General features: G+C 60.1%; 51 protein-coding genes, 1 other RNA gene, 1 pseudogene and 1 riboswitch (2 of these 54 cut by a window edge). Of the genes and pseudogenes, 37 read left to right on the top strand and 16 right to left on the bottom strand.

Translation table 11 applies throughout. The features are described from left to right. Both CD175_RS32125 and CD175_RS32120 read right to left on the bottom strand, forming a co-directional pair. A protein-coding gene (locus CD175_RS32125; RefSeq protein WP_371317821.1) for a methyl-accepting chemotaxis protein crosses the window boundary here: on the bottom strand, positions 1-535 show its 5' portion. 209 nt of this gene lie to the left of the window's left edge; the window shows 535 of its 744 coding nt (coding positions 1-535); it begins with the start codon at positions 533-535; its stop codon lies beyond the left edge, outside the window. Between the two features lie 111 nt (positions 536-646). Further along, a pseudogene (locus CD175_RS32120) lies at positions 647-844 on the bottom strand (HAMP domain-containing protein); the annotation flags it as partial. A 1,361-nt stretch (positions 845-2,205) separates the two neighbouring features. On the opposite strand from CD175_RS32120, the gene CD175_RS14355 reads away from it, so the two are divergent. Then, entirely contained in the window at positions 2,206-3,024 is an 819-nt protein-coding gene (locus tag CD175_RS14355) for a M48 family metallopeptidase (RefSeq protein WP_104449383.1), read from the top strand. Between the two features lie 123 nt (positions 3,025-3,147). On the opposite strand, the gene CD175_RS14350 is transcribed toward CD175_RS14355, so the two are convergent. The 3 genes from CD175_RS14350 to CD175_RS14340 form a co-directional block, all read right to left on the bottom strand. After that, a complete protein-coding gene (locus CD175_RS14350) occupies positions 3,148-3,732 on the bottom strand; it encodes a TMEM165/GDT1 family protein (RefSeq protein WP_007972537.1) in 585 nt (194 codons plus the stop codon). Positions 3,733-3,821: 89 nt separating this feature from the next. Beyond that, positions 3,822-3,946, bottom strand: a riboswitch (yybP-ykoY riboswitch). Between the two features lie 51 nt (positions 3,947-3,997). Beyond that, a complete protein-coding gene (locus CD175_RS14345; protein ID WP_104449382.1) occupies positions 3,998-4,996 on the bottom strand; it encodes a methyltransferase in 999 nt (332 codons plus the stop codon). A 32-nt stretch (positions 4,997-5,028) separates the two neighbouring features. After that, a complete protein-coding gene (locus CD175_RS14340; protein WP_104449381.1) occupies positions 5,029-5,994 on the bottom strand; it encodes a 2-hydroxyacid dehydrogenase in 966 nt (321 codons plus the stop codon). A gap of 92 nt (positions 5,995-6,086) precedes the next feature. On the opposite strand from CD175_RS14340, the gene CD175_RS14335 reads away from it, so the two are divergent. From CD175_RS14335 to CD175_RS14305, 7 genes are all read left to right on the top strand, one after another. Next, entirely contained in the window at positions 6,087-6,716 is a 630-nt protein-coding gene (locus CD175_RS14335) for a LysE family translocator (RefSeq protein WP_104449380.1), read from the top strand. Between the two features lie 188 nt (positions 6,717-6,904). Beyond that, complete coding sequence (locus CD175_RS14330) at positions 6,905-8,587, top strand: fatty acid--CoA ligase (RefSeq protein WP_104449379.1); 1,683 nt, start codon at positions 6,905-6,907, stop codon at positions 8,585-8,587. Between the two features lie 339 nt (positions 8,588-8,926). Next, positions 8,927-10,828, top strand: a complete 1,902-nt coding sequence (locus tag CD175_RS14325) for a DUF1302 domain-containing protein (protein WP_104449378.1) — start codon at positions 8,927-8,929, stop codon at positions 10,826-10,828. A gap of 28 nt (positions 10,829-10,856) precedes the next feature. After that, positions 10,857-12,221: a DUF1329 domain-containing protein gene (locus CD175_RS14320; protein ID WP_104449377.1), complete on the top strand. Its 1,365-nt coding sequence runs from the start codon at positions 10,857-10,859 to the stop codon at positions 12,219-12,221. Positions 12,222-12,396: 175 nt separating this feature from the next. After that, on the top strand, positions 12,397-15,135 hold the full coding sequence (locus tag CD175_RS14315; RefSeq protein ID WP_104449376.1) for a winged helix-turn-helix domain-containing protein: 2,739 nt from the start codon (positions 12,397-12,399) through the stop codon (positions 15,133-15,135). Between the two features lie 87 nt (positions 15,136-15,222). Next, positions 15,223-15,864 (top strand): MBL fold metallo-hydrolase, encoded by a 642-nt coding sequence (locus tag CD175_RS14310; protein ID WP_104449375.1) that lies wholly within the window; start codon positions 15,223-15,225, stop codon positions 15,862-15,864. Positions 15,865-15,966: 102 nt separating this feature from the next. After that, positions 15,967-16,707 (top strand): YiaD family glycine zipper/OmpA-like lipoprotein, encoded by a 741-nt coding sequence (locus CD175_RS14305; RefSeq protein ID WP_104449374.1) that lies wholly within the window; start codon positions 15,967-15,969, stop codon positions 16,705-16,707. Positions 16,708-16,978: 271 nt separating this feature from the next. Here CD175_RS14305 and CD175_RS14300 read toward each other — a convergent pair whose 3' ends face one another. Next, positions 16,979-17,413 carry a Z-ring associated ZapG family protein gene (locus CD175_RS14300; protein WP_102701919.1) on the bottom strand — a complete coding sequence of 145 codons (435 nt, stop codon included), beginning with the start codon at positions 17,411-17,413 and terminating at the stop codon, positions 16,979-16,981. 144 nt (positions 17,414-17,557) lie between these two features. Here CD175_RS14300 and CD175_RS14295 point away from each other — a divergent pair, with 144 nt between their 5' ends. From CD175_RS14295 to zapE, 3 genes are all read left to right on the top strand, one after another. Then, positions 17,558-18,187, top strand: coding sequence for an alpha/beta hydrolase (locus tag CD175_RS14295; RefSeq protein WP_104449373.1), 630 nt, complete (start codon positions 17,558-17,560; stop codon positions 18,185-18,187). Between the two features lie 24 nt (positions 18,188-18,211). Further along, a complete protein-coding gene (locus tag CD175_RS14290; RefSeq protein WP_104449372.1) occupies positions 18,212-19,567 on the top strand; it encodes a tryptophan--tRNA ligase in 1,356 nt (451 codons plus the stop codon). A gap of 90 nt (positions 19,568-19,657) precedes the next feature. Then, positions 19,658-20,752, top strand: coding sequence for a cell division protein ZapE (gene zapE / locus CD175_RS14285; RefSeq protein WP_033047639.1), 1,095 nt, complete (start codon positions 19,658-19,660; stop codon positions 20,750-20,752). A 105-nt stretch (positions 20,753-20,857) separates the two neighbouring features. On the opposite strand, the gene CD175_RS14280 is transcribed toward zapE, so the two are convergent. From CD175_RS14280 to CD175_RS14260, 5 genes are all read right to left on the bottom strand, one after another. Continuing rightward, positions 20,858-21,841: an asparaginase gene (locus tag CD175_RS14280; RefSeq protein WP_104449371.1), complete on the bottom strand. Its 984-nt coding sequence runs from the start codon at positions 21,839-21,841 to the stop codon at positions 20,858-20,860. Between the two features lie 77 nt (positions 21,842-21,918). After that, positions 21,919-23,112: a hypothetical protein gene (locus CD175_RS14275; protein ID WP_104449370.1), complete on the bottom strand. Its 1,194-nt coding sequence runs from the start codon at positions 23,110-23,112 to the stop codon at positions 21,919-21,921. Between the two features lie 16 nt (positions 23,113-23,128). Further along, complete coding sequence (locus CD175_RS14270; protein ID WP_104449369.1) at positions 23,129-24,016, bottom strand: nitrilase family protein; 888 nt, start codon at positions 24,014-24,016, stop codon at positions 23,129-23,131. A gap of 207 nt (positions 24,017-24,223) precedes the next feature. Then, positions 24,224-26,170, bottom strand: coding sequence for a flavin monoamine oxidase family protein (locus CD175_RS14265; protein ID WP_104449368.1), 1,947 nt, complete (start codon positions 26,168-26,170; stop codon positions 24,224-24,226). 267 nt (positions 26,171-26,437) lie between these two features. Further along, positions 26,438-27,358, bottom strand: a complete 921-nt coding sequence (locus CD175_RS14260; protein WP_178082425.1) for a GlxA family transcriptional regulator — start codon at positions 27,356-27,358, stop codon at positions 26,438-26,440. A 221-nt stretch (positions 27,359-27,579) separates the two neighbouring features. Here CD175_RS14260 and CD175_RS14255 point away from each other — a divergent pair, with 221 nt between their 5' ends. Beyond that, positions 27,580-28,716 carry an acyl-CoA dehydrogenase family protein gene (locus tag CD175_RS14255; protein ID WP_095965544.1) on the top strand — a complete coding sequence of 379 codons (1,137 nt, stop codon included), beginning with the start codon at positions 27,580-27,582 and terminating at the stop codon, positions 28,714-28,716. Between the two features lie 103 nt (positions 28,717-28,819). Here CD175_RS14255 and CD175_RS14250 read toward each other — a convergent pair whose 3' ends face one another. Beyond that, positions 28,820-29,860 (bottom strand): NADP(H)-dependent aldo-keto reductase, encoded by a 1,041-nt coding sequence (locus CD175_RS14250; RefSeq protein WP_104449366.1) that lies wholly within the window; start codon positions 29,858-29,860, stop codon positions 28,820-28,822. A gap of 246 nt (positions 29,861-30,106) precedes the next feature. Here CD175_RS14250 and rplM point away from each other — a divergent pair, with 246 nt between their 5' ends. The 7 genes from rplM (at position 30,107) to CD175_RS14215 (ending at position 34,994) form a co-directional block, all read left to right on the top strand. Further along, on the top strand, positions 30,107-30,535 hold the full coding sequence (gene rplM / locus CD175_RS14245; protein WP_003228062.1) for a 50S ribosomal protein L13: 429 nt from the start codon (positions 30,107-30,109) through the stop codon (positions 30,533-30,535). Between the two features lie 14 nt (positions 30,536-30,549). Continuing rightward, positions 30,550-30,942, top strand: coding sequence for a 30S ribosomal protein S9 (rpsI, locus tag CD175_RS14240; protein ID WP_003228056.1), 393 nt, complete (start codon positions 30,550-30,552; stop codon positions 30,940-30,942). A 268-nt stretch (positions 30,943-31,210) separates the two neighbouring features. Continuing rightward, the gene (gene petA / locus CD175_RS14235) at positions 31,211-31,804 is read left to right on the top strand and encodes a ubiquinol-cytochrome c reductase iron-sulfur subunit (RefSeq protein ID WP_104449365.1); all 594 of its coding nucleotides are present in this window, start codon (positions 31,211-31,213) and stop codon (positions 31,802-31,804) included. Further along, positions 31,804-33,015, top strand: a complete 1,212-nt coding sequence (locus CD175_RS14230; protein ID WP_007972577.1) for a cytochrome b — start codon at positions 31,804-31,806, stop codon at positions 33,013-33,015. Before petA ends, CD175_RS14230 begins: the two co-directional genes overlap by 1 nt. After that, positions 33,015-33,797 carry a cytochrome c1 gene (locus CD175_RS14225; RefSeq protein ID WP_104449364.1) on the top strand — a complete coding sequence of 261 codons (783 nt, stop codon included), beginning with the start codon at positions 33,015-33,017 and terminating at the stop codon, positions 33,795-33,797. The genes CD175_RS14230 and CD175_RS14225 overlap by 1 nt, the downstream gene beginning before the upstream one ends. A 149-nt stretch (positions 33,798-33,946) precedes the next feature. After that, a complete protein-coding gene (locus CD175_RS14220) occupies positions 33,947-34,564 on the top strand; it encodes a glutathione S-transferase N-terminal domain-containing protein (RefSeq protein ID WP_007972581.1) in 618 nt (205 codons plus the stop codon). A gap of 16 nt (positions 34,565-34,580) precedes the next feature. Then, positions 34,581-34,994: a ClpXP protease specificity-enhancing factor gene (locus CD175_RS14215; RefSeq protein ID WP_007972582.1), complete on the top strand. Its 414-nt coding sequence runs from the start codon at positions 34,581-34,583 to the stop codon at positions 34,992-34,994. A gap of 164 nt (positions 34,995-35,158) precedes the next feature. Here the strand turns inward: CD175_RS14215 and CD175_RS14210 are convergent, their stop codons facing one another. The 4 genes from CD175_RS14210 to CD175_RS14195 all read right to left on the bottom strand — a co-directional run bounded on the left by CD175_RS14210 (position 35,159) and on the right by CD175_RS14195 (position 38,605). Next, positions 35,159-35,737, bottom strand: coding sequence for a BON domain-containing protein (locus CD175_RS14210; protein ID WP_102698528.1), 579 nt, complete (start codon positions 35,735-35,737; stop codon positions 35,159-35,161). Continuing rightward, a complete protein-coding gene (locus tag CD175_RS14205; RefSeq protein ID WP_007972584.1) occupies positions 35,734-36,327 on the bottom strand; it encodes a phosphoheptose isomerase in 594 nt (197 codons plus the stop codon). The genes CD175_RS14210 and CD175_RS14205 overlap by 4 nt, the downstream gene beginning before the upstream one ends. A gap of 104 nt (positions 36,328-36,431) precedes the next feature. Continuing rightward, a complete protein-coding gene (locus tag CD175_RS14200; RefSeq protein ID WP_095965538.1) occupies positions 36,432-36,794 on the bottom strand; it encodes a YraN family protein in 363 nt (120 codons plus the stop codon). Beyond that, the gene (locus CD175_RS14195; protein WP_104449363.1) at positions 36,794-38,605 is read right to left on the bottom strand and encodes a penicillin-binding protein activator; all 1,812 of its coding nucleotides are present in this window, start codon (positions 38,603-38,605) and stop codon (positions 36,794-36,796) included. Before CD175_RS14195 ends, CD175_RS14200 begins: the two co-directional genes overlap by 1 nt. A gap of 177 nt (positions 38,606-38,782) precedes the next feature. On the opposite strand from CD175_RS14195, the gene rsmI reads away from it, so the two are divergent. The 18 genes from rsmI to lpxC all read left to right on the top strand — a co-directional run. Next, positions 38,783-39,688 carry a 16S rRNA (cytidine(1402)-2'-O)-methyltransferase gene (gene rsmI, locus CD175_RS14190; RefSeq protein ID WP_167399524.1) on the top strand — a complete coding sequence of 302 codons (906 nt, stop codon included), beginning with the start codon at positions 38,783-38,785 and terminating at the stop codon, positions 39,686-39,688. Between the two features lie 75 nt (positions 39,689-39,763). Further along, positions 39,764-40,117, top strand: an RNA gene (rnpB, locus tag CD175_RS14185) — RNase P RNA component class A. Positions 40,118-40,473: 356 nt separating this feature from the next. Beyond that, entirely contained in the window at positions 40,474-40,929 is a 456-nt protein-coding gene (gene mraZ / locus CD175_RS14180; protein ID WP_007917012.1) for a division/cell wall cluster transcriptional repressor MraZ, read from the top strand. Beyond that, complete coding sequence (gene rsmH, locus CD175_RS14175; RefSeq protein ID WP_167399523.1) at positions 40,926-41,873, top strand: 16S rRNA (cytosine(1402)-N(4))-methyltransferase RsmH; 948 nt, start codon at positions 40,926-40,928, stop codon at positions 41,871-41,873. Before mraZ ends, rsmH begins: the two co-directional genes overlap by 4 nt. Further along, entirely contained in the window at positions 41,870-42,163 is a 294-nt protein-coding gene (gene ftsL, locus CD175_RS14170) for a cell division protein FtsL (protein ID WP_007998257.1), read from the top strand. Before rsmH ends, ftsL begins: the two co-directional genes overlap by 4 nt. Beyond that, positions 42,163-43,902 (top strand): peptidoglycan D,D-transpeptidase FtsI family protein, encoded by a 1,740-nt coding sequence (locus tag CD175_RS14165; protein ID WP_177323526.1) that lies wholly within the window; start codon positions 42,163-42,165, stop codon positions 43,900-43,902. The genes ftsL and CD175_RS14165 overlap by 1 nt, the downstream gene beginning before the upstream one ends. Beyond that, the gene (locus CD175_RS14160; RefSeq protein ID WP_104449361.1) at positions 43,902-45,365 is read left to right on the top strand and encodes a UDP-N-acetylmuramoyl-L-alanyl-D-glutamate--2,6-diaminopimelate ligase; all 1,464 of its coding nucleotides are present in this window, start codon (positions 43,902-43,904) and stop codon (positions 45,363-45,365) included. The genes CD175_RS14165 and CD175_RS14160 overlap by 1 nt, the downstream gene beginning before the upstream one ends. After that, the gene (locus tag CD175_RS14155; protein WP_104449360.1) at positions 45,358-46,725 is read left to right on the top strand and encodes a UDP-N-acetylmuramoyl-tripeptide--D-alanyl-D-alanine ligase; all 1,368 of its coding nucleotides are present in this window, start codon (positions 45,358-45,360) and stop codon (positions 46,723-46,725) included. Before CD175_RS14160 ends, CD175_RS14155 begins: the two co-directional genes overlap by 8 nt. Further along, on the top strand, positions 46,725-47,807 hold the full coding sequence (gene mraY, locus CD175_RS14150; RefSeq protein WP_008016698.1) for a phospho-N-acetylmuramoyl-pentapeptide-transferase: 1,083 nt from the start codon (positions 46,725-46,727) through the stop codon (positions 47,805-47,807). Before CD175_RS14155 ends, mraY begins: the two co-directional genes overlap by 1 nt. Positions 47,808-47,813: 6 nt before the next feature. After that, on the top strand, positions 47,814-49,160 hold the full coding sequence (gene murD, locus CD175_RS14145) for a UDP-N-acetylmuramoyl-L-alanine--D-glutamate ligase (protein ID WP_104449359.1): 1,347 nt from the start codon (positions 47,814-47,816) through the stop codon (positions 49,158-49,160). After that, positions 49,157-50,374 (top strand): putative lipid II flippase FtsW, encoded by a 1,218-nt coding sequence (ftsW, locus tag CD175_RS14140; protein ID WP_007972603.1) that lies wholly within the window; start codon positions 49,157-49,159, stop codon positions 50,372-50,374. Before murD ends, ftsW begins: the two co-directional genes overlap by 4 nt. Continuing rightward, entirely contained in the window at positions 50,364-51,434 is a 1,071-nt protein-coding gene (gene murG / locus CD175_RS14135; protein WP_104449358.1) for an undecaprenyldiphospho-muramoylpentapeptide beta-N-acetylglucosaminyltransferase, read from the top strand. The genes ftsW and murG overlap by 11 nt, the downstream gene beginning before the upstream one ends. After that, entirely contained in the window at positions 51,427-52,887 is a 1,461-nt protein-coding gene (murC, locus tag CD175_RS14130; protein WP_057713364.1) for a UDP-N-acetylmuramate--L-alanine ligase, read from the top strand. Before murG ends, murC begins: the two co-directional genes overlap by 8 nt. Then, entirely contained in the window at positions 52,884-53,867 is a 984-nt protein-coding gene (locus tag CD175_RS14125) for a D-alanine--D-alanine ligase (RefSeq protein WP_104449357.1), read from the top strand. Before murC ends, CD175_RS14125 begins: the two co-directional genes overlap by 4 nt. Before the next feature lie 4 nt (positions 53,868-53,871). Further along, a complete protein-coding gene (locus CD175_RS14120; protein ID WP_104449356.1) occupies positions 53,872-54,738 on the top strand; it encodes a cell division protein FtsQ/DivIB in 867 nt (288 codons plus the stop codon). Between the two features lie 15 nt (positions 54,739-54,753). After that, entirely contained in the window at positions 54,754-56,013 is a 1,260-nt protein-coding gene (ftsA, locus tag CD175_RS14115) for a cell division protein FtsA (RefSeq protein WP_007972611.1), read from the top strand. Positions 56,014-56,086: 73 nt separating this feature from the next. Next, complete coding sequence (gene ftsZ / locus CD175_RS14110) at positions 56,087-57,280, top strand: cell division protein FtsZ (RefSeq protein WP_007972612.1); 1,194 nt, start codon at positions 56,087-56,089, stop codon at positions 57,278-57,280. A 112-nt stretch (positions 57,281-57,392) separates the two neighbouring features. Further along, positions 57,393-57,671 carry the 5' portion of a UDP-3-O-acyl-N-acetylglucosamine deacetylase gene (lpxC, locus tag CD175_RS14105; RefSeq protein ID WP_007939852.1) on the top strand. The gene runs 633 nt beyond the window's last position, so 279 of the gene's 912 nt are visible here — the first part of the coding sequence; the start codon lies at positions 57,393-57,395; its stop codon lies beyond the right edge, outside the window.

Here is a 57,671-nt window from a genome sequence, read left to right as displayed (position 1 = left end):
CTGCCTGAGTAATGGTCTCCAGTGCTTCGGCGGCCTTCGATGCGTGCAGTACGCTTTCGTCCGTGCGGTTCTGGCTGTCCTCCATGACTCGCACCACATCCCGCGTACCTTGCTGCAGTTGCTGGATCATGGCCTGGATTTCTTCGGTGGCCTTTTGCGTCTTCTGCGCCAGGTTGCGCACCTCGTCGGCCACCACGGCAAAACCCCGGCCCTGTTCACCGGCGCGGGCCGCTTCGATGGCTGCGTTCAGGGCCAGCAGGTTGGTCTGCTCGGCGATGCCACGAATGGCGGTGAGGATGGCGTTGATGTTTTCGCTGTCCTTGGCCAGGGTCTGCACCACGCCTACGGCCCGGCCGATCTCTACGGCGAGGGCGCCAATCGAGTTCGAGGTGTCGCGCACGATCTGCATGCCCTGGCTGGCGGCTTGATCGGCATGGCTGGCGGCCTGTGCGGCCTGGGTCGCGTTGCGTGCCACGTCCTGGGCGGTGGCGGTCATTTCCTGCACCGCGGTAGCGACCTGGTCGATCTCGGCCATTTGCTTGTGTACGCCGGTGTTGGTGCGGATGGCAATGTCGGCGGTGTGTTCCGACGAATCGCTGACGCTCTGCACTGACGTCACCACCTGGGTGATCATCGCCTGCAACTTGGCCAGGAACGTGTTGAAGCCTTTGGCGATCGAACCCAGTTCATCGGCGCGGTCGCTGGTCAGGCGCCGGGTCAGGTCGCCTTCGCCCTGGGCGATATCGTCGAGCATTGCCACCATCTGCTTGAGCGGACGGGCGATGCCGTGGCCCACCAGCCAGATCACCAGCAAACCGATACCGGCAATCACCAGGCCGACCATCGCCATGCCGAAGGTGTCGGATTTACGCTGCGCATCCAGGTCGGCCTGGAGTTTTTGCAGGTCGGCCATGACTGCATTCAGCGGCAATTGCAGCATCAGGGTCCAGCGCGCATCGGTCTGGCCGATGCCGAACGGCAGGTACAACTCGATCCGGCCCTGGGCCTTGTCGACGGTGTAGGTGACTTCGCCGCGCTTGAGATTGGCCATGTTGGCAATCTGCTTGCTGTCGAGGATATCGCTGACTTTTTCGCCGAATTTGCTCGGATCCTTGGTGTAGGCAACGATGCGGCCATTGCCGCCGATCAGGGCCATTTCCCCGGCGCCGCTGTAGAGTTTCTGGTTGGCGCCCAGGAGCATTTCCTGAATGAAATTCACCGACAGGTCGGCGCCGACGATGCCTTGAAAGGCACCGTTGAGCATGATCGGTTCAATAAAGGAGGCGAGCATGACGATTTTGTCGCCTACCTTGTAAGGCGCCGGATCGATCACGCAGGATTTTCCGGTTTCTTTCGAGCACAGGTAATACTCGCTGGCGCGCACGCCGGTGGACAGGGTTTTCTGGTCATCAACGTCCACCAGTTTGTCCAGGCCCAGGGTGCCGTCGTCGTTGCGGAACCACCAGGGCAGGAAGCGCCCGTTGCTGGCGTCGATGCCGACCACCTGGGTGCCGACGTAGGCCGCATCGTTGTGGTCCAGCGCGTCTTTTTCCCAGCCGATGTAGGTGCCGAGGATCTTCGGGTTCTTGACCACGTTTTCCTTGATCAGGCCGATCAGTTGCTCGCGGCTCAGGCTCAGGGCGGGCTTGCCATCGGCACCCGGCGTGCCGATCAGGGCGTTGACCCGCACCAGTCCGCCGGCTATCAGCAGCGGTGCTTCGAGTTCACGCTGGATCTGGCTGACCTGGGTCTGCGCCAGGGACGTCAGGCGTTGTTCGATGACTTGCTCGAACTGGGCCTGGGTCCGCTCCTGGACCATGTCCTGCGTCCGGGCACCGGAAAACAGCGCGTACACCACCAGCGCTGCCACGACACTAAGGACAATGGCGCCGGCAAGGGCCGCCACGGAAAACTGGATCGACTTGAATTTCATGGAGGCTCCGCACGCGAAAGGACGTCTGCCCAGGTGTATCGGCAGGGTGTCGGGCGGGCATGAGCGCGAGCCATGGAAATGGCTGTTTTTGCGTGGCGGATGTCGCAAATGAATCAATGCGCGGCGTGACGGGCCGCGGCTCGCCCCGGAATGTGAATTTTTTTCTGCATTGATGAGAGCTTTGGCTGAATTGCGCGTCTTATGTCTATTGTATCTGGCGTCGATACCATTCCACGCCTAGGATACCCGGCATGTTTTCAGGGAGTTTTTCGATGAACAAGACATTGGCTCTATGTGCGCTGAGCGCAGGCCTGCTGCTCGCTGGCTGCCAGTCGGTCAATACCACCAGTGGTGGTGCTGTGGGCGTTGAGCGCAAGCAGTACATGTTCAGCATGTTGTCCTCGCAAGAGGTCGACCAGATGTACGCCCAGTCCTATACAAAGACTGTGAGTGAGGCGAGCAGCAAAGGCGTGCTGGACAAGACCAGCAGCGATGCCAAGCGTGTTCGGGCGATTGCCGACCGGCTGATTGCCCAGGCGCCGAACTTTCGTCCGGATGCGGCCCAGTGGAAATGGGAAGTGAACCTGATCAAGAGCGACGAGCTCAATGCCAACTGTGGACCTGGCGGCAAGATCTTTGTCTACACCGGGCTGATCGACAGTCTTCAACTCACTGACGATGAACTCGCCGCAGTTATGGGCCATGAAATCGCCCACGCCCTGCGCGAGCACGGCCGTGAGGCGATGTCCAAGGCATACGGTATCGAAATGGCCAAGCAGGGCGCCGGTGCGTTGCTCGGGTTGGGCCAGGACAGCCTGGCCCTGGCGGACGCTGTAGCCAACTACGGCATGACCTTGCCCAACAGCCGTGCCAATGAAAACGAGGCGGACCTGATCGGCCTGGAGTTGGCCGCCCGCGCCGGGTACAACCCGAACGCCGCGATCACCCTGTGGAACAAGATGAGCAAAGCCAGCGAAGGTGCTCCGCCGGAGTTCCTCAGCACGCACCCGTCTTCGAGCAGCCGGACTGCGGCATTGCAGGCGGCGATTCCCAAGGTTATGCCGTTGTATGAGCAGGCCAAGAAGTCTTGATGTTGATTCTTCGTCGATAAGGCCCTCATCGCGAGCAGGCTTGCTCCCACAGGGGAATGCATCCCAAATGTGGGAGCGGGCTTGCTCGCGAAGAACGATAACGCGGTCTGACGACCTATCGGGTCAAACCCACCCGCTGCTCTGCATCGCCTTGTACACCGCGACAATCGCCAGGATGAAGAACGCCGACGCCGCCAGTCGACGAATCAGGGTCAATGGCAGCTTGTCTGCGGCAAAGTTACCCGCCAGAACCACCGGTACGTTGGCAATCAGCATGCCGGCGGTGGTGCCGATGATCACCAGCCACAACTCCGGATATTGCGCAGCCAGCATCACGGTCGCGATCTGGGTCTTGTCGCCGATTTCCGCCAGGAAGAACGCGATCAGCGTGGTCAGGAACGGCCCGAACTTGCGGGCGGTGCTGGCTTCGTCGTCATCCATCTTGTCCGGCACCAGGGTCCACAGGGCGGTCGCGGCGAAGCTTGCGGCGAGGATCCAGTGCAGCATCGTATCCGAGAAGAAACTGCCGACCCAGGCACCGACTGCACCGGCGGCCGCGTGGTTGGCCAGGGTCGCGGCAACGATACCGGCGATGATCGGCCAGGGCTTGCGGAAGCGGGCGGCAAGAATGAGTGCGAGCAGTTGCGTCTTGTCGCCGATTTCGGCCAAGGCAACGATTGCGGTGGGTACGAGTAGTGAATCCAGCATCAGGGGTTTTCCTAAGGGGCGGGTCGACACGGCTATGACACGTACAGCCTTCCCGCCCCGGGTAAGGTGTTCGTGTCATAGGTCTTGTCAAACCCTGCGATCCATCTGATGTGGATGCTTGGGTCGCATGCGCCATGGTCTGAGGACCAAGTATGTTGACGCATGCCGGACGAGCGTGGCGCTCGTGGGAGACTACTCCCCTAGGACGGAGCGGATTCTGCCTTTGCAAAACCCATTCGGCAAGCCTTCTTTTTCAAAAAAAGTTTCAGCCGCGCTTTGCCCGGTAGATTCTGAAACCCTGTCCTTCGGCTTTGATCGCACACACGCCAAGGTGCTCTTCGATCAATGGTTGATACTTCAGGAAACTGTTCGCTACGAGGCGGAGTTCGCCGCCGTTTTTCAGATGTTTTGCTGCTTTTCGCAGCAAATTCTCCGTTGCGAAATAGTCGGTGTGCACGCCGACATGGAACGGCGGATTGCTCAAAATCGCACTCAAACCCATCGGCGCGGCATCGATTCCGTCACCGGTAATCACCTCGGCTTCCAGACCATTGGCAGCCAGGGTCAGGCGACTGCTGGCAGCGGCAAAAGCATCCACATCCAGCATCGTGACCAGGTTGTGCGGGTAACGACGTTTCACTGCCGCGCCCAGGACTCCTGCGCCGCAACCGAAATCGAGCAGGTGACCGCTGGGCAGTTTGTCCAGGTGTTCCAACAGCAGCGCACTGCCGCGATCAAGGCGACCATGACTGAATACCCCCGGCAGGCTGATGACCTTCAACGGGCCTTCGGCCAGTGGCAGTTCGTAGGTCTGCGCCAGGCTTTCCAGTGGCTTGGCCTCAGGCGCGTTGGCCACGGTGACCTGCCAGAGCTGGCAGTGGCGCGCGCTGTCGAGTTTGCGTGGCTTGCCGAACGGGTTGAGTTGTTTGGCGGCACCTTCGATGCCGCTTTTTTTCTCGCCGACCAAGTACAACTCGCGGCCGGCCAGCCGCGAGGCGAGGGCGTTGAGAATGTAGTCGGTCAGGTCCTTGGCCTTGGGCAGAAAGACCACGGCGCTATCGAACCCACGATCCGGCGCGTTCACGCCAAAGTGGCTGCGCCCATCGAAGCGGGCGTCCAGCGCGGCCTGATCGCCGGCGTGCCAGCACCAGCCATGGGCATCGGGCAGGCGGCCCAGCAGGTCGTCGGCGGGCAAACCGGCCAACAACACCGAACCCTGGAATAACTCGGCCTGGCGAAGCAGTACTTCACTGCGCGGATCCATAACTGCTCCCGTAAAAAAAGTGCCGCAGTTTATCAACTGACGACCCGCAGCGCCTTACCGCTGAAGTATCCCAGTGCGTTTTCGGTCACTTGGCCAACGATTCGCTGGCGCGCTTCACGGCTGCCCCAGGCGTTGTGCGGGGTGACGATCAGGCGCGGGATGTCGTGGGCCAGCAGTGGATTGCCGTTGACGGGAGGCTCAACGCTCAGCACGTCAGTGGCGGCGCCGCCCAGATGACCATTGCGCAGGGCGTCGGCCAGCGCCTGTTCGTCGATCAGGCCGCCGCGGGCGGTGTTGACCAGGAACGCTTCGGGTTTCATCGAGGCCAGTTCGCGGGCGCCGATGAAGTGACGGGTGTGTTCGTTGAGCGGGCAGTGCAGGGTCAGGGCATCGACTTGCGGCAGCAGTTCATCCAGTGGCAGGCGGTCCGGGCGGGCAGGGCGTCCGGGAATCTGCCCCAGCAGCACGCGCATGCCGAAGGCCTCAGCCAGCCGTGCGACCGCGCTGCCCAATTCGCCGTGACCCAGCAGGCCAAGGGTTTTGCCTTCGAGTTCGACAATCGGGTAGTCCAGCAAGCAGAACTGTTTGGCCTGTTGCCAGCGGCCTGCGCCGACGGCCTTCTGATAATCGGCCAGGCGCGTGGCCAGGTTGAGCAGCAGCATGATCGTGTGCTGCGCCACCGACGGCGTGCCATAGCCCTGGCAGTTACACACGGTTATTCCGTGGGCGCGGGCGGCAGCGAGATCGACGTTGTTGGTGCCGGTGGCGGTGATCAGGATCAGCTTGAGGTCAGGGCTGGCGGCCATGGCGGCGGCGTCGATCAGGATCTTGTTGCTGATGGCGACGGTGGCGCCCTTGAGGTGTTCGATGACTTGATCGGGCAAGGTCTGGGCGAACAGCTGCAATTCGCTGAAACAACTGCGCAGGGGGTTGAGGTCAAGGTCGCCGAGGTCCAGGGACGGGTGGTCGAGGAAAACGGCGCGGCGAGTATTCGTCATCAACTGTACCTTTTGTGCATTGAACTGAAGGCGTAATCTGCCGAGCCTACCAGATGAAATAACTAGTTACGCTTGGCCTGAAGGAGCCCCACATGTACTGGACAGAGTTCTTGACCGTTGCCCTGATTCACTTGCTGGCCGTGGCCAGCCCCGGCCCGGACTTTGCCGTGGTGGTACGTGAAAGTGTTACCCACGGTCGCCGCGCGGGCACCTGGACCGCGCTGGGTGTGGGGACGGCGATTTTCCTGCATGTGGGTTATTCATTGTTGGGTATCGGCCTGATCGTGTCCCAGTCGATCGTGCTGTTCAATGCCTTGAAATGGGCCGCCGCCGCTTACCTGCTGTACATCGGTTACAAGGCGCTGCGCGCGCAACCGGCCAAGCCTGTGGCGGACGATCTGCACAAGGAAGCGGGGGAGCGCACGGCCCGTGGCGCCTTCACCTCGGGTTTCGTCACCAACGGTCTCAACCCGAAAGCCACACTGTTCTTCCTCTCGTTGTTCACCGTGGTAATCAATCCGCACACCCCACTGGCCGTGCAGGCCGGTTACGGGGTTTACCTGGCCGGCGCAACGGCCGCCTGGTTCTGCCTGGTGGCGATGTTGTTCAGCCAGCAGCGCGTACGCGCCGGTTTCGCGCGCATGGGGCACTGGTTCGACCGGACCATGGGCGCTGTGCTGATTGCGATTGGCGTGAAGCTCGCTTTTACCGAGATGCATTGATCAATCGTGATTCCCTGTAGGAGCAGCCTGCGGCAGCTCCTACAGTGCGGAATAAATGGTCGATGCTGGCGCAATGCTAGTGCTTGCGGGGTTCTGCAAATCATTCCTTTGGCTGATTTGGCTGGCGATCAGGGGCACTACAGTGCGTACTTTCAGTCACGTCCGTGCAGTCAGAAAAAGGGATTCTTATGTTGCAGACTCGCGTTATCCCCCCGGCCGAAGGCGCTTACCAATACCCGCTGCTGATCAAGCGGCTGCTGATGTCCGGTGCCCGTTATGAGAAAACCCGCGAGATCATCTACCGCGACAAGTTGCGCTACAGCTACCCGACCCTGATCGAACGGGTGGCCCGCCTGGCCAACGTGCTGACAGCGGCCGGGGTCAAGCCCGGGGATGCCGTGGGTGTGATGGACTGGGACAGCCATCGTTACCTGGAATGCATGTTCGCCATCCCGATGATCGGCGCGGTGATCCACACCATCAACGTGCGCCTGTCGCCGGAACAGATCCTCTACACCATGAACCACGCCGAGGACCGCTTTGTGCTGGTCAACAGCGAGTTCGTCGGCCTCTACAAGGCCATCGAAGGGAATCTGACCACGGTCGACAAAACCCTGCTGCTGACTGACCTGCCGGAAAAAACCGCGGACCTGCCGAACCTCGTCGGCGAATACGAACAACTGCTGGCCGCGGCGAGCCCGCAGTACGATTTCCAGGATTTCGACGAAAATTCGGTCGCGACCACGTTCTACACCACCGGCACCACCGGCAATCCCAAGGGCGTGTACTTCACCCATCGGCAACTGGTGCTGCACACCATGGGCGTGTCGACCATCATGGGCGCGATCGACAGCGTGCGCCTGCTGGGTACCAACGACGTGTACATGCCGATCACCCCGATGTTCCACGTGCACGCCTGGGGCTTGCCGTATGTGGCGACCATGCTCGGACTCAAGCAGGTGTACCCCGGCCGCTATGACCCGGAGTACCTGGTGGAGTTGTGGCGCAAGGAGAAGGTCACGTTCTCCCATTGCGTACCGACCATTTTGCAGATGGTCCTCAATGCCAAGGCTGCGCAGAACGTTGATTTCGGCGGCTGGAAAATCGTCATCGGCGGCAGTGCCCTGAACCGCACGCTATACGAGGCGGCCAAGGCCAAGGGCATTCAGTTGACCGCCGCCTACGGCATGTCGGAAACCGGGCCACTGGTCTCGTGCGCGCACTTGAACGATGAGTTGATGGCCGGCACCGAAGACGAACGCACCACCTACCGGATCAAGGCCGGCGTGCCCGGGCCGCTGGTGGAGGCGGCGATCGTCGACACCGAGGGCAACTTCCTGCCCGCCGACGGCGAGACCCAGGGTGAGCTGGTGCTGCGCGCACCCTGGCTGACCGAGGGTTATTTCAATGAACCGCAGAAGGGCGCCGAGCTCTGGGCCGGAGGCTGGCTGCACACCGGCGACGTGGCGACCCTGGACAGCATGGGGGTGATCGACATTCGTGACCGCATCAAGGACGTGATCAAGACCGGTGGCGAGTGGATCTCCTCCCTGGATCTGGAGGACCTGATCAGTCGTCATGCGGCGGTACGTGAAGTAGCAGTGGTGGGGATCCCTGATCCGCAGTGGGGAGAGCGGCCGTTTGCCCTGCTCGTAGTCCGTGAAGGTCACGTCATCGGGGCGAGGGAACTCAAGGAACACCTCAAGCCTTTTGTGGAGCTCGGGCACCTGAGCAAGTGGGCGATTCCGAGCCAGATCGCCCTTGTTACTGAAATTCCCAAGACCAGCGTCGGCAAACTCGACAAGAAGCGCATTCGTGTCGACATCAGCGAATGGCAGGCCACCAACAGCACCTTCCTCTCGACGCTTTAAGCACCTCCCGGCGTGCCCGAAAGGGCACGCCAGCCCCACCAAGCAAGCGCTTGGCTTGTCAAATCGAAATTTTCAGCCATCCTTGCCGTGCCGACGGGTGTCGGCCTGGCGAAAGGACTGTTCCAGAGTGGCCGGCAACTGCAAATCACACTTTAGAGGGATCAAGCGCTACTACCTGCTGGCTATAGTCCGCTCAAGGATTTTTAAGAACGGGGCAACCGCACGAACCGGGGCGATGCAACTTTGGAATGACTTTGGGATGCCATGGCTCCCGGTTATCCACAGCGTTTTTAGAAGTGCTCAATGCCATAAAAATAAAATGCACATGGAGTAGCGTCGATGACATCAGTAAACCAGTTCTGGCGCCGGGCGAAGCTGCCCCTGGCTGTCAGTCTTGCCTCTACGCTCGCCGGGCCAGCATTCGGCGTCAGTTTCAACGTCGGTGAAATCGAAGGTCAGTTCGACTCATCCCTGTCGATCGGTGCCAGTTGGTCTACCGAGCAGCCGAACAAGAACCTCATTGGTGTCAACAACGGCGGCAAGGGTCTGTCCCAGACTTCTGATGACGGTCACCTGAACTTCAAGAGCGGGGAAACCTTCTCGAAGATCTTCAAGGGCATCCATGACCTTGAACTGAAATACGGCGATACCGGTGTTTTCGTCCGTGGCAAATACTGGTACGACTTTGAACTGAAGGACGAAAGCCGTCCGTTCAAGGACATCAGCGACGACGGCCGCAAGGAAGGCGCCAAGTCCGCCGGCGGCCAGATCCTCGACGCCTTCGTCTACCACAACTACTCCATTGCCGATCAACCAGGCTCCGTACGTCTGGGCAAGCAGGTAGTGAGCTGGGGTGAAAGTACCTTCATCGGTGGTGGCATCAACTCGATCAACCCGATCGACGTGTCCGCGTTCCGTCGTCCGGGGGCCGAGATCAAGGAAGGCCTGATCCCGGTCAACATGTTCTATGTGTCCCAGAGCCTGACCGAAAACCTCTCGGCCGAAGCGTTCTATCAAATTGAATGGGACCAGACCGTCGTCGACAACTGCGGCACGTTCTTCTCCCAGCCAGACATCGTTGCCGACGGCTGCGACAACAACCTGCGCGTGCTGAACAAGCGTTCGCAAATTCCGGCCATTGCCCTGGGGCCTTTGGCCGCCAATGGCGTCGACGTCAACGAAGAGGGTGTTCTGGTGCGTCGTGGTGGCGATCGAGATGCCCGCGACAGCGGCCAGTGGGGCGCGTCCTTCAAGTACATGTTCGATCCGCTGGACACCGAGTTCGGCGCCTACTTCATGAACTACCACAGCCGTGCGCCGATCTTCAGCGCCACCGGTGCGCCGCAATCGGTCTACAACACGGCCGCAGGGCTCCCGGGCCCGTTCGCGGCACTCGGGCCACTGCTGGTGGCAGGCAATTCGCAATACTTCATCGAATACCCCGAGGACATTCGCCTGTATGGCTTGAGCTTCTCCACCACCCTGCCTACCGGTACGGCGTGGAGCGGTGAGATCAGCTACCGTCCGAACGCTCCGGTGCAGCTCAACTCCACCGATATCCTGTTCTCCGGTGTACGTCCTTTGGGCAATAACAACCCGAACAACCCGTTGACCAACGCATCGCTGCTGACCGGCGTGCCGGGTCAGGACCTGCACGGGTATCGTCGCAAGGAAATCACCCAGTTCCAGACCACCCTGACGCACTTCTTCGACCAGGTCATGGGCGCCAGCCGTCTGACCCTGGTGGGCGAAGTGGGCGTGACCCACGTTGGTGGCCTGGAAAGCACTTCCGATGTTCGTTATGGCCGCGATCCGGTCTACGGCCCGGGTGAGTTGCCAGCCTCTGGCGCGCTCGATACCTGCGTGGCGCTCAACACCAGCACCATCAACGGTGCCGGTCCGGGTACGCCGACCAACAACCGCAGCCGCAACTGCACCGACGAAGGCTTCACCACCGCGACTTCGTGGGGCTACCGCGGTCGTGCCATCTGGGAATACAACGACGTGTTTGCCGGTGTGAACCTCAAGCCGAACGTTGCCTGGTCCCATGACGTGAGCGGTTACTCCCCTGGCCCTGGCGGCAACTTCGAGGAAGGCCGCAAGGCGGTCAGCCTGGGTGTCGACGCCGAGTACCAGAACACCTACACCGCGAGCCTGGCCTACACCAACTTCTTCGACGGCAAGTACACCACCGTGGATGACCGCGACTTCGTTGCGCTCAGCCTCGGCGTGAACTTCTAAGCACAGTATTTTCAGGACGAACGCATAAATGAAAATAACAAAGAGTCTGTTCCAAGCCGGTGTTCTGGGTCTTTCGCTGCTGGCGACCAGCGTCATCGCAGCGGTTCCCCAGGCCGAGGCCGACAAACTGGGCAAGAGCCTGACCCCGATGGGCGCCGAAATGGCGGGTAACGCCGACGGTTCGATCCCGGCCTGGAAGCCGATGGCGAAGAACGCCGGTACGGTCGACAGCAAAGGTTTCCTGTCCAATCCGTTCGCCAGCGAAAAACCGCTGTTCACCATCACGGCGCAGAACGTCGATCAGTACAAGGACAAGCTCGCACCGGGCCAGTACGCGATGTTCAAGCGCTACCCGGAAAGCTTCAAGATGCCGGTCTATCCATCCCATCGCGGTGCTACCGTGCCGGATGATGTATTCGCCGCCATCAAGCGCAACGCCACCAACACCAACCTGGTGTCCGGCGGCAACGGCCTGGAAAACTTTGAAACCGCCATTCCGTTCCCGATTCCAAAAAGCGGCGTTGAAGTCATCTGGAACCACATCACCCGTTATCGCGGTGGTAGCGTGACCCGCCTGGTAACCCAGGCCACGCCACAGCCGAACGGCTCGTTCAGCCTGGTGTACTTCCAGGACCAGTTCGTGTTCCGCGACAAGATGAAGGATTACGACCCGAAAAACCCGGGCAACATCCTGTTCTACTTCAAGCAGAAAGTGACCGCGCCGGCGCGTCTGGCCGGTGGTGTACTGCTGGTTCACGAAACCCTCGACCAGGTCAAGGAACCGCGCTCGGCGTGGGTCTACAACGCCGGCCAGCGTCGTGTGCGCCGTGCACCGCAAGTGTCCTATGACGGCCCGGGTACCGCGGCTGACGGCCTGCGTACCTCCGACAACCTGGACATGTACAACGGTGCGCCGGATCGTTACGACTGGAAGCTCGAAGGCAAGAAAGAGATGTACATCGCCTCCGACAGCTACAAGCTCGACGACCCGAGCCTCAAGTACACCGATATCATCAAGGCCGGTCACATCAACCAGGATCTGGCGCGTTACGAGCTGCGCCGGGTGTGGCATGTGGTTGCCACCTTGAAGGAAGGCCAGCGTCACATCTACGCCAAGCGTGACTTCTACATCGACGAAGATACCTGGCAGGCAGCGGTCATCGACCATTACGACGGTCGTGGCCAACTGTGGCGTGTAGGTGAGGCACATGCCGAGAACTACTACGACAAGCAAGTGCCGTGGTACGCCCTCGAAGCCCTGTATGACCTGCAGTCGGGTCGTTACCTGGCGCTGGGCATGAAGAACGAAGAGAAGTCGGCTTATGACTTCGGTTTCCAGGCCACCACCAGCGACTTCACCCCGGCCGCCTTGCGTCAGGATGGTGTTCGCTAAGTTGAACTGAGTAGAGGCCGCACCCTCTGAAACGCCCCGACTGGTTCGGGGCGTTTTTTTTTGCTTGTAGACTTTTTGTAGCCATTTGTAGCAATTACCTTCATTCCCTATCCGTTTACGGCTAGTCTGCGGACATCTGCAACGCCGCCACCCGCAATTCAAACAAGAGCCGGCTATGACTGATTTGTCCACACCCCCAGGTTCTGCACCGGTTGCCGTCGCGACACTCGACGGGCGGTTTTTCCGTCCGCCGTTGCCAGACGGCCATGTGCTACGTCCACGTTTGTGCGAGCGCCTGAGTGCCGGGCTCGCCGGCAGGTTACTGCTGGTCAGTGCCCCGGCAGGGTTCGGCAAGAGTTCGCTGGCGGTGGAGTTTTGTCAGGGGTTGCCGGCGCACTGGCAAAGTCTCTGGCTGGGGTTGAGTCCGCGAGACAGCGACCCGGGACGCTTTCTCGAGCGGCTGCTGGAAGGCCTTCAGGACTATTTCCCGCACCTGGGCAGGCAATCCCTCGGGCTGTTGAAGATGCGTCAGCGCCATCAGCCGTTCGCATTCGAAGAATGGCTCGACGGCTTGCTCGACGAACTGGCCGTACACCTGTCCACGGCGAAGCCCTTGCTGCTGGTGCTGGATGATTACCACCTGGCTCAGGGGCCGGTGCTGGACCGTTGCCTGCAGTTTTTCCTCAATCATCTTCCCGATGGTTTGCTGGTGATGGTCACCAGCCGCCAACGTCCCGACTGGCACCTGGCGCGGCTACGGCTGTCGCGGCAACTGCTCGAGTTGCATGAACAGGATCTGCGCCTGACCCACGACGAGGCCTTGAGCCTGCTCGACCGGCACAGCAGCTCCTTGCGCGGTGAGGCACTGGAAAACCTGATCCAGCGCAGCGAAGGCTGGGTTGCGGGGTTACGCTTCTGGCTGTTGGCGGCTTCGGAGGCGGGCACCGATGGCGCGCTGCCGCAATCGTTGCATGGCGGGGAGGGGCTGATCCGCGATTACCTGCTCGAAGAAGTTATCGATTGCCTGCCCGCCGAGGTCCAGTCGTTCCTCTATGACACGGCGCCCCAGGAACGTTTCTGCAGCGAACTGTGCGATGCCGTTCGCGACGCCCATGACAGCGGGGAGATCCTGCGCTTCCTCCTTGCCCATCAAGTGTTCCTGGTGCCGCTGGACGAACATGGTCATTGGTATCGTTATCACCATCTGTTTTCCGATCTGTTGCGCACGCGGCCGACGTCCCAGTCGATGGTGCCGGCCGCGAGCCTGCACCTGCGTGCCTGCCGCTGGTTCAATGCCCAGGGGCTGCTCGATGAGGCGGTGGAGCAAGCTTTGCGTGCCGGTCACCTGGACGTCGCGGCGAACCTGGTGCAGAACCTTTCCGAAGAGCAACTGCTGGCCGAGCAGAATGTCGGCATGTTGCTGCGTTGGAAAATGGACTTGCCCGACAGCTTGCTGATCAGCACGCCGCGACTGATTGTGCTGTATAGCTGGGCGCTGGGCTTGGCTTGCCAGCTGGATGCTGCCGAAGAGCTGGCCAGCCATTTGAGCCGCTTCCTGCCCGCGCCGTCGGCCACCGCCCAGAAGTCCATGCTGGCTCAATGGCTGGCGTTGAGTGGCATCATTGCCCGTGGGCGCGGCAACCGCGAACTGACGCTGCAGTACTGCCGCGAGGCATTGGAAAGTCTTCCGGCCAAGCGTTACGGCCAGCGCCTGATGTGTCTCTCGACCTTGTCCAACCTGGCCATTGCCGATGGTGATTTATGGCGGGCACGGGGACTGAACCGCGAATCGCTGGAACTGGCGCAACGTGTCGGCAACCCGTTGTTCGAAGCGCTGGCGCACTACGACCGCGCACGGGTGCTGCAAGCGCGCGGGGAAGTCTGTCGGGCACTGGAAGAGGTCCGTCAGGGCATGCAACGCCTGCAGAGCTTGTCTGCACAACGGCTGTATGCGGTTCGGGCCCGGCTGACCCTGTACGAAGGCTTTTTGCTGGCCCTGCGCATGCAGCCGCAATTGGCGCGGGTGCGATTGCAGGCCGGTCTGAGCGAGGCACGCGCCTGTCGTGACATCAGCGTGCTGATCGGCCACTGCGTGATTGCCAGGCTGGAAGGCAGCAGCGGCGAGTTCGCCAAGGCCTTTGCCGAACTGGCCGAAGCCGAGCGGCTCATGCACATCTGGGACGTGCCGCCGATCTACTACCTGGCCATGATCACCCTGGTCAAATGTGAGCTCTGGCTGGCCCAGGGGCGTACCGATCTGGCCGAAGCCTGGCTGGCGCGCCTGGGGCAGACCTATAACGGCGAGAACGGGGCGGCACCGCCGGAGTTTCATCCGCAATTGCCGCTGCATATCGAATTGCAGCAAGCTTTGCTGGACGTCATCCAGGGCCAGCCGATGCTGGCCGAGGGGCGATTGAATGCGCTGCTCGAACATGGCCAGCAAAGTGGCCGGCAGATGCTCAGTGCCATGGCGCTGACCCAGAAAGTGGCATTGTTGCTGGGCAGCGGACGGGAGCCGGAAGCACGCAAGGCGCTGGCTCAGGCGCTGGACGCCGCTGGTGGGGGCGTGCTGCAACCCTTCGAGGGCTTGCTGGCCGAGCACCCGGACTGGCTGCGTGGGCAGCTTCAACAGTGTTCGCCAAACCCTGTTTCCCTGAGCCTCAGTGAAAAGCTGCCGGCGCTGACAGCCCGCCCCGGAGCGGAATCCGGCGCGGCTGCGGAGCAACTCAGCACGCGGGAACTGGCGGTTCTGCGATTGATCGCCCAGGGCTGTTCGAACCAGGAAATCAGCGATCAGCTGTTTATTTCCTTACACACGGTCAAGACCCACGCCAGCCACATCAACAGCAAACTCGGGGTCGAGCGGCGTACGCAGGCCGTGGCGCGGGCCAAGGAGTTGGGGGTGCTGGGTTAAGGATTTTTCACGTTACACATCGCGGCCATTGGCTGGATACTCAATTGTGCGAAAATCGCCCGTCCCCGTTTATCGAGCAGGCCCCCGATGTCCCAGCATCCCACCCTCATCCGCGAAACCTTCCCCGTCGGCCCTTTGCAGTGCAACTGCACGATCATCGGCGATCCGGTGACGAAAAAGGCCATCGTCGTTGATCCGGGTGGCAATCATGAGCTGATCCTGGCGCGTCTCGATGCCCTGGGGCTGAAAGTGGTCAGCATCATTCACACCCACGCCCACCTCGATCACTTCCTGGCTTCCGGTCAACTCAAGGAGAAAACCGGCGCGACCCTGCACTTGCACAAGGAAGACCAGTTTCTCTGGGACAACCTGGAAATGCAGTGCCAGATGTTCGGTGTCCCTTACACCCCGGTGCCGTCCCCGGATCGCTGGCTGGCCGATGATGAAGAGCTGGCCTGCGGTTGTGGCGTGGCAATTCACACGCCTGGGCACACACCGGGGTCGATGAGTTTCTGGTTTGCCGATGCCAAGCTGCTGATTGCCGGTGACACGTTGTTCAAACGTGGGGTAGGGCGCACGGATTTGTGGGGCGGCGACCAGGCCACCATCGTGCGTTCGATCAAGCAGCGTTTGTACACCCTTGACGAAGAGGCGACGGTGGTGGCCGGGCATGGTCCGGACACCCGCCTGGGCGATGAAATGCGCGAAAACCCCTTTGTCCGGGCCTGATTTGTAACGAGCGGAATTTTTGTTCCCGGAAGTGATCCAACAGCCGTAAAGGCTGTGCCTTGGTCCGTTGCACCACAGAATGCAAAAAAGTAGGAGCTATACATGTTCACCACGCGTCGTTTGATTATTGTCGCTACGGCTGTGGCCGTTTTGTCCGGTTGTGCTTCGCCCAACCCTTACGGCGGTCAAGGCCAGGCTCAGGGGCAGGCGGACAGCGGCTCCGAAGGCATGAGCAAGACCGCGAAGTATGGGGGGCTCGGCGCACTGGCCGGTGCACTGGCCGGTGCTGCGATCAACCACGATAACCGTGGCAAGGGCGCGCTGATCGGTGCGGCAGTGGTCGGTGCTTCGGCGGCCGGTTACGGCTACTACGCCGACCAGCAAGAGAAAAAGCTGCGCGCCAGCATGGCCAATACCGGTGTTGAAGTGCAGCGCCAGGGCGACCAGATCAAGCTGATCATGCCGGGCAACATCACCTTCGCTACCGATTCGGCGAACATTGCTTCAAGTTTCTATCAGCCGCTGAACAACCTGGCGGGCTCGCTGAAAGAGTTCAACCAGAACCAGATCGAAATCGTCGGCTATACCGACAGCACCGGCAGCCGCCAGCACAACATGGACCTGTCCCAGCGTCGTGCACAAAGCGTGGCCACCTACCTGACCTCGCAAGGGGTTAGCGGTACCAACCTGAGTGCTCGTGGCGCGGGTCCGGATAGCCCGGTTGCCAGCAACGGCGATGCCAACGGCCGGGCGCAGAACCGCCGTGTAGAGGTCAACCTCAAGGCGATTCCGGGCCAGCAGTATGGTGGTCAGCAGCAAGGTCAGGTTCAGCAGTACCCTTGATCGTCTGATTGAACCCCAGGCGTAAAAAATGCCCGCCCGATCCCAAGTAGATAAGGCGGGCTTTTTTGTATCGTCAGTTCTGGCCTCTTCGCGGGCAAGCCCGCTCCCACAGGTTAGTGTTGAATGCAGATTTTGTGTCCGACATCGATCACTGTGGGAGCGGGCTTGCCCGCGAAGGGGCCGGGGTGGGCAACAGATAAAACGGATCAGTAATAAAAAAGCCCCCGGAGAATCACTTGTCCGGGGGCTTTTTGTTTTGCGCGAAACCTGATTACTTCTTCAGGCCGTAATGCTCATCGAGCATGCCGGGCGCGTTAGGGGCTTTTGGTGCGTAGTCGCGAGGCGGCTCCTGATCGCGCGGTGGCGTCAGGCGTTCACGGGGTGCCTGCGCCGCATCGGCGTGCAGGGAGGCCAGCAGGCGTTGGCGAGTCTGTTCGTCCAGGGCCAGGCGGTTGGCGCCCTCGGCGAGATGGTCCTGCACTTCCTGATAGCTCGCAGTCAGTTTCTTGACCAATGTCGCAGTGCTGTTGAAGTGGGTCACCACTTCGTTCTGATAACTGTCGAAACGTTCCTGAATATCGTCCAGCTGACGTTGCGTGCTGCTAGGCGCGGCATTCGGCGCAAGGCGAGCGATCAGGAACCCAATGGCGACACCCACAACCAGGGCAAGAGTCGGTAGCAACCAAACTAAGAGCGAGTGTTCCACGAGTCCTTCCTCTATAAACGGCTTTGCTTTACGTTAACGGCTCGAACCTGCGCTGTATACCGCGATTCACTCGCAATAGACAGCCACAGACAATTTGCTAGACGAGTCGACCCGATTCGAGGTCACGGAGTTCCTTCCTTGCTTATGCGCGAAACCCCTGTAGTGATTGATGGCCCGGTTGGTCAACTGGAAGCCCTTTACCTGGACAACGAGCAACCTCGCGGCCTGGCGCTGATCTGCCATCCAAATCCGGTGCAGGGCGGCACCATGCTCAACAAAGTGGTTTCGACCCTGCAGCGCACTGCGCGCGACGCCGGACTGGTCACCCTGCGCTTCAACTATCGTGGCGTCGGTGCCAGCGAGGGCTCCCACGACATGGGCACCGGTGAAGTTGATGATGCCCAGGCAGTCGCCGAATGGTTTCGCACCAGGCACCCGGAGTTGCCGCTGACCCTGTTCGGTTTTTCCTTCGGCGGTTTTGTTGCAGCAAGTCTCGGCGGACGCCTTGAGGCCAAGGGCGAGTCGCTCAAGCACCTGTTCATGGTCGCGCCGGCGGTCATGCGCCTGGGGGATCAGGATCAGCTGCCGCAGTACGGCGAGTTGACCTTGATCCAGCCGGAAACCGACGAAGTGATCGATCCACAAGTCGTTTACCAATGGTCCGACACGCTCGAACGTCCCCATGAGCTGCTGAAAGTGGCAGAATGCGGACACTTTTTTCATGGCAAGCTGACCGATCTCAAGGATCTGATCCTGCCGCGTCTCTCGAATTGATTGCAGTCTGACAAGCGATTACCCATGACGACCCGTACCCGTATCCTCACCGGCATCACCACCACCGGCACGCCGCACCTGGGCAACTACGCTGGCGCCATCCGCCCGGCGATCCTCGCCAGCCGCGACAGCAATGCCGATTCGTTCTACTTCCTGGCCGACTACCACGCCCTGATCAAGTGCGATGACCCGCTGCGCATCCAGCGCTCGCGTCTGGAAATCGCCGCGACCTGGCTGGCCGGTGGCCTGGATGTCGACCGCGTGACCTTCTACCGCCAGTCCGACATCCCGGAGATCCCCGAGCTGACCTGGCTGCTGACCTGCGTCGCCGCCAAGGGTCTGCTCAACCGCGCCCACGCCTACAAGGCTTCCGTGGACAAGAACGTCGAGACCGGCGAAGACCCGGACGCCGGCATCACCATGGGCCTGTACAGCTACCCGGTGCTGATGGCGGCGGACATCCTGATGTTCAACGCGCACAAGGTGCCGGTCGGTCGCGACCAGATCCAGCACGTGGAAATGGCGCGGGACATCGGCCAGCGCTTCAACCACCTGTTTGGCCAGGGCAAAGAGTTCTTCACCATGCCCGAGGCGTTGATCGAAGAGAGCGTCGCCACGTTGCCGGGCCTGGATGGCCGCAAGATGTCGAAGAGCTACGACAACACCATCCCGCTGTTCAGCAGCGCCAAAGAGATGAAAGACGCGATTTCGCGGATCGTCACCGACTCGCGCGCACCGGGCGAAGCCAAGGACCCGGACAATTCGCACCTGTTCACCCTGTTCCAGGCATTCGCCACCCCGGCGCAGGCCGACGAGTTCCGCAGCGAACTGTTGCAGGGCCTGGGTTGGGGCGAGGCGAAGAATCGTCTGTTCCAACTGCTGGACAGTGAACTGGGCGAATCCCGTGAGCGCTACAACCAACTGATCGAGCGCCCGGCGGATCTGGAAGACATCCTGCAGCACGGCGCGAAAAAGGCCCGTGCGGTAGCGACACCCTTCCTCAACGAACTGCGTGAAGCGGTGGGCCTGCGCTCCTTCGTTGCCCAGGCTCAAGTAGCGGCGACCACCAAGAAAAAAGCCGTGAAGGCTGCACGTTTTGTCAGCTTCCGTGAAGACGACGGCAGCTTCCGTTTCCGTCTGCTGGCGGCCGATGGCGAGCAACTGCTGCTGTCGCGCAACTTCGCCGACGGCAAGACCGCCGGTCAGGTGACCAAGCAACTGCAATCGGGTCAGCCACTGGACGTGCGCAGTGAAGAGCTGAATTTCAGCGTCTGGCTTGAGGGCGAGTGCGTTGCCGACAGCCCGGCCTTTGTCGACAGTGCTGCGCGTGATGCTGCCATCGAGGCTTTGCGCATCGCCCTGACGCCTGTTCAGGACTAAACAACGGTTCGGCCCGACCAAGGGCCGATTGCCATTCCTCCGGGCCGTCGCTACAGTGTCGGCCCGTTTTTGTTGCCTTGCTAACGAATTATGACGCCCCTAGAACGATATCAAGCTGATCTGAAACGCCCGGAATTCTTCCATGATGCCGCGCAGGAAACTGCCGTGCGTCATTTGCAGCGCCTGTACGACGATCTGGTCGCGGCCGAGCAAAACAAGCCGGGCCTGCTGGGCAAGTTGTTTGGCAAGAAGGATCAGACCCCGGTCAAGGGCCTGTATTTCTGGGGCGGTGTAGGTCGCGGCAAGACTTACCTGGTGGACACCTTCTTCGAAGCGCTGCCCTTCAAGGAAAAGTCCCGTACGCACTTCCACCGCTTCATGAAGCGCGTGCACGAAGAGATGAAAACCCTGGGCGGCGAGAAAAACCCGCTGACCATCATCGCCAAGCGCTTCGCCACCGAAGCCCGGGTCATCTGCTTCGATGAATTCTTCGTTTCCGACATCACAGACGCCATGATCCTCGGCACCCTGATGGAAGAACTGTTCAAGAACGGCGTGACCCTGGTCGCGACGTCGAACATCGTGCCGGACGGCCTGTACAAGGATGGCCTGCAACGCGCGCGTTTCCTGCCGGCCATTGCGCTGATCAAGCAGAATACCGAGATCGTCAACGTCGACAGCGGCGTCGACTATCGTCTGCGTCACCTCGAACAAGCCGAGCTGTTCCACTATCCGCTCGACGAAGCCGCCAACGAAAGCCTGCGCAAGAGCTTCCGTGCGCTGACACCGGAATGCACGGCAGCGGTCGAAAATGACGTGCTGATGATCGAAAACCGTGAAATTCGTGCCCTGCGCACCTGCGATGACGTGGCCTGGTTCAACTTCCGTGAACTGTGCGACGGCCCGCGCAGCCAGAACGACTACATCGAACTGGGCAAGATCTTCCACGCCGTGCTGCTCAGCGATGTCGAGCAGATGAGTGTCACCACCGACGACATCGCCCGACGCTTCATCAACATGGTCGACGAGTTCTACGACCGTAACGTGAAACTGATCATTTCTGCCGAAGTCGAACTCAAGGATCTGTACACCGGCGGGCGCTTGAACTTCGAGTTCCAGCGTACCCTGAGTCGTCTGCTGGAAATGCAATCCCATGAATTCCTGGCCCGGGCGCACAAGCCGTAAGCGTTTAAATCAGTAGAACGATTCGGAAAATGAAAGAGGCCTGCAAATGCAGGCCTTTTTTGTCAGCGCAAAACCTCCTCCCACAGGTTTGTACATTGTTTGAAGTCAAATGCCTTCGTTGAGATACCGCGCAAGCTCGTGCTGCCGTTGGCAACCGAGCAGCAGCCAAAGCAGAATCCGGGCCTTTCGCGGACATAGAAAACCCGCCATCGATGCACCCTTGCGGATCAAGTCCATCTCACCGCCGCCAAAACCGTAAGAGGCACGTGCGGTGGAGCCAGAACCGGTTCGGGTCGCAATGATCACGGGGATTCGTTCGGCAATATGCTCAATCCTTGTCGCCCAGCGCTGCGAGATGTGGCCGGCGCCAAAACCGCTGATCACCAGCCCGTCGTAACCGAGTGCGAAAATATTCTCCAGTAGCAGGGTGTCGGCCGAAAGTGAGGCCTCAAGCAGTGCAACCTTCTGTGTGGCCTGTTGCGGCAAAGGCAACACCGTGCGTGGCTCCGGCGGGCGCAGATAGCGAACGCGGTCTTCCAGCATCAGGCCTGCGGGCCCCACAACCGGAGAGGAAAACGCCTGCAATGCCAGCGAATCGGTTTTGCGTACTCTGCACGCTTGATGAATTTGTCCGTTCATCACGACCTGGACGCCGCGCTGCCGGCTGTTCTGCGCCAGGGCAACGCGACATGCATCCAGCAGATTGGCCGGTCCATCGGCACCTGGCTGCGCTGCGGAACGCATGGCACCGGTCAGCACCAAGGGGGTGTCGTAGGGCCACAGGTAATCCAAAAACACTGCGGCCTCTTCGAGGGTGTCGGTGCCTTGGGTTATCACGACCCCAGTGGCGCCCTGTTTGACCTGTAACTCAGCCCAGGACAATACGTCCAGCAAAAACTCGAAATCCAGGGATGCACTGGGCAGCAGGCCGAGGGTCTCAACGGTGACTCCGGCCAGCGTCGTCAGTTCCGGTATGGAGGTCAGCAGGGCTTCGCCGCTGACGGTCGGGATGACACCTTCACCGGCATTGCTCGCTTGCATGCTTACCGTGCCGCCAAGTGCCGCGATGGACAGTTTGGGTAGGTCCATGGGATACCTCGCTTGTTTGTAACGAAAAGTGGCTGTATCCGCTTTTGAGGCCGCGATATAACCGAATGGCCGGGACATTAATCAGCGATCAGAAAGCCGATCAGCGGCACGATCAGCAGTGTGCTGATGGCCATCGACAGTACATTGGCGATGTAGGCGTGCATGTCGGCCGGTAATTTTTTGGCAATCACACAGGCCAGCGGTGGTGCGAGCAATGCCCCCAGCAGTGCACTTGAGACGATAATCTGCCAGCTGCCGCCATAGGCCAGAATCGCCGCGGGCACCACTGAAACCAGCGGGATGTAAGTGGGATACCAGCCGCGCAACATCCATTGTCGACGCCAGATCAGCACGCCGATGGCCGAGGCCAATGCCTGCGCACCGATGATGTGCAGTAACAGGCCCGATCCGTACGCGGGGCTTGAAGGGTTCAAGCTGTACGCCAGCAATGCACCCAGTATCAGGCCAAGGCTGGCCAGCTCATTGCCGAAGAACGGTGCTTCGGAAAAGTCCGCCAGAATCCGGCGCAGGCTCCAGATGACGCCATAGTCGGGCGCCTTGGCGGTGGCGATCAAGGCGGGGGGCGTTTCCGAAGACCTGGATTTCACCAGGTTCGGCCAATAGCGGCATAACAGAAACGCCAGGACGCTGGCAACCGCCATGCCCAGCACATTGCCAATTACCGCAGGCAGGGCCAGCGGTTGGCACACGTAATTGACGATCAGCAGGCACATCGGTGTGACGAGTACGGCGCCCATGAGTGCGCCGTTGATCGTTACCTTCCAGCCTCCGCCAAACATCAACACCATCGCTGCTGGCAGCGAGACGAATGCAACGAATGTGGGTTGCCAGGTTGTGGCTGTCACCGTCCAGCCCCATAGCAGATTGCTCAGCAGCAGCCCGAGCAACGAACTGGTGACCAGCCAGGGCCAAAGCCCCGTTCCATAGGAGATGGCAAATCCTTGCCAGGATTTCCCCGTTCGATTCGCCCAGTAAGCCAGATAAGCGCCCGCCAGCAGACCGATCGAGGCGAACTCGTGCTTGTAGAAAGCCACCTCGCTGATGTCACCTAACACCCAGCGTAACCAGGCACTCGGTTCGGGTAGCAGCGATACCATGTCGCCGTAGCCGGGCCAATGCGCTCCCCAGAAAGTACGGTTGCTGAAGGAAAGCCAGACGACCAGCAGTGTCGCGCCGATTATTAGCAGGACGACGGCTGTATCAATCGGTGATTTGCGCGATGGTTGGTTTTTGTCGGTTGCAACTTCCATGCGATAGGCCTCCTGATCAACGTGGGAGGCAATGGTGTTGGGTGTAGCCGAGCATCTGATCGTAAAGATCGGTTCGGCGATCGCGATGCAGGTCGTTCAGGTTGTTCCAGATGGGCGCACTGCGAGAGCTGGTTAGGTCGACATCGGCAAGCAGGATTTCCTGCCTGTCTGTCGAAGCCACGGCGCCAATCGGCCAGCCGTTGGTTCCGGCAATCAACGAGCAACCCAGGTAGCGCGCGCCGCGCTCCTCGCCGATCCGGCTGGCGGCAGCGATAAACACGTTGTTGACGTGAGCGGCGGTCATCGTCAGATAAGACGCCATGCACTTACCGGCTTCATCGAACAGCGGCGGCGGTGTCCAGACCCAGTTGTTCAGGCTGCAAATGATGTCCGCGCCTTGCTGGGCGAGGACCCGTGGCACCTCCGGGAACCAAATGTCCCAGCAAATCAACAGCCCGATGCGGCCGATCGGTGTTTCGAAAACCGGGAAACCCAGGTCGCCGGGGGTGAACCAGAGCTTCTCCAGATTCCACAAATGGGCTTTGCGGTACTTGCCGATAAAGCCGTCTGGTCCTACCAGAACGCCGGTGTTGAAGAGTCGCATGCCGTCGCGTTCGGCCAGACCGGCCACGAGGTAAACGTTGTGTTCGCGGGCGAAGTCGATCCAGCACCGCACGCTTGGTCCGTCGGGAACCGCTTCGGCATGGGCGAAGGCATCCTGTCGATTGCTGAAGAAATAGCCGGTATTGGAAAGCTCGGGCAGAACGATGAGATTCGCACCGCCGTTTACCGCTTCAAGCGCCAATTCCAGGCTGCGACGCAGATTACCTGCACATTTCTCGATGCCGACTTGTGGATCGAATTGCACGACTGCTACACGAGCAGGGCTTGTTGGCTCAGACATTCCGTCGTTCCTCTTTTTATTGTTTTTCAAGCTGTTAAATGGCGTGTGTATAAGAGGGGAATCAGGAATGGGGTGTAAGTCAGCTACTTCCGTTTAGGTCGTAGTCCTTGTCCTAAAGTGGATCAGCGTGATGTTTGATGGCAGTGGGTGGCAGGCGCGAGAGGTAGAGCCATGTATTGCGTGCATGGCTCTGGAGCGGGGATGTGATCAGGTTTTGAGTTGGTAGTGCGGGTAGTCGCTCAAGGAAAATCCGCCATTGAAGGTCGCGGCGGTTTTGTTGCAGATATGAATCACTGCATCGACAGCACCGCGAAAACATGGCTCCGTCCAACCGGCATCGACGGAAAATGATTCACCAGACAAATACAAGCCTGATACATGAGCAAGGTCCCGGTTGTACTTCATCAGGCCAACGGCATCGTAGTAAGTGCCTGGTCGGTAAAGCTTGGCACAGCCCAGAGCATTTTTATCAGTGATCCAACGCTGAACCACCGCTTGATCAATGCCGATGTAGGGAGAAATTTTCTCCTGGATGTTGGTAGAGTTCATGAGTATGCGATCCAGCTCTTCGGCGCATTTTGATACCAATTCCTTATCGCTGAATGAGGCGAGCTTGGTTGCATCATCTTCCCAGGTATAACTCAGCAGGATGCAGTCATAGCTGTAGTTGTCGTTGTAGCGGTAGGTGTAGACATCGTGGATAAAACTGTCGGTTACGATGGCTTGCGGGATGTTTTTGTTTTTCGAGAGAAATGATTTCTTCAGCGGTGCAAACACTTTGCAGCTAGTTTCCCAGTGTGCGGTTTTGTAGGCGTTAATCGTCTCGAAAGGTAGCATCTCCCGGGTGAAATTTTCGAGCTTGATTCGAGTTTCAATCAGCCAGGAGGGTAGTGTCATGATGACCGAGTCATAGTCATCAAATTGCTCTTGGATCTGCTCGGGTTGACTGTGTTTCCAGTTGTAATAGACGCGTATTTTTTGATTGGTTAGCTTTTCCAGTTTTGTGACGGATGAGTCGGTGAGAAGTCCATTGCTTCTTTCGAGGCTATGTTCGTAGATGGACTTTCCGGTTTCGTCGGTTTTCACAAACAGCAGGCATTCGTCCAACGCGGCGAGGCCGATGTAGCGGGGCTTGTCGAAACTCTGTCCCATTGAGTCAAAAACGGCTTCGCTATTCAGGTAGGGCGAATCCAGTGGATCGCCGTTTGAGTCCACTCGACCATGGATCAGTTGCAATTGGCTGCTGAAACCGAAAATCGCGGTACGCAGGGGGTAGAGGCAGCAGACGTCGTAAAAAGCTCCCCAGCTACCGTCACCAATACCGATTGCGTAAAAAATAGCGGACTCTTGCGCAGACATTCCCATTCCGCCGAAATCCCCGGGTGAGTGGCCATCCCAAGCTTCCAGTGCTGGCATGCTGACCAGATCGCGGAACGAGACACTTTCGTATTTTTCGACGATAGAAGCCCATATGGCTTCCCATTCCTGGCTCGCATAAAGCTCCGCAACGTGGCGGGTCATGCGATCGGCAAAGGCTTTCCACTTGGAATAAACCTTTTGCAATTCATCGCCGGGAGGCGGTGTTTCGCCGTCTTCGTTTTTCCATATCAACATTTGCGGCGCCGATCCGCCGCCCATGCTGCCCTCCCGGAGATAGATGCCTGTCGAGCTAACCCATTGGCTACCGGGGTTGGCGAAGTCTGAAAACGCCAATTCAAATTGATTGGCGTAGTAAGCCATCAGCGATCGACCTTCTGTCGGCGGCTCATCCGCCCGGTTGAAGAAGGGCATGCGCATGGCACCCATTTCAAACGGTGTATGGCTTGTTGCTGAGTTTCGGCTACCGGGAACGGTCAGATGCCTGCCGCCGATGCGTCTGGATTGTTCGATGAGAGTGATATGGGTAAAGCCGCAGCGATAGAGTTCTCTGGCGGCGGTCAGGCCTGTGACGCCGGCGCCGATGATGCAGATTTTATGTTGCGGGTCAGTTGCCCTGGCGATGCCGTTTTCCTGTTCTACCAGTGCACGATAGTCAAAGCACAAATCCGGCGGATTGGGAAAGCGAGCTGCCCATTTGTTTTTAGCCGAACGCTTTGTTCGGGCGGCCTCTTTGGCGATGTATGAAGGGTAGTTGTAGCTTGATCCGATAGTCACCTTTGATCTTCCCTGATGGTGTTTGAAGGGGAAGATGTTGAAGCTCTGGATGGCCTGCGTACATTAGTCGGACGAGATGCGTTGATGCTCTATATTCGTTTTTTATCGTAAGAAAAGACGCTGTATGGAGGTCACTGGCGTTTCCGCGCCCAGCGTGGGAATGCACTCCATGACCTTTTTTATCGCATGTCAAAGCGGAACGCAGAGCGTCTCTGGCTGCATTCCCACGTGAGCGTGGAAATGCAGCCAGAGCAAGTTTGCGGGATTTTATGCAGCCTGCTGAAACTGCTGCCGATACTGGTTCGGCGACAGCTCCGTGTGCTGGCGGAACAGCCGCGCGAAGAAGCTCGCATCGTCATAGCCCACCTCATAGCTGATGGTCTTGATGCTCTTGCGGCTGGCGGACAACAAGCCCTTGGCGGTTTCGATGCGCAGGCGTTGCAGGTAATGCAGTGGCTTGTCGCCGGTGGCGGTCTGGAAGCGGCGCATGAAGTTGCGGATGCTCATGCCGTGTTCGCGGGCGACGTCTTCGAAACGGAACTTGTCGGCGAAGTGTTCCTCGAGCCAGTGCTGGATCTGCAGGATGATCACGTCCTGGTGCAGTTTTTGTCCGCCAAAACCGATGCGTCCCGGCGAGTAGCTGCGTTGTACCTCGTACAGAATGTCCCGCGCTACGGCCTGGGACACATTGGCGCCACAGAAGCGCTCGATCAGGTAAATGTACAGGTCGCACGCCGAGGTGGTGCCGCCGGCGCAGTACAGGTTATCGGCGTCGGTCAGGTGTTTGTCCTGATTGAGCTGGACCTGTGGGAAGCGTTCGGCGAAGGCATTGAAGAAGCGCCAGTAGGTGGTCGCTTCCTTGCCATTGAGCAGCCCGGCTTCGGCCAGCCAGAACACACCGGTGGCCTCGCCGCACAGCACGGCGCCGCGCGCATGCTGTTGACGCAACCAGGGCAGGACTTGCGGGTAACGTTTGCAGAGACTTTCGAAATCGTCCCAGAACGCGGGAAGAATGATGATGTCGGCGTTTTCCAGCCCGCCGTCCACCGGAATCATCACATCGCTGAAGGTGCTGACCGGTTTGCCGTCGGGGCTGACCAGGCGGGTTTCGAACGCCGGTGTCAGGCCTTGGCCCAGCTGTTTGCCGTAGCGCAGGCTGGCGAGGTGGAAGAAATCCTTGGCTTGCATGAGGGTGGAAGCGAAAACCCGGTCGATGGCCAGGATGCTGACGCGCCGCAGTGGCGTGGAGGCTTGGTTAGACATAATTCAACTTTATTTTTATAGGGGGAAGTGGTCACCAGACGGCTGGATCGTCTTATTTTTTGTCGGATGTGTCCAGTGTCCTGTATCGGAAGCGAGGCATAGTCTCTGAAGGTCAACTCCTTCTAAAAACAAAGAAAAGGTGCCGCATGATCCCCAGAACCTTGTTCAGTTCCGAGCACGAGCTTTTCCGCGACAGCGTGCGGACGTTTCTCGAAAAGGAGGCGGTGCCCTTCCATGGGCAATGGGAAAAACAAGGCTATATCGACCGCAAGCTGTGGAACAAGGCGGGGGAGGCGGGGATGCTCTGCTCACACCTGCCGGAAGAGTACGGCGGCCTGGGGGCGGACTTTCTCTACAGCGCGGTGGTGATCGAAGAAGTGGGGCGCCTTGGCCTGACCGGCATCGGTTTCTCCCTGCACTCGGACATCGTGGCGCCGTACATCCTGCATTACGGCAGTGAGGCGCTGAAGCAGAAGTACCTGCCGAAACTGGTGTCCGGCGAGATGGTGACCGCGATCGCCATGACCGAACCGGGCGCCGGTTCCGATCTGCAGGGAGTGAAAACCACGGCCGTGCTCGATGGCGATGAGTATGTGATCAACGGCTCCAAGACCTTCATCACCAACGGCTACCTGGCCGACCTGGTGATCGTCGTCGCCAAGACCGATCCGAAGGCTGGCGCGAAGGGCACCAGCCTGTTTCTGGTGGAAGCCAATACGCCGGGCTTCGACAAGGGCAAGCGCCTGGAGAAGGTCGGGATGAAAGCCCAGGACACCTCGGAGCTGTTCTTCCAGGACGTGCGTGTGCCCAAGGAAAACCTGCTGGGCCAGGCCGGGATGGGCTTTGCCTACCTGATGCAGGAATTGCCTCAGGAGCGCCTCACGGTGGCCGTTGGCGGGCTGGCATCGGCCGAAGCGGCGCTGCAATGGACGCTGGACTACACCCGCGAGCGCAAGGCGTTCGGCAAGTCGATCGCGGATTTCCAGAATACCCGGTTCAAACTGGCGGAGATGGCCACGGAAATCCAGATCGGCCGTGTCTTCGTCGACCGCTGCCTGGAACTGCACTTGCAAGGCAAGCTCGACGTGCCGACGGCGGCGATGGCCAAGTACTGGGGCACCGACCTGCAATGCAAGGTGCTCGACGAGTGTGTGCAGTTGCACGGTGGCTACGGGTTCATGTGGGAATACCCGATCGCGCGGGCATGGGCGGATGCTCGCGTGCAGCGGATCTATGCCGGGACGAACGAGATCATGAAGGAGATTATTGCGCGGTCGCTTTGATCTCGGATGGCAGGACTTACGCCTTCGCGGGCAAGCCCGCTCCCACAAGGATCACGCAGTACCTGTGGGAGCGGGCTTGCCCGCGAATGGGTTTAGAGATCAATCAAGGTGCCGGATTTGGGTGATCCTTGTGAATCGCCTCGATCCCTTCCAGCACTTCCTCCGACAGCTTCAAGTCGAAACTGGCGATGTTGCTTTCCAGTTGCTCCATGGTGGTCGCGCCAATGATGTTGCTGGTCACGAACGGCTGCTGCGTCACGAACGCCAGGGCCATTTGCGCCGGGTCCAGACCGTGTTCGCGAGCCAGGGCCACGTACCGGCTGCAGGCCGCTTCCGACTGTGGGTTGAAATAGCGGCTGAAGCGGCTGTAGAGGCTCAGGCGAGCTTTTGGCGGACGGGCGCCACCTTCGTACTTGCCTGACAGGAAACCGAACGCCAGCGGTGAATAGGCGAGCAGGCCGCATTGCTCGCGAATGGCGATTTCCGCCAGGCCGACTTCGAAGCTGCGATTGAGCAGGTTGTACGGGTTCTGGATCGATACGGCGCGCGGCCAGCCCCGGGCTTCGGCCAGGGCCAGGAAGCGCATGGTGCCCCACGGCGTCTCGTTGGACAGGCCGATGTGGCGGATCTTGCCGGCGCGGACCTGTTCGTCCAGCGCTTCAAGGGTGTCCTCCAGTGGCGTCAGGTTGGCTTCGGTCTGGTGCTTGTAGCCCAGTTGCCCGAAGAAATTGGTGCTGCGCTCCGGCCAGTGCAGCTGGTACAGGTCGATGTAGTCGGTTTGCAGGCGCTTGAGGCTGGCGTCCACGGCTTCGGTGATGTGCTGCCGATTGTGCCGAAGGTTCTTGTCGCGGATGTAATCGATGGTATTGCCGGGGCCGGCGATCTTGCTGGCCAGGATCCAGTCAGAGCGGTCGCCACGGCTCTTGAAGTAATTACCGATGTAGCGTTCGGTGGTGGCGTAGGTTTCGGCCTTGGGCGGCACCGGGTACATCTCGGCGGTGTCGATGAAGTTGATCCCGGCGCTCTTGGCCCGTTCAATCTGGGCGAAGGCGTCTGCCTCGCTGTTTTGCTCGCCCCAGGTCATGGTTCCGAGGCAGAGGGCACTCACGTTCAGATTGGTTCGGCCTAGCTGGCGATAGTCCATCGGGGTGCTCCTTGGGCAAAACAATCATAAAAGCAGGTTGAATTATTTTTCGCAATCTGCATAATTGCGCACCTCTTTCTGCAGTGGAAGTGATGCGCCGCCGCCGAAGAATCTTGCCGTTGAACGGACGCGCCGACCCGAGCCCCCGAAAGCGTCTGTATCCGGCTGCCTTTGACTTGTCAAAGTACGCACTATTCAGTAAGATCCGCCGTCTAATTTACAGGGCGGCCCCTGAGGCTATAAAGAATGAAAACTTTTACTGCTAAACCGGAAACAGTAAAGCGCGACTGGTTTGTCGTCGACGCTGCTGGTCAGACCCTGGGTCGTCTGGCCACCGAAATCGCGAGCCGTCTGCGTGGCAAGCACAAGCCTGAGTACACTCCTCACGTTGACACCGGCGACTACATCGTCGTAATCAACGCTGAGCAGATCCGTGTTACCGGTGCTAAAACCACTGACAAAATGTACTACTCCCACTCCGGTTTCCCGGGCGGCATCAAGTCGATCAACTTTGAAAAGCTGATCGCCAAGGCCCCTGAGCGCGTGATCGAGACCGCGGTCAAAGGCATGCTGCCTAAGAACCCGCTGGGTCGCGACATGTACCGTAAGCTGAAAGTCTATGCGGGCGCTGCACACCCTCATACTGCTCAGCAGCCCCAAGAACTGAAGATTTAACGGAATAGTTCATTATGTCGGCGACTCAAAATTACGGCACTGGCCGTCGCAAGACCGCAACCGCACGCGTTTTCCTGCGTCCGGGTACTGGTAACATCTCCATCAACAACCGTTCGCTGGATAATTTCTTCGGCCGCGAAACTGCCCGCATGGTAGTTCGTCAGCCGCTGGAATTGACTGAGACTGTCGAGAAGTTCGACATCTACGTCACCGTGATCGGCGGTGGTGTAAGTGGTCAAGCTGGCGCAATCCGCCACGGCATCACCCGCGCTCTGATGGACTACGACGAGACTCTGCGCAGCGCCCTGCGTAAAGCCGGCTTCGTAACCCGCGATGCTCGTGAAGTTGAACGTAAGAAAGTCGGTCTGCGTAAAGCGCGTAAGCGTCCGCAGTACTCGAAGCGTTAATTCGCTTTCACGTTCAAAAAAGAACGCCCAGTTTCCTCACGGAGCTGGGCGTTTTTTTATGCCTGCGATTTATCAAAGAATTGCGCTGTGACAACTTGCCACATCCGTAGACGCCCTATACTCCAAGGCTTGAGGGTGGTGGGCTCCGGTAATTACCTTGTCAGAATTGGGGCTTTTCATTACCATTCGGCAAAATTTTTATAAGTACATAGTTTTACTTAGTAGATGCCTGATTTAACAGGCCACAAAGCTGATGGGAGAGGACTGAATGAGCAATGACGGCGTGAATACAGGCCGGCGTCGCTTCTTGGTAGCAGCCACATCCGTGGTGGGTGCTGCAGGAGCGGTGGGGGCTGCGGTCCCGTTCGTGGGGTCATGGTTTCCCAGTGCCAAGGCGAAAGCCGCTGGTGCACCGGTGAAAGTGAATGTCAGCAAAGTCGAACCAGGCCAGCAGATGATTGCTGAGTGGCGCGGTCAGCCGGTGTTCATCGTCCGCCGTACGCCGGAAATCCTGGGGAATCTGAAAAAGATCGAAGGCGATCTCGCCGATCCTGATTCCAAACAATCGACGCAACCGGCCTATGTCAACCCAGAAACGCGTTCGATCAAGCCAGAAGTTCTGCTGCTGATCGGCATTTGCACGCACTTGGGTTGTTCGCCTACTTTCCGTCCGGAAGTGGCACCTGCGGATCTTGGTCCGAAATGGGTAGGTGGATATTTCTGCCCTTGCCACGGCTCCCATTACGATCTGGCTGGCCGCGTCTACAAGTCGCAACCTGCGCCTTTGAACCTGCCAGTTCCCCCGCATTCCTATGAGACCGATGAGATCATTGTCATTGGCGTCGATACGGAGAAAGCGTGATGAGCAAGTTCATGGATTGGGTTGATGCACGCTTTCCCGCGACCAAGATGTGGGAAGACCATCTCAGCAAGTATTACGCTCCGAAAAACTTCAACTTCTTCTACTTCTTTGGTTCCCTGGCATTGCTCGTTCTGGTCAACCAGATCGTCACTGGTGTCTGGCTGACCATGAGCTACACCCCGTCGGCGGAAGAAGCGTTCGCTTCCGTCGAGTACATCATGCGCGACGTCGAGTACGGCTCGATCCTGCGTCTGCTGCACTCCACTGGCGCTTCGGCGTTCTTCATCGTGGTCTATCTGCACATGTTCCGTGGCCTGCTCTACGGTTCGTACCAGAAGCCGCGCGAGCTGGTGTGGGTCTTCGGCATGCTGATCTACCTGGCGCTGATGGCCGAAGCCTTCATGGGTTACCTGCTGCCGTGGGGCCAGATGTCCTACTGGGGCGCCCAGGTGATCATCTCGCTGTTCGGTGCGATCCCGGTCATCGGCAACGACCTGACCCAGTGGATTCGTGGTGACTACCTGATTTCCGGCATTACCCTGAACCGCTTCTTCGCCCTGCACGTGGTTGCCCTGCCGATCGTCATCCTCGGTCTGGTGGTACTGCACATCCTGGCGTTGCACGAAGTCGGTTCGAACAACCCGGACGGCGTGGACATCAAGAAACACAAGGACGAAAACGGCATACCGCTGGACGGCATCGCCTTCCACCCGTACTACACCGTGAAAGATATCGTCGGCGTGGTGGTGTTCCTGTTCATCTTCTGCTCGATCGTGTTCTTCTTCCCGGAAATGGGTGGCTACTTCCTCGAGAAGCCGAACTTTGAAGTGGCGAACGCCTTCAAGACCCCAGAGCACATCGCTCCGGTCTGGTACTTCACCCCGTTCTACGCCATTTTGCGTGCGGTTCCGGACAAGCTCTTCGGTGTCATCGCCATGGGCGCGGCCATTGCCGTGCTGTTCGTCCTGCCGTGGCTGGACCGCAGCCCGGTCAAGTCGATGCGCTACAAAGGCTGGCTGAGCAAGATCTGGCTCTGGGTGTTCTGCATCTCGTTCGTGATCCTGGGCGTGCTGGGCGTATTGGCCCCAACCCCTGAGCGTACGTTGCTGTCGCAGGTATGTACCTTCCTGTACTTCGCCTACTTCATTCTGATGCCGTTCTACACCAGGCTCGAGAAGACCAAACCGGTTCCGGAAAGGGTGACTGGCTGATGAAAAAACTATTTGCTGTATTGATGCTTGCTGCGCTGCCAGTGTTCGCTTTCGCAGCCGAACACGGTGGTCCTGAGCTGGAAAAAGTCGACATTGACGTTTCCGATAAGGCAGCCATGCAGGATGGCGCACGTACGTTCGCCAACTACTGCATGGGTTGCCACAGTGCCAAGTTCCAGCGCTATGAGCGTGTTGCCGACGACCTGGGTATTCCCCATGAGTTGATGCTGGAGAAGCTGGTCTTCACGGGTGCCAAGATCGGCGACCACATGAGTATCGGCATGCAACCTGCGGACGCCAAGGCTTGGTTTGGTGCCGCACCGCCGGACCTGACCCTGGTTGCCCGTGTTCGCGGCACCGACTGGCTCTACGGTTACCTGAAGTCGTTCTACGAAGATCCTGCGCGCCCATGGGGTGTGAACAACAAGGTCTTCCCGAACGTGGGCATGCCTAACGTCCTGGCCGGCCTGCAAGGTCGCCAGGTGGTGGGATGCAAACAGGTTCCGATCGTCGAAGGCGGCAAGAAGCAATATGATCCGCTGACCGGCACGCCATTGACTCATGAAGCGTGCGATCAACTGACCATTGTGCCGAAAAGCGGTGCTCTGACTGAAGAGCAGTTCGATGAGAGGGTCAAGAATCTGGTAACCTTCCTGGCTTACTCGGCTAACCCGGTTAAGCTGCAACATCAGCGCATCGGTACGTATGTATTGTTGTACCTGGCGTTCTTCTTCGTATTCGCTTACCTGCTCAAGCGCGAATACTGGAAAGACGTGCACTGATAAAGCTTCAAGCTATTGCTGTTAATCGCGCGCGCCCAAGGGCGCCTCTGAATAGGTAGCGAACTGGTGATCCAGTCGTTACGAGAGGCGCCCTCTGGGCGCGCTCGTTTTTCCGCTTTCGATAATTTCTACAAGCGAGGAGGATCGCCATGGGCGTGACCAATCGGTTGGCCTGTTACTCCGACCCCGCCGACCACTATTCCCACCGAGTGCGCATCGTACTGGCAGAGAAGGGTGTCAGCGCCGAGATCATTTACGTGGAAGCTGGACGCCAGCCACCTAAACTGATTGAGGTGAACCCTTACGGCAGCTTGCCCACCCTGGTCGATCGCGACCTGGCGTTGTGGGAGTCGACTGTGGTGATGGAATATCTGGATGAGCGTTACCCGCACCCGCCGCTACTGCCGGTTTATCCCGTGGCGCGTGCCAACAGTCGCCTGCTGATACATCGCATTCAGCGAGACTGGTGTGGTCTGGTGGATCTGATTCTGGATTCGCGGACCAAGGAGGCGGCCCGTGCCGTGGCTCGCAAAGAGTTGCGCGAAAGCCTGACGGGTGTGTCGCCACTGTTTGCCGACAAGCCGTTTTTCCTCAGTGAGGAACAAAGCCTGGTGGACTGCTGCCTATTGCCAATACTCTGGCGATTGCCGATTCTGGGTATAGAACTGCCGCGGCCGGCCAAGCCGCTGCTTGATTATATGGAGCGCCAGTTTGCGCGTGAGGCTTTCCAGGCGAGTCTGTCTGGTGTCGAACGCGACATGCGCTAAGGCTTAAGGAGCCGCTATGAACTCCAGTCGACCTTATCTGGTCCGCGCGCTCTATGAGTGGATTGTGGACAACGATTGCACCCCGCATATGCTGGTCAATTCCGAGTATCCGTCGGTGCAGGTGCCTCAAGGCTTTGCCAGTGACGGGCAGATCGTCCTGAACGTATCGCCACAAGCCGTGCGCCACTTGCATATGGATAACGAGGCGGTCAGTTTCGAGGGGCGCTTCGGTGGCGTGCCGCACACCTTGTACGTGCCTATCGCATCGATCCTGGGTATCTACGCCCGGGAGAACGGCCAGGGCATGGTGTTTGATCTGGAATCGCCGATGGGCGAGGACGACGACATCGAACCGGATGACGATCTTCCGCCACCGGACAGCGAGCCACCGCGTCCAAGCGGTCGACCGAGTTTGAAGGTGGTGAAATAAAAAAAAGGGTGATCCGCAAGGATCACCCTTTTTTTTATTTCACCACCTTCAAACGATGTAGGAGCGAGCCTGCTCGCGATGGGCGTGAACGATGATGCGGGCTGTCTGAATGAGCGCATTCACCGGACGTTTTTCGCGAGCAAGCTAGCTCAACAAGATGTGGATCAGTCGATGTACTCGAACAGCTTCACAATCTTCTGCACGCCGGAAACGCCTTGCACCAGGTTGGTCGCCTGCGCAGCTTCCTGTTTGGTCAGCAGGCCCAGCAAGTAGACGATGCCGTTTTCAGTGACGACCTTGATGCGCGAACCAGGGATGTTCGCGTCAGCGAGCATCTGGGTCTTGATCTTGGTGGTCAGCCAGGTGTCATTCTGGCGCGCCAGCAGCGAGGAGGGGGCCATGATTTGCAGCTCGTTGTGCACCTGCTTCACGCGCTGGACCGCGGCGGCGGCCTGTTCGGCCTTGGCCTTGAGATCTGCGCGTGGCGTTTGCCCGGCGAGCAGCACGACACCGTTGTAGCTGGTGACGACGATGTGCGAGTCCTTGTCCAGGGCCGGGTCGGCCTTGGCGATGTTCACGCCAACCTTGGTGTCGATCAGGGAGTCGTCGATCTTGCTGCCCAGTGTGCGAGTGCCGCGGTCATCTTCAATGGGGGCTTCACGGCTGGCGGTCACCACCGAGGTGCAACCGCTGATGCCGAGGCACAGAGTCAAGGCCAGTAGGCCAAGGCGATTAGGGGTCATTCTTCACTCCCGAACAATTGGCTGTCGATCAAGTCGCAAAGGCAATGGATCGCCAGCAGGTGGACTTCTTGAATACGAGCGGTGACGTTGGCCGGTACGCGAATCTCCACGTCCTCGGGCAACAGCAGCGACGCCATGCCGCCGCCATCACGTCCCGTCAATGCTACGACAATCATTTCGCGATCATGTGCGGCCTGGATCGCTTGAATTATGTTGGCCGAGTTGCCGCTGGTGGAGATAGCCAGCAACACATCGCCCGGTTGGCCCAGTGCGCGGATCTGCTTGGAGAAGATTTCGTTGTAGCTGTAGTCGTTGGCGATCGAGGTGATCGTCGAACTGTCGGTCGTCAAGGCGATGGCCGGCAGGCTCGGGCGCTCGCGCTCAAAGCGATTGAGCAGCTCGGACGAAAAGTGCTGGGCGTCGCCGGCTGAGCCGCCGTTGCCACAGGAAAGCATTTTGCCTTCGTTGAGCAGGGCGTTGACCATGACCTGGCTGGCTTGCTCGATGTGCGGTGCAAGAACTTCCATCGCCTGTTGCTTGGTGTCGATACTGGCCTGAAAAAGCTGGCGAATTCGGGATTGCATGTCCATCTGTGTGACCTTAATTAGCGCGGCTGTTCGGCACGTGAATGTGCAGCCCGCAAAGCAAAGAGCAAAAGTGTTGGGTGATAGTGTCCGGTTCGTGATGCCGGTGATCAGCCGTCGAAGGCATTCTGTAGCCAGTTCAGCTGATCGAGGTGGCTGTCGATGGCAATCACGTCGAAGCGGCAAGGGGAATTGGCCCAGCGCGACTCGCGCTGAAGAAAATATTGCGCGGCGAAAATCAGCTTTTGCCGTTTGCGCTCATCGATGCTATCGAGCGCGCCACCCCATTGAGTGTCTTTTCGGTAGCGGACTTCAACGAATACTACTGTATCGCCATCTAGCATGACCAGATCAAGCTCGCCGCGTTTGCACAACCAGTTCTGCGCCAGCAGGCGCAGACCCTGTTGTTGAAGATGCTCGAGCGCGTGGCGCTCGGCATCCATACCGCTTTGCTGGCGTGACCTGTCAGGCATCAGCGGGCGGTGTCCGGCAGGCGCTGGATCTGGCCATTGGCGAACTGGGCCCATGGCAACTGGCGCACGACCCGCTGGCTCTGAGTCATGCCGAGGCTGCCCGACTCACCGTCGATGCGGCTGTCCGGCAGAGACTTCAGCTGGCCCAGGCGCGGCGCCAGTCGATAGGCGTCCACGCCCATGGCGTACAGACGCCCCAGGCTACCGGCGGCTTGTGGCCACTGGGCGGTGACCTGGCGGCGCAGTGGATCGTTGGCGTCCAGCAGCCAGGGTGTTTCGCAGAAACGAATGCCGTTCATGTCGTTGTACTGGTTGATGTCGCCGCTGGCGCTGAACACGTGAGAGGTGGCGTAGACCGGTACATCGCCTGCGTACTGGAAGTTCAGGGTCGGTTTGATCTGTTGGGCCTGTTGCGGCGTTGCGGCGAGGAAGATGAATTCGATGTCCTGGCGGCGCGACGGCTGGGCCGCTACTTGCGAACCAACAGTGCTTTGCAGGCTCTTGGCGCGACCTTCGCTCTGACGCAGCTGGAACATGTCGGCAATCTGCTGGGCCAACTGGACCGGTTGGTCGACGCGTTCGGTGGCGACGATGGTGCCACCATTGGCCTGCCAGTCCTGGCTGAACGCCTTGAGCACGCGATCGCCCCATTCGCCTTTCGGCACCATGATGGCTGCGCGATGCAGGCCGTCGGCGCGAGCGCGGCGCGACACTTCACGGGCTTCGTCTTCAGCGGCAAGACCGAACTGGAACAACTGCGCCGGCCCTTGATCACCTTCGCTGTAGTTCAGCGCCAGGGTGGTGATCGGGAGTTGCGGGCGAGTGCTCAACTGTTTGACCAGCGGCTTCTCCAGCGGGCCGACGACCAATTGCACGCCATCGGCCTGGGCCTTGCGGTAGAACTCGTCCATGGATGTCAGGCGCGAGCTGTCATAAAACTCGATGGCGGGTGGTTTCTGCCCGGCCTGTTGTGCCTGGTAGTGGGCGGCCATGAAGCCGTCGCGCAATGCTTTGCCAACCGAGGCCAACTGGCCATCCTGAGGCAGCAGAAGGGCAATCTTGCTCAGGGGCTGGCTGGCCAGCTCCTTGAGTTGGGTCAGCGGCTGCGGCAATTGAAGGGCGGCCGGGTGTTTCGGATTCTGCGCGCGCCAGTTGTCGATGGCGGCCTGTTGCTGCTCCAGGGTGCCGGCGGATTTCACGGCCAGGGCCAGGGCCATCCAGCCGCCAAGATCGTCGCTGGAGCTCGGCTGCAACTGCTCGGTCGGCAGCGAAGCGATCAAGGTCCAGATCGCTTCGTGGTTTTTGCTCGCGGCTTCACCTTTAAGCATCGGGGCAATGAAAATGCGCTCGCGAGCGGCGGCAAGGGTCTGGCCATCGGCTTCCAGAGCGCGGGCGTGAACAGTGCCGGTGCGGACCTGTTGCTCGACGGGCAGTTCGCTCAAGCGTTGCATGCTTGGGTGGCTCAGAGCAGTCAGTGCTGCCTTGGGCTGATTGCGGGTCATGGCCAGTTCAGCCGCCAGGGTGTTGGCGAAAACCTGTGGTCCCGGCTTGAGCTGCTCGACAGGGACCTGTTGCAGGATTTGCGCGGACTGGCCGGCATTGCCCTGGCGATAGGCCAGATCGGCAGCGCTCAAGCGCAGCAGGGCTGCATCTTCCGGTGATTTGCTTTGGGCGGCCTTCTCAAGCAGTTGCTCGATACTGGCGTCCGGTGTCCGTGGTAGTTCGCCAAGGCTGGACGAGGGCGAGCTGGCGCAAGCCGCCAGCAAGGCAGCGAGGCAGAGGGCAGATAACAGCCGCAGGCAAGCGATCATGTAAGCGTTCCTGATACTCGATCAAATTAGCGTGGAATTGTACCCAAGCACTGGCCGGGGCGCGATGTTACTGGCGTGAATCGATCAATTTAGCTGGTGTAAATGTTGCGCCAGTGCACAAACAGTCGCCGATACCTCGTTTGCTTGCGGGTATCGTGAGTCTCGCTACGCGCTACAATGGCGACTTTTACCGATCATGAGGTGTGCGCTTTGACTGCTCCAGGTGCTTTGAATTCCGCTGCTGGCTCGCTTTATGTGGTGGCGACGCCCATCGGCAACCTGGATGACATCAGTGCGCGGGCGCTGAAGATTCTGCGTGAAGTGGCCTTGATCGCCGCGGAAGACACCCGCCATTCGCAGCGCTTGATGCAGCACTTCGGCATTTCGACGCCATTGGCCGCCTGTCATGAACACAACGAGCGGGATGAAGGTAGTCGCTTTATCACGCGTCTGCTTGCCGGTGACAACGTGGCATTGATTTCTGACGCCGGGACGCCGCTGATTTCCGATCCGGGTTATCACCTGGTGCGACAGGCTCGCGCGGCAGGCATCAGCGTGGTGCCCGTTCCGGGTGCCTGCGCCTTGATTGCAGCATTGTCGGCGGCGGGGCTGCCATCCGATCGTTTCATTTTCGAGGGGTTTCTGCCGGCCAAGGCGGTGGGGCGGCGAGCGCGCCTCGAGCAGGTAAAGGAAGAACCTCGCACATTGATCTTCTATGAGGCCCCGCATCGCATTCTGGAATGCCTGCAAGACATGGAGCTGGTGTTCGGCCCCGAGCGCCCGGCACTGCTTGCCCGTGAGCTGACCAAGACCTTTGAAACCCTCAAGGGGCTGCCACTGGCCGAGCTGCGCGAATTTGTCGAGTCCGACAGTAATCAGCAGCGCGGCGAGTGCGTAGTGTTGGTGGCGGGCTGGTCTGCCCCCGAGGAGGAGGGGGCTGTCAGCAGCGAGGCGATGCGCATCCTCAATCTGTTGCTCGAAGAAATGCCGCTCAAGCGTGCGGCGGCTTTGGCGGCGCAAATCACCGGCGAACGAAAGAATGTGCTGTATCAGATCGCACTGGATAAGCAGAAGGGCGAGTAAAACCCGACGCGCAGGCGTGCGCACCGGCGCTTAACGCTTGTTCTTCGGGCGCTCTGCCGGTAACCTTCGCGGCGGAGAGTCGATCGGACAGTCGCTGCCCTCTATGAAAATTAGGGGGGGGAGGAAAGTCCGGGCTCCATAGGGCGAAGTGCCAGGTAATGCCTGGGAGGCGTGAGCCTACGGAAAGTGCCACAGAAAATAACCGCCTAAGCGCTTCGGCGCCGGTAAGGGTGAAAAGGTGCGGTAAGAGCGCACCGCACGTCTGGCAACAGTTCGTGGCTAGGTAAACCCCACTTGGAGCAAGACCAAATAGGGTCCCAAGGCGTGGCCCGCGCTGGGACCGGGTAGGTTGCTAAAGATGTCCAGTGATGGCCATCGTAGACGAATGACTGTTCAAGACAGAACCCGGCTTACAGATCGACTCTCCACCTTTTTCTCCCCTCTGCTTAAATCATTGAGCAGGGGGTACGGTGATAGCAGTTTCCCTCCTTACACATTCATCCGCAGAACCTCTTTTGTAATACCAAAAAAATCTTACTCTTAATAAATTACTTTAACTTCCGAACGCAGCCTCCTGTGCTGATTCAAGTTATCGGGCAGTTTCATGTGCCGGATTCTCGTTACCCCTCCGCTAATGATCCTAAATCTCAGTTCTGTAAGGGTTTTCCTTTAATCCGCGCCTTGACGGTGTGGTGGGCGCATTCCTATAGTGTGCGCAAGTGGCGGAAAGTGGCATGAAGTGGGTTTTTTGAACTCAAAACGCTAGAATTTGGAGAAACGCTGACGTGTTTCGCGGAGCCAACGCTATCAGTCTCGATGCAAAGGGCCGTCTCGCCATGCCGAGCCGGTACCGTGACGAGCTCGATTCGCGTAGTTCCGGTCAATTGATCGTGACAATTGATGCCGTTGATCCTTGTTTGTGTGTTTACCCCCTCGATGAGTGGGAAATTATTGAAACCAAACTGCGCGCACTGCCTTCGCTCCGCGAAGAGAACCGCCGCCTGCAACGTTTACTGATTGGTAATGCCGTCGATCTCGAGCTCGATGGCAGTGGTCGTTTTCTGGTTCCGCCGCGTCTTCGTGAATATGCCAAGTTGGATAAGCGCGCGATGTTGGTAGGCCAACTGAACAAGTTCCAATTGTGGGACGAGGATGCCTGGAACGCGGTTTCTGCCGCTGACCTGGCTGCTATTCAACAACCGGGCGCGATGCCTGATGAACTGCGTGATTTGATCCTGTGACTATTGATAGCGGCTTTAACCACATCACCGTACTGCTTGACGAAGCCGTCGAGGCTCTCGCCGTACGTCCTGATGGCTGCTATCTGGACGGTACGTTCGGGCGCGGCGGGCACAGCCGGTTGATCCTCAGCCAGCTCGGTCCCGATGGTCGCTTGCTCGGATTCGACAAGGATCCACAAGCGATTGCCACCGGGCAGACGCTAGCGGCCGAAGACGGCCGCTTTGTCGTTGTGCAGCGCAGCTTTGCCGAGCTGGGTTCGGAAGTCGCCGACCGCGGTCTGGCCGGCAAGGTCAGCGGCGTTCTGCTGGATCTGGGCGTGTCTTCGCCACAGCTCGACGACCCTGAGCGCGGTTTCAGCTTCCTCAACGACGGCCCGCTGGACATGCGCATGGATCCGTCCCGTGGCATCAGCGCCGCCGAATTCGTCAACACCGCGCCCGTGGAAGAAATCGCCCGGGTGTTCAAGGAGTATGGCGAAGAGCGTTTCTCCGGTCGCATGGCCCGTGCCGTGGTCGAGCGCCGTGACATCAAGCCATTCGAGCGCACCGGTGACCTGGCAGAAGTCCTGAAGGTCGCCAACCCGGCATGGGAAAAGGGCAAGAACCCCGCCACCCGTGCATTTCAGGGCCTGCGCATTCATGTCAACAACGAACTGGGTGATCTGGAAACCGGCCTCGAAGCCGCGCTGGAGTGCCTGGAAGTGGGCGGTCGCCTGGTGGTGATCAGCTTCCACTCGCTGGAAGACCGTATCGTCAAACTGTTCATGCGCAAGCTGGTGAAAGGCGAAGCCGACAACCTGCCGCGCAACCTGCCGGTTCGGCATGTCGCCTTCGAACCGAAAATCAAAGTCCATGGAAAAGCGCAGACGGCCTCCGACGCCGAACTCAAAGCCAACCCACGTTCGCGAAGCGCTGTCATGCGTGTGGCGGAGAAGCTGCGGTGAGCAAGCTTTTCGCCAAGCCATTGCCCGGCGGAAGCTTCTTCATGCTGCTGTTGTTTGTCGGCGTGCTCGTTTCGGCCATCGGCGTGTCCTACAGCGCGCACTGGAACCGTCAGCTATTGAATTCGCTGTACAACGAATTGAGCGTGCGTGACAAGGCGCAGGCGGAGTGGGGGCGGTTGATTCTGGAGCAGAGCACCTGGACCGCCCACAGCCGTATCGAAGTGCTGGCCACCGAGCAATTGAAAATGCACATCCCCGGTGCCGCTGACGTGAAGATGGTGGCGCCATGATGAAGCTCGAAGGTGCACTCTTTCCTTGGCGGTTCCGCGTGGTGCTGGGTTTGCTCGGCATCATGGTGGCTGCGATTGCCTGGCGCATCATCGATTTGCAAGTGGTCGACCGTGCCTTCCTTAAGGGGCAGGGCGATGCACGCAGTGTTCGTCATATTCCGATTCCGGCTCACCGTGGTCTGATCACCGACCGTAACGGCGAGCCTTTGGCCGTGAGTACTCCGGTCACCACCCTTTGGGCCAATGCCAAGGAAATGCAAACGGCCAAAGAGAAGTGGCCGGCACTGGCGGCTGCCTTGGGGCAGGACCCGAAAGCCCTGGCCGAACGTCTCGAAGCCCAGGCCAACAAAGAATTCATTTATCTGGTGCGCGGGCTGACTCCGGAGCAGGGGCAGGCTGTGCTCGATCTGAAAGTGCCGGGTGTATATGGCATCGAAGAGTTCCGGCGCTTTTACCCTGCCGGCGAAGTCACCGCCCATATGGTCGGGTTTACCGACATCGACGATCACGGTCGTGAAGGCGTCGAACTGGCCTACGACGAATGGCTGGCCGGGGTTCCCGGCAAGCGTCAGGTGATCAAGGACCGGCGCGGCCGGCTGATCAAGGATGTCCAGGTCACCAAAAACGCCAAGGCCGGCAAGCCCTTGGCGTTGTCCATTGACCTGCGCCTGCAATACCTGGCCAACCGCGAATTGCGCAACGCGATCATCGAGAACGGCGCCAAGGCCGGCAGCCTGGTGATCATGGACGTGAAGACCGGCGAGATTCTCGCGATGGTCAACCAGCCGACCTACAACCCGAACAACCGTCGCAACCTGCAACCGGCGATGATGCGTAACCGCGCGATGATCGACGTGTTCGAGCCGGGTTCGACCATGAAAGCGATCTCGATGAGCGCCGCCATCGAAACCGGTCGCTGGAAACCGAGCGACACCGTCGAGGTGTATCCGGGCTCCTTGCAGATTGGCAAGTACACCATCAAGGACGTATCCAAGACCGAAGGCCCGGTGCTCGACCTGACCGGCATCCTGATCAACTCCAGTAACGTCGGGATGAGCAAGGTCGCGTTCGATATTGGCGGCGAAACCATTTTCCGCCTGGCGCAGAAAGTTGGCCTCGGCCAGGACACCGGCCTGGGCTTCCCGGGCGAGCGCGTTGGCAACCTGCCGAACTACCGCGAGTGGCGCAAGGCGGAAACCGCCACGCTGTCCTATGGCTACGGTATTTCCGTGACCGCGATCCAGTTGGTTCACGCCTTCTCGGCCCTGGCCAACAACGGTCGCCTCGCGCCGCTGACCCTGATCAAGACCGACAAGGCACCACAAACCACCCAGGTGCTGCCGGAGGCCGTCGCGAAAACCATGCAGGGCATGCTGCAGCAAGTGATCGAAGCCCCGCGCGGTGTGTTCCGTGCGCAGGTGCCGGCGTATCACGTGGGCGGCAAGTCGGGTACTGCGCGTAAAACCTCGGTCGGCACCAAGGGTTACGCCGAGAACTCCTACCGTTCGCTGTTCGCCGGTTTCGGCCCGATGAGCGATCCACGCTACGCCATCGTGGTCGTCATCGATGAACCGACCAAGGCCGGCTACTTCGGTGGCCTGGTTTCCGCGCCGGTGTTCAGCCGTGTGATGTCGGGCACCCTGCGCCTGATGAACATCACGCCGGACAACCTGCCACCTACTCAACAAGCGAACGCAACACCGGTCGTTCCGCTGAAAGCCAATGGAGGGCGCGGCTGATGTCTCTGAGCCTGAACAAGATTTTCCCTCACGCCGGCCACGATCTACTGATTCGCGAGCTCGCCCTGGACAGCCGCAACGTGCGCGCGGGCGATCTGTTCCTCGCCGTGCCGGGCGGGAAGTTCGATGGACGCGCGCACATTGCCGACGCCTTGCAGCGCGGTGCGGCTGCGGTGGCCTATGAAGTGGAAGGCGCCACTGTGCTGCCCATCACCGAGGTTCCATTGATTCCGGTCAAAGGGCTGGCCGCTCAACTGTCGGACATCGCCGGACGTTTTTATGGCGAGCCGAGCCATCATCTGAACCTGATCGGCGTGACCGGCACCAACGGCAAAACCAGTGTCACTCAACTGGTTGCCCAGGCGCTGGATCTGCTTGGCCAGCACTGCGGCATCGTCGGCACCCTCGGTTGCGGTTTCTACGGCGCATTGGAAAGCGGCCTGCACACCACGCCGAACCCGATTGCCATGCAGGCGACGCTGGGCGACCTGAAAAAGGCCGGCGCCAAAGCCGTGGCGATGGAAGTTTCTTCCCATGGTCTGGACCAGGGCCGCGTGACGGCACTGGCCTTCGACGTGGCGGTGATGACCAACCTGTCTCGCGATCATCTGGATTACCACGGCACCATGCAGGCCTACGGTGAAGCCAAGGCCAAGCTGTTCGCCTGGAACGATCTGAAGTGCCGGGTGGTTAACCTCGACGACGACTTTGGTCGGCAACTGGCTGCTGAAAAACGTGAATCGCGGTTGATCACCTACAGCCTGCTCGACAGCAGTGCCTACCTCTATTGCCGTGAGGCGCAGTTCGATGACGAAGGCGTGCGCGCCACGCTGGTCACGCCGCAGGGTGAACACCATTTGCGCAGCACCTTGCTCGGCCGTTTCAACCTGAGCAACGTGCTCGCTGCGGTTGGCGCCTTGCTTGGCCTGGATTACGCACTGGACGAAATCCTCAAGGTGCTGCCGAAACTCGAAGGCCCGGCCGGTCGCATGCAGCGCCTCGGCGGCGGCACTCAACCGCTGGTGGTGGTCGATTACGCCCACACCCCGGATGCCCTGGAAAAAGTCCTGACGGCCCTGCGTCCACACGCCAAGGGCCGATTGCTCTGCCTGTTCGGCTGTGGCGGTGACCGCGATCGCGGCAAGCGTCCGTTGATGGCCGAAGTGGTTGAGCGCCTGGCCGATGGCGTGCTGGTGACCGACGACAACCCGCGCACTGAAGATCCATCGGTGATTTTCGATGACATCCGCGCCGGTTTCACGGCTGTGGATAAAGTGGAGTTCGTTGCCGGTCGTGGTCAGGCGATTGCCCGTTTGATCGCCAGTGCCTCGGTGGATGACGTGATTGTCCTGGCCGGTAAAGGTCACGAGGACTATCAGGAAATCAACGGCGAGCGTCATGCTTTTTCCGATCTGGTCGAGGCCGATCACGCCTTGACCGCATGGGAGGTGGCCCATGCTTAAGGCCTTGCAACTGAGCGAACTGACCGGCGCGCTGAATGCTCGCTTGGTGTCGACAGATGCCGGTTTCGACGGCGTCAGCATCGACAGCCGCGCCATCAAGCCGGGTCAGCTGTTTATTGCCCTGACCGGTCCGCGCTTCGATGGTCATGATTATCTGAATGAAGTCGCTGCCAAGGGCGCCGTGGCCGCGCTGGTCGAGCGCGAAGTCGCCGACAGCACACTGCCGCAGTTACTGGTCAGCGATACTCGCCAGGCCCTCGGGCAGTTGGGTGCGCTCAATCGCGCCGCCTACACCCATCCGGTCGCGGCTGTCACCGGCTCGAGCGGCAAGACCACGGTCAAGGAAATGCTTGCGAGTATCCTGCGCACCCGTGGCCCGGTACTGGCGACCCGTGGCAACCTGAACAACGATCTCGGTGTGCCGCTGACCTTGCTCGAACTGGCGCCGGAGCATACGGCGGCAGTGATCGAACTCGGTGCATCGCGCCTCGGTGAAATTGCCTACACCGTTGGCCTGACCAAACCGCACGTGGCCATTCTAAACAATGCCGGGACCGCCCACGTCGGCGAGTTCGGTGGCCCGGAAAAAATCGTCGAAGCCAAGGGCGAGATCATCGAAGGGCTGGAGGCTGATGGCGTCGCAGTGCTCAATCTCGACGACAAGGCATTCGGTATCTGGAAGACGCGTGCCGGTGCTCGCAAAGTACTGACGTTTGCATTGAGCAACACCAGTGCCGATTTCTACGCCAGTGACCTGACCACCGATGCCCGTGGCTGCCCGGCATTCAATCTGCACAGCCCTGAAGGTGTAGAGCGCGTTCAGCTGAACCTGCTCGGCACCCATAACGTCGCCAATGCCATGGCCGCCGCCGCTGCCGCCCATGCCCTGGGTGTGTCGCTGTTCGGTATTGCCACCGGCCTTGGCGCGGTGCAACCGGTCAAGGGTCGCACCGTCGCGCAATTGGCCAGCAATGGCATGCGCGTGATCGATGACACTTACAACGCGAACCCCACCTCCATGTGCGCTGCCGTTGATATACTGGCCGGCTTTTCCGGTCGCACCGTCCTGGTGCTCGGGGATATCGGCGAGTTGGGCGAATGGGCGGAGCAGGGGCACCGCGACGTGGGCGAGTACGCCCGTGGCAAGGTTTGCGCGCTGTACGCCGTCGGGCCAATGATGGCTCACGCCGTGAACGCATTCGGTCCAGAGGCTTTTCACTTCAGCACGCAGGCTGAACTGATCAAGGCCCTGGGCGCCGAGCAAGACACAAACACCACCATTTTGATCAAGGGGTCGCGCAGCGCTGCGATGGAAAACGTCGTCGCCGCGTTGTGCGGGTCCAGCCTGGAGAAACATTAATGCTGCTGCTGCTAGCGGAGTATCTGCAACAGTTCTACAAAGGCTTCGCGGTCTTCCAGTACCTGACCCTGCGCGGGATTCTCGGTGTACTGACCGCGCTGGTCTTGTCGCTGTGCTACGGCCCGTGGATGATCCGCACTTTGCAGAACCGTCAGATCGGCCAGTCCGTTCGCAATGACGGCCCGCAGTCGCACCTGTCCAAGTCGGGCACACCGACCATGGGCGGCGCGCTGATCCTGTCGTCCATCGGCGTCAGTACCCTGCTTTGGGCTGACCTGACCAATCGTTACGTCTGGGTCGTACTGCTGGTGACCTTGCTGTTTGGCGCCATCGGCTGGGTCGACGACTACCGCAAGGTGATCGAGAAAAACTCCCGTGGTTTGCCGAGCCGCTGGAAATACTTCTGGCAGTCGGTGTTCGGCCTGGGCGCGGCGATCTTCCTTTACATGACTGCCGCCACGCCGGTGGAAACCACGCTGATCCTGCCGATGCTCAAGGACTACAGCATTCCGCTGGGCGCAGGCTTCATCGTCCTGACCTATTTCGTGATTGTCGGTTCGAGCAACGCGGTCAACCTGACCGACGGCCTCGACGGCCTGGCGATCATGCCGACCGTGATGGTGGGCGGCGGCCTGGGTATCTTCTGCTACTTGTCGGGTAACGTGAAATTCGCCGAATACCTGCTGATTCCTTATGTACCGGGCGCGGGCGAACTGATCGTGTTCTGCGGCGCACTGATCGGAGCCGGCCTGGGCTTCCTGTGGTTCAACACCTATCCGGCACAAGTCTTCATGGGTGACGTCGGCGCACTGGCGCTGGGCGCGGCCCTGGGCACCATCGCGGTGATCGTCCGTCAGGAAATCGTCCTGTTCATCATGGGCGGCGTGTTCGTGATGGAAACCCTGTCAGTGGTCATTCAGGTTGCCTCCTTTAAGCTGACCGGTCGCCGCGTATTCCGCATGGCGCCGATTCACCACCACTTTGAACTCAAGGGTTGGCCCGAGCCACGTGTGATCGTCCGTTTCTGGATCATCACCGTGATTCTCGTGCTGATCGGCCTTGCCACCCTGAAGCTGAGGTAGAAACTCGTGTCTCTGATCGCTTCTGACCACTTCCGCATCGTTGTCGGCCTCGGCAAGAGCGGCATGTCCCTGGTTCGCTTCCTGGCGAACCGGGGCGTGGCGTTTGCCGTGGCCGATACGCGGGAAAATCCACCGGAACTGGCCACGCTCAAGCGTGACTATCCGCACGTGGAAGTGCGTTGTGGCGAGCTGGACGTCGAATTCCTGTGCCGCGCCGACGAGCTCTACGTGAGCCCCGGCCTGGCGCTGGCGACCCCGGCCCTGCAGGCCGCCGCCGCACGTGGCGTGAAATTGTCCGGTGACATCGAGCTGTTCGCGCGTAACGCGAAGGCGCCGATCGTGGCCATCAGCGGTTCCAACGCGAAAAGCACCGTCACCACCCTGGTCGGCGAAATGGCGGCGGCGGCGGGCAAGCGTGTGGCCGTCGGCGGCAACCTCGGTACGCCGGCGCTGGATCTGCTTCGCGACGACGTCGAGCTGTACGTGATGGAGTTGTCGAGTTTCCAGCTGGAAACCACCGATCAACTCAACGCCGAAGTGGCGACCGTGCTCAACGTCAGCGAAGACCACATGGACCGTTACAGCGGTCTTCCGGCCTATCACCTGGCCAAGCACCGGATCTTCCGTGGTGCCCGGCAGTTCGTGGTCAATCGCCAGGATGCCCTGAGCCGTCCGTTGATCGGCGAGGGCCAGCCGTGCTGGACCTTCGGCCTGAGCAAACCCGATTTCAAAGCCTTCGGCATCCGTGAAGAAGACGGCGAGAAATACCTGGCCTTCGAATTCCAGAACCTGATGCCGGTGCGTGAATTGAAGATTCGTGGTGCCCACAACCAGTCCAACGCCCTGGCAGCCCTGGCCCTGGGCCATGCGGTCGGCTTGCCGTTCGATGCCATGCTGTCGAGCCTGCGTACCTTCGCCGGTCTCGAGCATCGCTGCCAATGGGTCCGCGACCTCGACGGCGTGGGCTACTACAACGATTCCAAGGCCACCAACGTCGGTGCTGCACTGGCGGCCATCGAAGGCCTGGGCGCGGACATCGACGGCAAGGTCGTGCTGATCGCCGGCGGTGACGGCAAGGGTGCCGAGTTCAAGGACCTGCGCGATCCGGTGGCGGCCAACTGCCGGGCCGTGGTGCTGATGGGCCGCGACTCCGACAAGATCGGCGAGGCCATTGGCGACGCTGTTCCGCTGATCCGCGTCGCTTCCCTGGTCGAAGCCGTCGAACAATGCCGCGCCGCCGCGCAGCCGGGCGACGTGGTGCTGCTGTCGCCTGCCTGCGCCAGCTTCGACATGTTCAAGAACTACGAAGACCGTGGTCACCAGTTCGTCCAAGCCGTGGAGGATCTGGCATGAGCCTGAAAGGCATCATCAAACCGTATCCATCGCCGCTCATCACCGGGCGCGGTATCGACCTCGACTTCCCGATGCTCGCCGGTTGCCTGACACTGCTCGGCCTGGGGCTGATCATGATTGCCTCGGCATCCACCGAAGTGGCAGCCGTGCAGTCGGGCAGCGCCCTGTATTACATGATCCGCCACCTTATTTACGTGGTGCTGGGCCTGGGTGCCTGCATCGTTACCATGATGATCCCGATTGCCACCTGGCAACGCCTGGGCTGGCTGATGCTGCTGGGGGCGTTCGGCTTGCTGGTGATGGTGATCATTCCAGGGATCGGCCGCGAGGTTAACGGCTCGATGCGCTGGATCGGCTTCAGTTTCTTCAACGTCCAGCCTTCCGAGATCGCCAAGGTGTTCGTGGTGATCTACCTCGCCGGTTACCTGGTGCGCCGGCAGAAAGAAGTGCGTGAAAGCTGGATGGGCTTTTTCAAGCCGTTCATCGTGCTGCTGCCGATGGCGGGCCTGCTGCTGATGGAGCCGGACTTCGGTGCCACCGTCGTGATGATGGGGGCGGCGGCGGCGATGCTGTTTCTTGGCGGCGTGGGGCTGTTCCGTTTTTCCCTGATGGTGGTGCTGGCTGTCGGCGCGGTGGTGCTGTTGATTCAAATGCAGCCGTATCGGATGGCGCGCCTGACCAACTTCGCCGACCCGTGGGCCGACCAGTTTGGTGCCGGTTATCAGTTGTCCCAGGCATTGATCGCTTTCGGTCGCGGCGAATGGCTGGGCGTTGGCCTGGGCAACAGCGTGCAGAAACAGTTCTACCTGCCCGAAGCCCACACTGACTTCGTGTTCTCGGTCCTGGCCGAAGAGCTGGGGGCGGTGGGTTCGCTGTGCACCGTGGCATTGTTCGTCTTCGTGTGTATTCGCGGCATGTACATTGGTTTGTGGGCCGAAAAGGCCAAGCAATTCTTCGCCGCCTATGTTGCCTACGGTCTGTCGTTCCTGTGGATCGGCCAGTTCCTGATCAACATCGGTGTGAACGTCGGCCTGTTGCCGACCAAGGGCCTGACCCTGCCGTTCCTCAGTTACGGCGGCAGTTCGTTGGTGATCTGCTGTGCCTGTCTCGGCTTGTTGCTGCGCATCGAGTGGGAGAGTCGTACTCACCTGGGCAGCGAGGAGATGGAGTTCCATGAGAGCGACTTCGCCGAGGAGCCGCACCATGGGCGCTAACGTGATGATCATGGCCGGCGGCACCGGTGGCCACGTGTTCCCGGCGCTGGCCTGTGCCCGCGAATTCCAGGCGCGCGGCTATACCGTGCACTGGCTTGGCACCCCGCGTGGCATCGAGAACGATCTGGTGCCGGCAGCCGGTATTGAGCTGCATCGGATCAACGCCAGTGGTCTGCGGGGCAAGGGCAAGCTGTCGCTGCTCAAGGCACCGTTCATGTTGTTCAAGTCGGTCTGGCAGGCACGCGCGATCATTCGCCGTCTGCAACCGGTCTGCGTCGTGGGCTTTGGTGGCTTTGTGACTGGCCCTGGCGGTGTCGCAGCCAAACTGGCCGGCGTGCCGGTGATCGTTCATGAACAGAACGCGGTGGCCGGTACCGCCAATCGGTTGCTGGTGCCGTTGGCCGCCCGAGTCTGTGAAGCGTTCCCCGACACCTTTACCCTGTCGGACAGCCGCCGGACCACCGGTAACCCGGTGCGCACCGAGCTGTTCCTCGAGACATCGCGACCTGCCCTGGCCGGTCGCAAGGCGCGCTTGCTGATCCTGGGCGGAAGCCTGGGCGCAGAACCGTTGAACAAATTGCTACCTGAAGCCCTGTCGCAAGTCGCTGCCGACTTGCGTCCGGAAGTGTTCCATCAGGCTGGCAAAAACCACGATGAAGTGACTGCAGAGCGCTATCGCGCGGCTGGCGTCCAGGCGCAGGTGCAGCCCTTCATCAAAGACATGGCCCAAGCCTACAGCTGGGCCGACCTGGTGGTCTGTCGCGCAGGCGCGCTGACCATCAGTGAACTGGCCGCCGCCGGTCTGCCCTCGATGCTGGTGCCTTTGCCCCATGCCATCGACGATCACCAGACCCGCAACGCCGAATATTTGGCCCGTGAAGGCGCAGCCTTCCTGATGCCACAAAGAACGACTGGCGCAGCGGATCTTGCCGCTCGCCTGACAGAGGTCCTGATGCAACCACAACGACTCAACGAAATGGCTACCGCGGCACGCCGCCTCGCCAAACCCGATGCCACCCGTAACGTCGTCGATAGCTGCCTGGAGGTGGCCCATGGTTGAGAGTCAGAAAGCCATGCCACAACCGGAAATGCGCCGCATCCGTCGCATCCACTTCGTCGGTATCGGCGGTGTGGGCATGTGCGGGATCGCCGAAGTGTTGCTGAACCTGGGGTATGCCGTATCCGGTTCCGACCTGAAGGCTTCGCCGGTGACCGAACGCCTGGAGTCCTTCGGCGCGCAGATCTTCATCGGCCACCGCGCCGAGAACGCCGCTGCCGCCGACGTGCTGGTGGTGTCGAGCGCCGTGAACACCTCCAACCCGGAAGTCGCAACCGCGCTGGAACGCCGTATTCCGGTGGTGCCGCGTGCCGAGATGCTGGCCGAGCTGATGCGTTATCGCCACGGTATCGCCGTTGCCGGTACCCACGGCAAAACCACCACCACCAGCCTGATCGCTTCGGTGTTCGCCGCCGGTGGCTTGGACCCGACGTTCGTGATCGGTGGCCGCCTGAATGCCGCGGGCACCAATGCCCAGCTTGGCACCAGCCGCTACCTTATTGCCGAGGCCGACGAAAGCGACGCCAGCTTCCTGCACTTGCAGCCGCTGGTGGCCGTGGTTACCAACATCGACGCCGATCACATGGCGACCTACGACGGTGACTTCAACAAGCTGAAGAAAACCTTCGTCGAGTTCCTGCACAACCTGCCGTTCTACGGTCTGGCGGTGGTGTGCCTGGACGATCCGGTGGTGCGTGAAATCCTCCCGCAGGTCAAACGTCCGACCGTGACCTACGGCTTCGGCGAAGACTGCGACGTGCGCGCCATCAATGTGCGCCAGCAGGGCATGCAGACCTTCTTCACCGTGCTGCGCCCTGACCGCGAGCCACTGGATGTGTCGGTGAACATGCCGGGCAACCACAACGTATTGAACTCGCTGGCAACCATCTGCATCGCCACCGACGAAGGCGTCAGCGATGAAGCCATCGTCCAGGGCCTGTCCGGGTTCCAGGGTGTCGGCCGACGCTTCCAGGTCTACGGCGAACTGCCGGTGGACGGCGGCAACGTGATGCTGGTCGACGACTACGGTCACCACCCGACCGAAGTCGCGGCCGTGATCAAGGCCGTACGTGGTGGCTGGCCGGAGCGCCGCCTGGTGATGGTCTACCAGCCGCACCGCTACAGCCGCACCCGTGACCTGTACGACGATTTCGTCAATGTACTGGCCGACGCCAACGTGCTGCTGCTGATGGAAGTCTATCCGGCCGGCGAAGAGCCGATTCCGGGGGCCGACAGCCGCAAACTGTGCAACAGCATCCGTCAGCGTGGCCAGCTCGACCCGATCTACATCGAGCGTGGTGTCGACCTCGCGCCAGTGGTCAAGCCGCTGCTGCGTGCCGGTGACATCCTGCTGTGCCAGGGCGCCGGTGATATCGGCGGTCTCGCACCAAAACTGTTGAAAAGCGAGTTGTTCGCCGGTGCCGTTGCCGCACCGGAGAAGGGGAAGTTGAAATGACTGCTGCCTACGCCAACCTGTTCTCCACGATCGCGCCGAAAGACTTCGGCCGCGTCGCCGTGCTGTTCGGCGGCAAGAGTGCCGAACGCGAGGTGTCCCTGAAGTCGGGCAACGCGGTTCTCGACGCGCTGTTAAGCGCCGGTGTCGACGCGTTCGGCCTCGACGTGGGCGATGACCTGCTGCAGCGTCTGCTCAATGAAAAAATCGACCGCGCCTTCATCATCCTCCACGGTCGTGGCGGTGAAGACGGCAGCATGCAGGGTCTGCTCGAATGCCTGGGCATTCCGTACACCGGCAGCGGCATCCTGGCGTCGGCCCTGGCCATGGACAAACTGCGCACCAAGCAGGTCTGGCACAGCCTGGGCATTCCGACGCCACGGCACGCAGTCCTTTGCAGCGAGGCCGATTGTATTTCGGCAGCGACGGAACTGGGCTTCCCTTTGATCGTCAAACCGGCCCATGAAGGTTCAAGTATCGGTATGGCCAAAGTGAGTTCCGCGTCCGAATTGATCGACGCATGGAAAGCGGCCAGTACCTACGATTCGCAAGTGTTGGTCGAGCAATGGATTCACGGTCCGGAGTTCACCATCGCCACCCTGCGTGACCAGGTGTTGCCTCCGATTGCCCTGGGCACGACGCACAGCTTCTACGACTACGACGCCAAGTACATCGCCAACGATACCCAGTACCGCATTCCTTGCGGTCTGGAGAGCGCCAAGGAACAGGAACTCATGGACCTCACGGCGAAAGCCTGTGAAGCGCTGGGTATCGCCGGTTGGGGCAGGGCAGACGTGATGCAGGACGCCGAAGGGCAGTTCTGGTTCCTGGAAGTCAACACCGCACCGGGTATGACCGACCACAGCCTGGTGCCGATGGCGGCCCGTGCTGCCGGTCTGGATTTCCAGCAACTGGTCCTGGCCATTCTGGCCGAGAGCGTTGCCGGCAACGCTGCCGGTCACCAAGAGTCGACGAGAGGTTAAGGCCATGCAAGGCGCTCAGCTCAGACATCAGCCTCCCGCACCCGGCCGCAAGCCGGTGCCACGGGGTGCCAGCCGAATGGTGGCCAAAGAGCCGATGTCCGCGCGCCTGCCGAAAGCCAACTTCGGTTTTCTCAAAGCGTTGTTCTGGCCGGTGCTGCTGGTGGCCTTGGGGTTCGGTACTTATGAAGGCGCGACACGCTTGTTGCCGTATGCCGACCGGCCGATCACCAAAATCAACGTGCAGGGCGACCTGAGTTACATCAGCCAGCAAGCGGTGCAGCAGCGGATCGCCCCGTACGTGGCGTCGAGCTTCTTCACCATCGACCTGGAGAGCATGCGTACCGAGCTTGAAACGATGCCATGGATTGCCCACGCCGAAGTGCGCAGGGTGTGGCCGGATCAAGTGGTGATCCGCCTGGAAGAACAACTGCCGGTGGCCCGTTGGGGCGACGAGTCGCTGTTGAACAACCAGGGCCAGGCCTTCACCCCGCGCGAGCTGGCGAACTACGAACACTTGCCTCAACTGTTCGGCCCACAGCGGGCCCAGCAGCAGGTGATGCAGCAGTACCAGGTGCTGAGTCAGATGCTCCGGCCTCTGGGCTTCTCGATTGCGCGCCTGGAGTTGCGTGAACGCGGCAGCTGGTTCCTGACCACCGGACCCGGCAGTGCCGGCCCGGGGATCGAACTGCTGCTCGGACGCGGCAACCTGGTGGAAAAGATGCGCCGCTTCATCGCCATCTATGACAAGACGCTCAAAGAACAGATTACGAACATTGCGCGCATCGATCTGCGCTACGCCAACGGCCTCGCTGTTGGCTGGCGGGAACCTGTAGCGCCCACGGCAGCCCAACCCGCTGTCGCGAAGAATTAAGAAGAGGCAGGACCCATGGCAAACGTGCAAAGCGGCAAAATGATCGTCGGTCTCGATATCGGCACCTCCAAGGTGGTGGCGCTGGTAGGCGAGGTCGCGGACGACGGCACGCTGGAAATCGTCGGGATCGGTACCCATCCGTCCCGTGGCCTGAAAAAAGGCGTGGTGGTGAATATCGAATCCACCGTGCAATCGATCCAGCGCGCCATCGAAGAAGCGCAGTTGATGGCCGGTTGCCGCATTCACTCGGCATTCGTCGGCGTGGCCGGCAATCACATCCGCAGCCTGAACTCCCACGGTATCGTGGCGATTCGTGATCGCGAAGTCAGCTCGGCCGACCTCGAGCGCGTGCTCGACGCTGCCCAGGCCGTGGCGATCCCGGCTGACCAGCGCGTGCTGCACACCTTGCCGCAAGACTACGTGATCGATAACCAGGAAGGCGTCCGCGAGCCGCTGGGCATGTCCGGCGTGCGTCTGGAAGCCAAGGTCCACGTGGTCACCTGCGCCGTCAATGCCGCACAGAACATTGAAAAATGCGTGCGTCGCTGCGGCCTGGAAATCGACGACATCATTCTCGAGCAACTGGCTTCCGCGTATTCGGTACTGACCGACGACGAGAAAGAGCTGGGCGTGTGCCTGGTGGACATCGGTGGCGGTACCACCGACATCGCGATCTTCACCGAGGGTGCGATTCGTCACACCGCGGTCATCCCGATTGCTGGCGACCAGGTGACCAACGACATCGCCATGGCGTTGCGCACTCCGACCCAGTACGCCGAAGAAATCAAGATTCGCTACGCCTGCGCCCTGGCCAAACTGGCCGGTGCCGGTGAAACCATCAAGGTGCCAAGCGTTGGCGACCGTCCGCCACGCGAACTGTCCCGCCAGGCCCTGGCCGAAGTGGTCGAGCCGCGCTACGACGAACTGTTCACGCTGATCCAGGCCGAACTGCGCCGCAGCGGCTACGAAGACCTGATCCCGGCCGGCATCGTGCTGACCGGCGGTACCGCGAAGATGGAAGGTGCCACTGAACTGGCCGAGGAAATCTTCCACATGCCGGTGCGCCTGGGCGTGCCGCATGGCGTGAAAGGTCTGGATGACGTGGTACGCAACCCGATCTATTCCACCGGCGTCGGCCTGTTGATGTACGGCCTGCAGAAGCAGTCCGACGGCATCTCGTTCTCGGGCATCGGCAGCCGCGACAGCTACAGCAACGAAGAGCCACAGGCTCCGCTGCTGGACCGCCTGAAGAAGTGGGTCCAGGGCAATTTCTGAAGATTTACCGCAACACCGTTACACCGAAGCACGCAGTAGGCGAAAAAACTAGAGAATGTAAAGGAGAGGGAAAATGTTCGAACTCGTAGACAACATCCCCGCAAGCCCGGTAATCAAAGTTATCGGTGTCGGCGGTGGCGGCGGCAACGCTGTCAACCACATGGTCAAGAGCAACATCGAAGGCGTCGAGTTCATCTGCGCCAACACCGATGCTCAAGCGCTGAAAAACATCGGCGCGCGTACCATCCTGCAACTGGGCACCGGCGTGACCAAGGGCCTGGGCGCTGGCGCCAACCCTGAAGTCGGCCGTCAAGCCGCTCTGGAAGACCGTGAGCGCATTGCCGAAGTCCTGCAGGGCACCAACATGGTGTTCATCACCACTGGCATGGGCGGTGGTACCGGTACCGGTGCTGCGCCGATCATCGCCGAAGTGGCCAAGGAAATGGGCATCCTCACCGTTGCGGTGGTGACCCGTCCGTTCCCGTTCGAAGGCCGCAAGCGTATGCAGATCGCCGACGAAGGCATCCGCATGCTCTCCGAAAGCGTCGACTCGTTGATCACCATTCCCAACGAGAAGCTGCTGACCATCCTCGGTAAAGACGCCAGCCTGCTGTCGGCTTTCGCCAAGGCTGACGATGTACTGGCCGGTGCCGTTCGCGGTATCTCCGACATCATCAAGCGTCCGGGCATGATCAACGTCGACTTCGCCGACGTGCGTACCGTGATGAGCGAAATGGGCATGGCGATGATGGGCACTGGCTGCGCCAGCGGTCCGAACCGTGCACGCGAGGCCACCGAAGCGGCCATTCGCAACCCGCTGCTGGAAGACGTGAACCTGCAAGGCGCTCGCGGCATCCTGGTAAACATTACCGCCGGTCCGGATCTGTCTCTGGGCGAATACTCCGACGTGGGTAGCATCATCGAGGCATTCGCTTCGGAACACGCGATGGTCAAGGTCGGTACCGTTATCGATCCGGACATGCGTGACGAGCTGCACGTGACTGTCGTTGCAACCGGTCTGGGCGCTAAAATCGAGAAGCCTGTGAAGGTCATCGACAATACCGTTCACACTTCGATGGCTGCACAGCCACAACAACAGGCCCCTGTTCGTCAGGAAGCTCCAGCGGTGAACTACCGTGACCTGGACCGTCCGACCGTCATGCGCAACCAGGCCCAGGCCGGAGCTGCGACTGCCGCGAAGATGAATCCGCAAGATGACCTGGACTACCTGGACATCCCGGCTTTCCTGCGTCGTCAGGCCGATTGATGAAATGTATCAGGGCTATGAAGGTGATTGGTGTTCAGCAAAGGCGTGGTCTGCTATCATCGCCAGCCTTTGTTGATACCAGTTCGCAATTTGCGCTGAAGCGGCCCATGCCATGATTAAACAACGCACCCTGAAGAATATTATCCGTGCCACAGGTGTCGGCCTGCACTCCGGGGAGAAGGTCTATCTGACCCTCAAGCCAGCGCCTGTCGACACTGGCATTGTGTTTTGTCGCGCCGACCTCGATCCCGTGGTGCAGATTCCTGCCCGCGCGGAAAACGTCGGTGAAACCACTATGTCGACCACGCTCGTTAATGGTGACGTCAAAGTGGACACGGTAGAGCACTTGCTCTCGGCCATGGCAGGCCTGGGCATCGATAACGCCTACGTC

It is taken from the genome of Pseudomonas laurylsulfatiphila (genome assembly GCF_002934665.1).
Taxonomy (GTDB): Bacteria; Pseudomonadota; Gammaproteobacteria; order Pseudomonadales; family Pseudomonadaceae; genus Aquipseudomonas; species Aquipseudomonas laurylsulfatiphila.
This window is presented reverse-complemented; position numbering and strand designations above follow the sequence as displayed.

Bases quoted from the DNA above. Each gene is read 5' to 3' on its own strand.
- ftsA (WP_007972611.1), top strand. From the start codon at position 54,754: ATGGCAAACGTGCAAAGCGGCAAAATGATCGTCGGTCTCGATATCGGC.
- rplM (WP_003228062.1), top strand. From the start codon at position 30,107: ATGAAAACTTTTACTGCTAAACCGGAAACAGTAAAGCGCGACTGGTTT.
- CD175_RS14220 (WP_007972581.1), top strand. From the start codon at position 33,947: ATGGGCGTGACCAATCGGTTGGCCTGTTACTCCGACCCCGCCGACCAC.
- CD175_RS14200 (WP_095965538.1), bottom strand. From the start codon at position 36,794: ATGCCTGACAGGTCACGCCAGCAAAGCGGTATGGATGCCGAGCGCCAC.
- CD175_RS14345 (WP_104449382.1), bottom strand. From the start codon at position 4,996: ATGGATCCGCGCAGTGAAGTACTGCTTCGCCAGGCCGAGTTATTCCAG.
- CD175_RS14255 (WP_095965544.1), top strand. From the start codon at position 27,580: ATGATCCCCAGAACCTTGTTCAGTTCCGAGCACGAGCTTTTCCGCGAC.
- CD175_RS14330 (WP_104449379.1), top strand. From the start codon at position 6,905: ATGTTGCAGACTCGCGTTATCCCCCCGGCCGAAGGCGCTTACCAATAC.
- CD175_RS14195 (WP_104449363.1), bottom strand. From the start codon at position 38,605: ATGATCGCTTGCCTGCGGCTGTTATCTGCCCTCTGCCTCGCTGCCTTG.
- CD175_RS14350 (WP_007972537.1), bottom strand. From the start codon at position 3,732: ATGCTGGATTCACTACTCGTACCCACCGCAATCGTTGCCTTGGCCGAA.
- CD175_RS14250 (WP_104449366.1), bottom strand. From the start codon at position 29,860: ATGGACTATCGCCAGCTAGGCCGAACCAATCTGAACGTGAGTGCCCTC.
- CD175_RS14125 (WP_104449357.1), top strand. From the start codon at position 52,884: ATGACTGCTGCCTACGCCAACCTGTTCTCCACGATCGCGCCGAAAGAC.
- CD175_RS14280 (WP_104449371.1), bottom strand. From the start codon at position 21,841: ATGGACCTACCCAAACTGTCCATCGCGGCACTTGGCGGCACGGTAAGC.
- rpsI (WP_003228056.1), top strand. From the start codon at position 30,550: ATGTCGGCGACTCAAAATTACGGCACTGGCCGTCGCAAGACCGCAACC.
- zapE (WP_033047639.1), top strand. From the start codon at position 19,658: ATGACGCCCCTAGAACGATATCAAGCTGATCTGAAACGCCCGGAATTC.
- CD175_RS14270 (WP_104449369.1), bottom strand. From the start codon at position 24,016: ATGTCTGAGCCAACAAGCCCTGCTCGTGTAGCAGTCGTGCAATTCGAT.
- CD175_RS14340 (WP_104449381.1), bottom strand. From the start codon at position 5,994: ATGACGAATACTCGCCGCGCCGTTTTCCTCGACCACCCGTCCCTGGAC.
- CD175_RS14335 (WP_104449380.1), top strand. From the start codon at position 6,087: ATGTACTGGACAGAGTTCTTGACCGTTGCCCTGATTCACTTGCTGGCC.
- CD175_RS14225 (WP_104449364.1), top strand. From the start codon at position 33,015: ATGAAAAAACTATTTGCTGTATTGATGCTTGCTGCGCTGCCAGTGTTC.
- CD175_RS14310 (WP_104449375.1), top strand. From the start codon at position 15,223: ATGTCCCAGCATCCCACCCTCATCCGCGAAACCTTCCCCGTCGGCCCT.
- CD175_RS14325 (WP_104449378.1), top strand. From the start codon at position 8,927: ATGACATCAGTAAACCAGTTCTGGCGCCGGGCGAAGCTGCCCCTGGCT.
- CD175_RS14315 (WP_104449376.1), top strand. From the start codon at position 12,397: ATGACTGATTTGTCCACACCCCCAGGTTCTGCACCGGTTGCCGTCGCG.
- CD175_RS14120 (WP_104449356.1), top strand. From the start codon at position 53,872: ATGCAAGGCGCTCAGCTCAGACATCAGCCTCCCGCACCCGGCCGCAAG.
- CD175_RS14305 (WP_104449374.1), top strand. From the start codon at position 15,967: ATGTTCACCACGCGTCGTTTGATTATTGTCGCTACGGCTGTGGCCGTT.
- CD175_RS14290 (WP_104449372.1), top strand. From the start codon at position 18,212: ATGACGACCCGTACCCGTATCCTCACCGGCATCACCACCACCGGCACG.
- ftsZ (WP_007972612.1), top strand. From the start codon at position 56,087: ATGTTCGAACTCGTAGACAACATCCCCGCAAGCCCGGTAATCAAAGTT.
- murC (WP_057713364.1), top strand. From the start codon at position 51,427: ATGGTTGAGAGTCAGAAAGCCATGCCACAACCGGAAATGCGCCGCATC.
- CD175_RS14155 (WP_104449360.1), top strand. From the start codon at position 45,358: ATGCTTAAGGCCTTGCAACTGAGCGAACTGACCGGCGCGCTGAATGCT.
- CD175_RS14160 (WP_104449361.1), top strand. From the start codon at position 43,902: ATGTCTCTGAGCCTGAACAAGATTTTCCCTCACGCCGGCCACGATCTA.
- murG (WP_104449358.1), top strand. From the start codon at position 50,364: ATGGGCGCTAACGTGATGATCATGGCCGGCGGCACCGGTGGCCACGTG.
- CD175_RS14210 (WP_102698528.1), bottom strand. From the start codon at position 35,737: ATGACCCCTAATCGCCTTGGCCTACTGGCCTTGACTCTGTGCCTCGGC.
- CD175_RS14205 (WP_007972584.1), bottom strand. From the start codon at position 36,327: ATGGACATGCAATCCCGAATTCGCCAGCTTTTTCAGGCCAGTATCGAC.
- CD175_RS14320 (WP_104449377.1), top strand. From the start codon at position 10,857: ATGAAAATAACAAAGAGTCTGTTCCAAGCCGGTGTTCTGGGTCTTTCG.
- CD175_RS14230 (WP_007972577.1), top strand. From the start codon at position 31,804: ATGAGCAAGTTCATGGATTGGGTTGATGCACGCTTTCCCGCGACCAAG.
- CD175_RS14260 (WP_178082425.1), bottom strand. From the start codon at position 27,358: ATGCAAGCCAAGGATTTCTTCCACCTCGCCAGCCTGCGCTACGGCAAA.
- CD175_RS14295 (WP_104449373.1), top strand. From the start codon at position 17,558: ATGCGCGAAACCCCTGTAGTGATTGATGGCCCGGTTGGTCAACTGGAA.
- CD175_RS14165 (WP_177323526.1), top strand. From the start codon at position 42,163: ATGAAGCTCGAAGGTGCACTCTTTCCTTGGCGGTTCCGCGTGGTGCTG.
- CD175_RS14215 (WP_007972582.1), top strand. From the start codon at position 34,581: ATGAACTCCAGTCGACCTTATCTGGTCCGCGCGCTCTATGAGTGGATT.
- CD175_RS14355 (WP_104449383.1), top strand. From the start codon at position 2,206: ATGAACAAGACATTGGCTCTATGTGCGCTGAGCGCAGGCCTGCTGCTC.
- ftsW (WP_007972603.1), top strand. From the start codon at position 49,157: ATGAGCCTGAAAGGCATCATCAAACCGTATCCATCGCCGCTCATCACC.
- CD175_RS14275 (WP_104449370.1), bottom strand. From the start codon at position 23,112: ATGGAAGTTGCAACCGACAAAAACCAACCATCGCGCAAATCACCGATT.
- petA (WP_104449365.1), top strand. From the start codon at position 31,211: ATGAGCAATGACGGCGTGAATACAGGCCGGCGTCGCTTCTTGGTAGCA.
- mraY (WP_008016698.1), top strand. From the start codon at position 46,725: ATGCTGCTGCTGCTAGCGGAGTATCTGCAACAGTTCTACAAAGGCTTC.
- rsmI (WP_167399524.1), top strand. From the start codon at position 38,783: ATGGCGACTTTTACCGATCATGAGGTGTGCGCTTTGACTGCTCCAGGT.